This is a genomic window from Streptomyces sp. NPDC001480 (assembly GCF_042894725.1).
Classification (GTDB): domain Bacteria; phylum Actinomycetota; class Actinomycetes; order Streptomycetales; family Streptomycetaceae; genus Streptomyces.
The window spans coordinates 1-46,770 of record NZ_JBIAVX010000035.1; the positions used below are offsets into that span (position 1 = coordinate 1).

The 46,770-nt window shown below is 67.5% G+C and carries 34 protein-coding genes and 2 pseudogenes; 21 read left to right on the top strand and 15 right to left on the bottom strand.

From position 1 onward, the window contains the following. Positions 1-352: 352 nt before the first annotated feature. The gene (locus ACFY01_RS43855; RefSeq protein WP_390741379.1) at positions 353-619 is read right to left on the bottom strand and encodes a DUF6199 family natural product biosynthesis protein; all 267 of its coding nucleotides are present in this window, start codon (positions 617-619) and stop codon (positions 353-355) included. Positions 620-906: 287 nt separating this feature from the next. On the opposite strand from ACFY01_RS43855, the gene ACFY01_RS43860 reads away from it, so the two are divergent. From ACFY01_RS43860 to ACFY01_RS43885, 6 genes are all read left to right on the top strand, one after another. After that, positions 907-3,426, top strand: coding sequence for a Helicase associated domain protein (locus ACFY01_RS43860; RefSeq protein ID WP_390741380.1), 2,520 nt, complete (start codon positions 907-909; stop codon positions 3,424-3,426). Between the two features lie 624 nt (positions 3,427-4,050). Then, positions 4,051-4,791: a hypothetical protein gene (locus tag ACFY01_RS43865; RefSeq protein WP_390741381.1), complete on the top strand. Its 741-nt coding sequence runs from the start codon at positions 4,051-4,053 to the stop codon at positions 4,789-4,791. Between the two features lie 77 nt (positions 4,792-4,868). Then, the gene (locus tag ACFY01_RS43870) at positions 4,869-5,399 is read left to right on the top strand and encodes an RNA polymerase sigma factor (RefSeq protein WP_390741382.1); all 531 of its coding nucleotides are present in this window, start codon (positions 4,869-4,871) and stop codon (positions 5,397-5,399) included. Between the two features lie 581 nt (positions 5,400-5,980). Continuing rightward, a complete protein-coding gene (locus tag ACFY01_RS43875) occupies positions 5,981-6,916 on the top strand; it encodes an RNA polymerase sigma factor (protein WP_390741383.1) in 936 nt (311 codons plus the stop codon). Positions 6,917-7,213: 297 nt separating this feature from the next. Further along, entirely contained in the window at positions 7,214-7,435 is a 222-nt protein-coding gene (locus ACFY01_RS43880; protein WP_390741384.1) for a hypothetical protein, read from the top strand. 237 nt (positions 7,436-7,672) lie between these two features. Then, positions 7,673-8,809 (top strand): helicase associated domain-containing protein, encoded by a 1,137-nt coding sequence (locus ACFY01_RS43885; RefSeq protein ID WP_390741385.1) that lies wholly within the window; start codon positions 7,673-7,675, stop codon positions 8,807-8,809. Between the two features lie 125 nt (positions 8,810-8,934). On the opposite strand, the gene ACFY01_RS43890 is transcribed toward ACFY01_RS43885, so the two are convergent. Beyond that, positions 8,935-10,275 (bottom strand): WD40 repeat domain-containing protein, encoded by a 1,341-nt coding sequence (locus ACFY01_RS43890; protein WP_390741386.1) that lies wholly within the window; start codon positions 10,273-10,275, stop codon positions 8,935-8,937. A gap of 614 nt (positions 10,276-10,889) precedes the next feature. On the opposite strand from ACFY01_RS43890, the gene ACFY01_RS43895 reads away from it, so the two are divergent. Further along, positions 10,890-13,952 (top strand): Tn3 family transposase, encoded by a 3,063-nt coding sequence (locus ACFY01_RS43895; protein ID WP_390741387.1) that lies wholly within the window; start codon positions 10,890-10,892, stop codon positions 13,950-13,952. Positions 13,953-14,024: 72 nt separating this feature from the next. Here ACFY01_RS43895 and ACFY01_RS43900 read toward each other — a convergent pair whose 3' ends face one another. Beyond that, positions 14,025-14,483, bottom strand: a complete 459-nt coding sequence (locus ACFY01_RS43900) for a carboxymuconolactone decarboxylase family protein (RefSeq protein ID WP_345048515.1) — start codon at positions 14,481-14,483, stop codon at positions 14,025-14,027. Between the two features lie 87 nt (positions 14,484-14,570). On the opposite strand from ACFY01_RS43900, the gene ACFY01_RS43905 reads away from it, so the two are divergent. After that, positions 14,571-15,446 carry a sigma-70 family RNA polymerase sigma factor gene (locus tag ACFY01_RS43905; protein WP_390741388.1) on the top strand — a complete coding sequence of 292 codons (876 nt, stop codon included), beginning with the start codon at positions 14,571-14,573 and terminating at the stop codon, positions 15,444-15,446. Between the two features lie 1,739 nt (positions 15,447-17,185). Then, positions 17,186-17,404 (top strand): hypothetical protein, encoded by a 219-nt coding sequence (locus ACFY01_RS43910; RefSeq protein WP_390741389.1) that lies wholly within the window; start codon positions 17,186-17,188, stop codon positions 17,402-17,404. Here ACFY01_RS43910 and ACFY01_RS43915 read toward each other — a convergent pair. Next, positions 17,401-17,883 (bottom strand): hypothetical protein, encoded by a 483-nt coding sequence (locus tag ACFY01_RS43915; protein WP_390741390.1) that lies wholly within the window; start codon positions 17,881-17,883, stop codon positions 17,401-17,403. The two genes, ACFY01_RS43910 and ACFY01_RS43915, sit on opposite strands and share 4 nt — an antisense overlap. Positions 17,884-17,887: 4 nt before the next feature. Then, complete coding sequence (locus ACFY01_RS43920) at positions 17,888-18,814, bottom strand: recombinase family protein (RefSeq protein ID WP_390741391.1); 927 nt, start codon at positions 18,812-18,814, stop codon at positions 17,888-17,890. 256 nt (positions 18,815-19,070) lie between these two features. Here ACFY01_RS43920 and ACFY01_RS43925 point away from each other — a divergent pair, with 256 nt between their 5' ends. From ACFY01_RS43925 to ACFY01_RS43935, 3 genes are read left to right on the top strand one after another with little or no spacing between them, the layout of a single operon-like run. Next, positions 19,071-19,475 (top strand): GntR family transcriptional regulator, encoded by a 405-nt coding sequence (locus ACFY01_RS43925; RefSeq protein WP_390741392.1) that lies wholly within the window; start codon positions 19,071-19,073, stop codon positions 19,473-19,475. Further along, positions 19,472-20,368 (top strand): ABC transporter ATP-binding protein, encoded by an 897-nt coding sequence (locus ACFY01_RS43930; protein WP_390741393.1) that lies wholly within the window; start codon positions 19,472-19,474, stop codon positions 20,366-20,368. Before ACFY01_RS43925 ends, ACFY01_RS43930 begins: the two co-directional genes overlap by 4 nt. Next, a complete protein-coding gene (locus ACFY01_RS43935) occupies positions 20,365-21,339 on the top strand; it encodes a transporter (RefSeq protein ID WP_390741394.1) in 975 nt (324 codons plus the stop codon). Before ACFY01_RS43930 ends, ACFY01_RS43935 begins: the two co-directional genes overlap by 4 nt. A 255-nt stretch (positions 21,340-21,594) precedes the next feature. Here ACFY01_RS43935 and ACFY01_RS43940 read toward each other — a convergent pair whose 3' ends face one another. The 5 genes from ACFY01_RS43940 to ACFY01_RS43960 all read right to left on the bottom strand — a co-directional run bounded on the left by ACFY01_RS43940 (position 21,595) and on the right by ACFY01_RS43960 (position 26,363). Next, complete coding sequence (locus ACFY01_RS43940; protein ID WP_390741395.1) at positions 21,595-22,602, bottom strand: recombinase family protein; 1,008 nt, start codon at positions 22,600-22,602, stop codon at positions 21,595-21,597. A 382-nt stretch (positions 22,603-22,984) separates the two neighbouring features. Next, a complete protein-coding gene (locus ACFY01_RS43945) occupies positions 22,985-23,527 on the bottom strand; it encodes an NAD(P)H-dependent oxidoreductase (protein WP_057577317.1) in 543 nt (180 codons plus the stop codon). A 91-nt stretch (positions 23,528-23,618) separates the two neighbouring features. After that, on the bottom strand, positions 23,619-24,599 hold the full coding sequence (locus ACFY01_RS43950; RefSeq protein ID WP_390741396.1) for an aldo/keto reductase: 981 nt from the start codon (positions 24,597-24,599) through the stop codon (positions 23,619-23,621). Between the two features lie 363 nt (positions 24,600-24,962). After that, positions 24,963-25,445, bottom strand: coding sequence for a nitroreductase family deazaflavin-dependent oxidoreductase (locus tag ACFY01_RS43955; RefSeq protein WP_390741397.1), 483 nt, complete (start codon positions 25,443-25,445; stop codon positions 24,963-24,965). A gap of 72 nt (positions 25,446-25,517) precedes the next feature. Continuing rightward, positions 25,518-26,363: an SDR family oxidoreductase gene (locus tag ACFY01_RS43960; RefSeq protein WP_390741398.1), complete on the bottom strand. Its 846-nt coding sequence runs from the start codon at positions 26,361-26,363 to the stop codon at positions 25,518-25,520. A 237-nt stretch (positions 26,364-26,600) separates the two neighbouring features. Here ACFY01_RS43960 and ACFY01_RS43965 point away from each other — a divergent pair, with 237 nt between their 5' ends. Next, on the top strand, positions 26,601-27,560 hold the full coding sequence (locus tag ACFY01_RS43965; RefSeq protein WP_390741399.1) for a helix-turn-helix domain-containing protein: 960 nt from the start codon (positions 26,601-26,603) through the stop codon (positions 27,558-27,560). Positions 27,561-27,720: 160 nt separating this feature from the next. Here the strand turns inward: ACFY01_RS43965 and ACFY01_RS43970 are convergent, their stop codons facing one another. Further along, a complete protein-coding gene (locus ACFY01_RS43970; RefSeq protein WP_390741400.1) occupies positions 27,721-30,327 on the bottom strand; it encodes a Tn3 family transposase in 2,607 nt (868 codons plus the stop codon). A 7-nt stretch (positions 30,328-30,334) separates the two neighbouring features. On the opposite strand from ACFY01_RS43970, the pseudogene ACFY01_RS43975 reads away from it, so the two are divergent. The 3 genes and pseudogenes from ACFY01_RS43975 to ACFY01_RS43985 all read left to right on the top strand — a co-directional run. Further along, positions 30,335-30,580, top strand: a pseudogene (locus ACFY01_RS43975) (IS30 family transposase); the annotation flags it as partial. A gap of 121 nt (positions 30,581-30,701) precedes the next feature. Then, positions 30,702-31,667, top strand: a complete 966-nt coding sequence (locus ACFY01_RS43980) for a recombinase family protein (RefSeq protein WP_390741401.1) — start codon at positions 30,702-30,704, stop codon at positions 31,665-31,667. 24 nt (positions 31,668-31,691) lie between these two features. Continuing rightward, positions 31,692-31,853 carry a hypothetical protein gene (locus ACFY01_RS43985; RefSeq protein WP_390741402.1) on the top strand — a complete coding sequence of 54 codons (162 nt, stop codon included), beginning with the start codon at positions 31,692-31,694 and terminating at the stop codon, positions 31,851-31,853. A 439-nt stretch (positions 31,854-32,292) separates the two neighbouring features. Here ACFY01_RS43985 and ACFY01_RS43990 read toward each other — a convergent pair whose 3' ends face one another. Next, positions 32,293-33,105: a hypothetical protein gene (locus ACFY01_RS43990; protein ID WP_390741403.1), complete on the bottom strand. Its 813-nt coding sequence runs from the start codon at positions 33,103-33,105 to the stop codon at positions 32,293-32,295. 285 nt (positions 33,106-33,390) lie between these two features. Continuing rightward, positions 33,391-34,218, bottom strand: a pseudogene (locus ACFY01_RS43995) (transposase); the annotation flags it as partial. A 797-nt stretch (positions 34,219-35,015) separates the two neighbouring features. On the opposite strand from ACFY01_RS43995, the gene ACFY01_RS44000 reads away from it, so the two are divergent. After that, a complete protein-coding gene (locus ACFY01_RS44000; RefSeq protein ID WP_390741404.1) occupies positions 35,016-35,333 on the top strand; it encodes a CU044_2847 family protein in 318 nt (105 codons plus the stop codon). Beyond that, the gene (locus tag ACFY01_RS44005) at positions 35,330-39,343 is read left to right on the top strand and encodes a trypsin-like peptidase domain-containing protein (RefSeq protein WP_390741405.1); all 4,014 of its coding nucleotides are present in this window, start codon (positions 35,330-35,332) and stop codon (positions 39,341-39,343) included. Before ACFY01_RS44000 ends, ACFY01_RS44005 begins: the two co-directional genes overlap by 4 nt. Before the next feature lie 733 nt (positions 39,344-40,076). On the opposite strand, the gene ACFY01_RS44010 is transcribed toward ACFY01_RS44005, so the two are convergent. Then, positions 40,077-40,247: a DUF5670 family protein gene (locus tag ACFY01_RS44010; RefSeq protein ID WP_011113206.1), complete on the bottom strand. Its 171-nt coding sequence runs from the start codon at positions 40,245-40,247 to the stop codon at positions 40,077-40,079. A 535-nt stretch (positions 40,248-40,782) separates the two neighbouring features. On the opposite strand from ACFY01_RS44010, the gene ACFY01_RS44015 reads away from it, so the two are divergent. Next, positions 40,783-41,481, top strand: coding sequence for an HNH endonuclease family protein (locus tag ACFY01_RS44015; protein WP_390741406.1), 699 nt, complete (start codon positions 40,783-40,785; stop codon positions 41,479-41,481). Then, on the top strand, positions 41,478-41,759 hold the full coding sequence (locus ACFY01_RS44020; protein WP_390741407.1) for a hypothetical protein: 282 nt from the start codon (positions 41,478-41,480) through the stop codon (positions 41,757-41,759). The genes ACFY01_RS44015 and ACFY01_RS44020 overlap by 4 nt, the downstream gene beginning before the upstream one ends. Before the next feature lie 154 nt (positions 41,760-41,913). Here ACFY01_RS44020 and ACFY01_RS44025 read toward each other — a convergent pair whose 3' ends face one another. Beyond that, positions 41,914-42,276, bottom strand: coding sequence for a hypothetical protein (locus ACFY01_RS44025; RefSeq protein WP_390741408.1), 363 nt, complete (start codon positions 42,274-42,276; stop codon positions 41,914-41,916). Positions 42,277-42,696: 420 nt separating this feature from the next. On the opposite strand from ACFY01_RS44025, the gene ACFY01_RS44030 reads away from it, so the two are divergent. After that, positions 42,697-46,455 (top strand): helix-turn-helix domain-containing protein, encoded by a 3,759-nt coding sequence (locus ACFY01_RS44030; protein ID WP_390741409.1) that lies wholly within the window; start codon positions 42,697-42,699, stop codon positions 46,453-46,455. Positions 46,456-46,770 lie beyond the last annotated feature (315 nt).

Below are 46,770 nucleotides of genomic sequence, written 5' to 3' on the forward strand. Positions count from 1 at the left end.
CCCGCGGAGCGGGTCCCATCGCGCTGCGCGCGATGCAAGCGAACGCCCGCGCTGCGCGCGGGCGTTGCCCTCCCGCGGAGCGGGAGGGCAAGCGGGCCGCTGCGCGGCCCGCACAACCTGCCTGCTTCGCAGGCAGGTTGACGCTCCGTCCGCTGCGCTCCCGGAGCGGTGGTGGGCCCAGTCTCCGTAAACGGTCCTCCGCTTCGCTCCGGGCCTTCAGTGCGGGGCCGTTTTACTCCAGGCCGGCGCCCTTCGGGCGAGCAGCAGCGAGGAGGGGGCCGGGCGCTGCTAGGGGCGATCTGTCTGCTGCTCGCGCCGGGCGTGCCACCGGCCCCGTATGTCTGGCTTCCGGTCAGATCTGCTGGACCAGCATCCACACGGCAACTGCGAGGAAGACCACCCCGGTCACTCGCTGCATCGCATAGCCCTTGCCGGTGGGCTCGGCCGCGTCAGGATCCTTCACCCAGCCCCGTTGCAGGCGACTGTTCAACCGCCACAGCAGCTGCGGGCGTATGACCTGGACCAGCCCCATGATCAGGAAGAGGCATAAGACCGGAATGAGGGCAGGGCTGGCATCGCCGCCTCCGGAGGAAGCACGCAGCATCTCGTCGTGATACATGAAATCCGGATGCCCTGACGTCCCATCAGGAAACTAGTCATAGGAAACGAGTCAAGGGAGGGACATCGTTTGCTTCATTCCGGAGTCGAGATAGACTCTGGATTTACACAGTGGCACCCTTGAAGGAAGGGGAGTTGTTCCGGAACGCGTCTACTTCGAAACGAGCAGACGCGGGCGTGCGACCACGATGCTTGGACTCTAGCCGATGGAACGTCATCTACGTGCAGGTTTCCCGCTACCTGTCGGCCCGACACCCCTCACTCGGTCCCCAGGAGAAGGCAGATCACATGGCAGCGCAGAAACTCCGGCCCCACCAGCGAGAAGCCGTGGACGCCGTACTCCAGGCACTGGAATTCCCTGCAAGATCTACAGTGCCCGAGCGGGGACTGCGGACTCAAGTGGTCATGGCGACCGGCTCCGGGAAGACCCTCGTCGCCGTGCGCAGCGCGGAGGAGCTCCAGGCCGGCCGGGTCCTGGTGCTGGTGCCCTCGCTGGATCTGCTGGCCCAGACCGAGGCCGCGTGGCGTGAAGGCGGCCGGACGGGACCGATGATCGGGGTCTCGTCTCTGCGCGGGGAGGAGGCGGGCTTTGCGAACACCACGGACGTGGACGAGCTGGTCGCCTGGGTGCGTCCGTTCGACAAGGTCACCGTCTTCGCCACCTACGCCTCCCTCGGACTGGGCACGCTGGAGCACGCGCACCGGGCCGACCTTCCGGGCTGGGACCTCATCGTCGTCGACGAGGCGCACCGGACCTCGGGACGGATCGGGAAGCCCTGGGCGGTCGTCCACGACAACACCCGCATCCCCTCACTGCGCCGCCTCTACATGACCGCCACGCCCCGGCTGTGGCAGCTGGACGAAGAGCAGGCGCAGCAGGGCGTGCCGGGTGAGCTGGTGGCGTCGATGGACGACGATGCCGGCGGGCCGTTCGGGGCGCGCTGTTACACGCTGACGTTGTCGGAGGCGATCGACCGGGGTATCTGCGCGCCGTACCAGGTCGTGTGCGTCGACGTCACCGACACCGAGCTCCAGGCCGCCCTGCTGCTCGGTGCGGACGGCCGGTCCGAGGCCGTGCGCGGGGCCAGGCTCGCCGCGCTGCAGACCGCGCTGCTCAAGGCGGCAGCCGAAGAAAATCTCCGCCGCACCCTCGTCTTCCACCACATGGTGAAGGAGGCCGAAGCCTTCGCGGCCGGCCTCCCCCACGCCGCCGAGCGGCTCCACGACGACGACCCCGGGCTGTACCCGAAGACGGTCTGGGCCGACTGGCTGTGCGGCGACCACAAGCCATCCCACAGGCGCCGCGTCCTGGGCGAGTTCGCGGACGGCATCGCCACGGACGGCTCCGTCGTGGAGAAGAGCTTCCTCGGGTCGGTGAGGGTGCTGGGCGAGGGCGTCGACACGAAGAACTGCGACTCCGTGTACTTCGCCGACGTCCGCGGATCCATGCCCGACCTCGTCCAGGCCGTCGGCCGCGCACTGCGCATGCAGCCCGGCGAAGGCAAGACCGCCTCCCTCGTCGTACCCGTCCTCCTCGGCCCCGGCGAGACCCCCGACAACATGCTCACCAGCAGGGCATACGGCGGGCTCGCGAAACTGCTCGAGGCACTCCGCGCGCACGACACCCGCATCGTCGAACAACTGGCCCAACCCCAGGCCCCCAGCCGGTCCAGCGGTGTACAGACCCGTACCGGGGGCCAGGACGACGAGGAACTCGAGAGCGACCGAAGCGACCGTGGACTGTCGGCGCCGGCACGGGCACTGCTGAAATTCAGCACCCCCCGCGACCCCGCCGCCCTCGCCGCGTTCATCAACCTGCGCGTCCTCAACCCCGAACACGAACACTGGCGCCGCGGCATCGAAGCCGCCGTCATCTACAACCGGCTCCACGGCGACCTGCGCGTGCCATTCACCTACCGCATGCCCGGCCGCGACGACCAGGAGGCCGAAGCCGACGGGTGGCCGGCCACGCTCGCCAACTTCCCCCTCGGACAGTGGATCGCCGACGCCCGCCGCTTCCACGCACGCGGCACCCTGGACGAAGACCGTGCCGAGCAGCTCGAGAAGCTGGGCATGGTCTGGTCGCACTTCGACGTCGCGTGGCAGGAAGGTCTCGCCGCGGCGCGTGGGTGGGCCGAGGTGAATGGGCACCTGCTCGCGCCACTGGACGCCACCCACCAGGGCTACAAGGTGGGCATCTGGCTGAAGAACGCGCGAGCGGCTGCCCGGAAGGCTGCCGAGATCGAGCAGCGGCGAGCCGAGGGCCTGCCGGTGCAGTCGGCGGCCGGGGCGCTGTCGGACGAGCGGCGCGAGCAGCTGGAGGACATCGACCCGGCGTGGTGCCCGGCCTGGCCCGTGGAATGGCAACGCGCCTTCCACCTCACCCGACAACACCTCAACGAAGGCGGCGCACTTCCGACCAAACCCGGCACCGTCCTGCGCCAGGGCGAAGACCTCGGACGATGGGTGCGCGCCCAACGGATCGGCTTCGACAAGCTGACCGGCGTCCAGCAGTGGCTGCTGGAACAGGTCCTCGGGATCGAGCCGGCTGCCGACGAGGAAAAGCCGCCCCCACGCCGCACCCAAGCCGACAAATGGGCGATGAACTACGCGGCCGCCAAGCAGTTCTACGAGCGGGAAGGACACCTGCGGGTACCGAGAAAGCACATCGAACGGACCGTCGGCGAGGACCAGGAGGAACAGCAGCTCCGGCTCGGGGCATGGATCGGCAACCAACGCAGCCGGGCCGCGACGCTCACCCCGGAGCGGGTGGAGCAGCTGTCCGCCATCGGCATGCGCTGGACATAGCCGTAAAGGACCTGCGTAGGGCCGCGGCCACTGTGGCTGGAGATGCGAAGCAGGAGGTTGCTACCTATAGCGCCGCATTCGCCTTGAAGCGGGCGCATGACTTCTTACTGGCATGAACCTCGCGACCAACATGAATGAAACAAAGAACGCTCATTACATGTGATCGACATCACATCACTGAGAGGCTTATCTGTACCTCAAGGACCCCAGCGACAACTCACGTTGACGCCTGCCACCATCCGTGACCTGGGGTGAAAGCCCGCCATCTCTGCCCATCCCGGAGCCTCGATGGCGGGCCTCACTCCGACGCACCTGAACGCGTCTCGCTAATACCTTGCCGGAATCACTGGTTCCGAAGGTGATATGTGACCGAGGTCACAGTAAAAAATTACTCTACGTAGGTGAATTTTAACACTGCGTCATAAATATGACTATCTGTCTAGCAGTTGCACACTGTCCGTGCTGGACGGATGCACAACTGACCGGAGAAGATGCGTTCAACGTCGTGATGCGCAGCCCATCCCAATGCACCACCTGCCGCGCCGAGCGACGACCGGAGTCGTCGAGGCCCGCCCGGGCCTCACTCCGATGCACCTGAAAAAACGACCTGAAAGGTTAAGCGTCGTGACGCGTCGTCCCCCGAAGGACCAGTCCGCCGTTCCCAAGACCGGTAAGTCTCCGTCGGGTTCCAAGAAGGACCGGCACCAGAAGGACACCCGCGCGCGGAAGGAAGAGCGCCGCGCGGGTGACCGGGCAAAGCCGGTCCAGCCCTCCGCCCCGAAGCAGGCGGTCCCCGACCGACCGGCGATCCAGAAGCCCTCGGGCATCACCGCTCCGGTACCGGCGCTCCCCCAGCCCGCGCCCCAGGACGCGCCGTGGATGCGCTCCCGGCTGTTCGCCCGTCTCGTCGGCGCGGCCATGACCGGCATCTCGCTGGTGCCCGGCACGGAGTCACTCCACCCCGGCCTGCGGTGCGCCGCCGTCGTGATCCTGGTCTTCGACATCCTGTGCGAGACCATCGGTCGGTTCCTGGCCGTGGCGAAGGCCTTCCGCAAAGCGGTCAAGGTCGAGCCCCTCATGGCCCGCGCGGACCACAACGGCGACCTGGCGCTCGATGCCCGGGTGGTGCTGCGCTCGATGCCGTCCCTGCCCAAGCTCCGCATCACCGGGCGGTTCCTCAGCGGCGGGCTGCTCGCCGCCCAGTGGCTGACCGACCTGCAGTCGCTCCAGACAGAACTGCTCGCCGTGGTCCTCTCGGTGCTGCTGTTCGACGGCATCACCCAGATCGGCAGCGAGATCCGCTCGCGCTGGGAACGCTGGCTGAACGACATCAGGTCACGGACCGACACGAACGACGAGGTCTGATGGGCTCCACCACGCACCACGGCCTCCCCCCGCACACCAGCGGGGGGAGGCCGCCCCATGCCGACAGACGGGCTGCCATGGACGAACGAACCGCGATGTTCGAGGACTTCGTCGCCGATACCCACGCGAAGCTGACCCGGATAGCGAAAGTACGGGTGCCGGCCTGGACAGCAGAAGACCTCGTCGCCGAGACCTTCGAGGTCATGTACACCAAGTGGCGCGAGGTCCTCGCCGACCCCACCCCGCCCTTCCGCTACGCCTGCGGCATCCTGCGCAACAAGGTCGTCAACTCATGGCGGCACACCAACCGCGAAGTCCTCCCCAGCAGCGCCGACCTCCTCGACCTCATAGAGCCCCAACTCGAGGAATCCGCCGAACAGACAGCCGTCCGCAACATCCAGATAGACACCCTCACCGCATCCATCAGATCAGCCCTCACCCCACGCGAACAGCAGACATTAGTCCTGCACTACGTCGACAACCTCACCACCGCCGAAATCGCCGACATGCTCGACATCAACCCCGCCACCGTCCGCGCCCAGCTCAAACACAGCCGCCAAAAACTCAAACGCAGCATGAAACACAGCACCACCCTCCACGACGACTAACCCCCAGCCCCGCCCACCACCGCACGGCCGAGGTGAGTGCAGGGGCCGTCGCATCGACGGCACCTGCACTCACCCCGCCACGACGTCAGGCTCTGCTTGCCCCATCTCGCCGAGATGCGCGGTGTCGCCACTGGCGTGCTCTGGGTGAAGCGTTGTTAGGCCCGCGCCCGCCCCACGGCGCTCGAGGTGCCCTGTGAGTGCGTGTCTGAGGGAGTGGCCAAGCGGCCGCAAGCCAGCGGGTGAAACACTACGAAAGAGGGCTGTCTATACCGATTTATGCGATGCAAAAGAATCAAGGACAACGTGTCAAGAATTTCGACCGCTGATCGCTCTGTATAGGTGTAAGTCCTGAACCGGTTCGTCCCTTGACCGGGCTCAGGTGGCTCAGCGTATGAGGAGGTGTGGGGATGGCGGCCATCAGTGCGACACCGGTTCTATGTAGGGCCGCAATAAGAGACTGAGCGCGAGCGTGGCCTGCTGGCCCAATGGGCCAGGCAGCGGTTGAGCGCACCACCTGTGCAGTGGCCGGCAGTACGTGGGCTGTGCGGAAGCTCGGCGTGCGTCAATGGGGAGGGGAAAGGGTGAACGGAACAAGCCAGCTGCGTGATGCATCTGACTGGGAAGAGGTGTTCGAGCAGCATGGGCAGCGGCTGCTCAGGTTGGCGCGAGGAATGCTGTGGCGCGAGGGTGTGCCTGCCTCAGCTCTTGACGCAGAGGACCTTGTGCAGACGGCCTTCTGCAGGGTTGTGAGGTATCCCGCCGAAGTCCTCAACAAGCCTGGGTACCTCTACACGGTAATCAAGCACCTTGTTGTGGGCGCTGCCGAGCAGTACAGGAAGACGCAAAGGCCAGAGGTGCTGGCCAGGTGGCTGGAGCGGGGCTCAGAGCCTGATTTCAGCGATCAGGTCGGCATCCGATTCGATGTACAGGAGGCGTTGGAGAAGCTGCCAGCCCGCCAACGGGAAGCTGTCTGGAACACCAAGGCATTGGGCAAGACGCAGCAGGAAACGGCCGAGCAGATGGGTGTAGCCCCCGGTAGCGTGGCTGCTCACACCAAACGAGCACTGAATCACCTACGGAAGACACTCGCGTTGCGTATGCGATTGTCGGTGATAGGTGTGCTCAGTGCGCTGACTGGCGCGGTTAGTGCCGTACACGGGTGGAGCGCACAGAGCATCGCTTTCGGAGTGATCAGCGTGGCCCTGCTGCTGGGCGTTCTGGGCAGCATGGCCCGGCAGCGGTTCTGGGAATGGGTGTACGACGAGACACCGCAGGACCCGGACTACCGCATGCTGGCCGATGCCATCGACGCTGGTGTGGTGGGCGAAGGGGCGGGGCTGGAGACAGCTGTCCTAACCCTTCTGGGGATCCATGGCGAGCGGCACCAAGACGTGCTTCTTCAGGCAGCAGAGAACGGCCTGGTCAAGCAGGACTCATCCGGTCTGTGGAGCGTGCACACCCGGCTGCACGAACGACGGCTCGAGGCGGAAGCCCAGCGCGCTGTCAGCATGGCCTGAAACGAAAACTACGGGCCGGTCGAAACTCGGCATGGTCTCGAGCGCCGCTGCCTTGTCTTCCCCAAAGCCAAAGCAGCCAGGGACAAACCCGCTGACGCAGTCTCGAAGGAAGGCGTGCGGCGCACACCGGCTTGCGCTCGGGCCACCGCAGCCGACTGTTCCTCGGTATCTGCTGGTCTCCCATCCCGCAGTTCTCAAGCCCCAGACAAGGAGCCGTGGTGCTTGCGGTCACCTCTCCCGCCTGCACCACGGCCTCCGGAGCCACTTCCCTCATCCTCCTGGTCAAGGAGCAGCAACATGATCCGGGACAACCTCCCCGCACCCATCCAGCCGCCCAGCCCCACGCACTCCCCTCAGCAGCCCACTGTCGGCGTCACCGTTCCCACCGCGACACTCCAAGGCGCCGCACAGGGCGCCGCCCGCTCTATCACGGCGCGCATGGTGGACAAGTTCCTCTCCCACCCGCCCGACTGGCTCAAGACCCTGTGGAACATGCTCCCGCATCCTTGGAAGCACTAGCCCACCACAGCCGGACGAGAGCCGCCCCTGCCCGCACGCTGGGATCAAGAGATCGTCCTCAACACGGAGGCGATGACCGTTTCGGGGGCGCCGGGCTCGGCTGGAACTGGTCGAGCAACTGCCGCAGCGCAGTACGGGGGACGAGCCGGTCACCGCGACAGGGGCGTAGCCAGTAGGGGCCGGGCGGCTCGACCGCGGGCATAGCCGGCAGCGCAATATGGTGGGGCCAGCCAAGACATGTCGCGCACCGGTGGGGCACCCACCGCTCGCTGGTTCCCGGTCCCCAGCCGCTCCAGCGGCGTACAGACCCGCACCGGAGACCAGAAGAACGAAGAAGCCGAGAGCGACCGAAGCGACCGTGGACTGTCAGCGCCATCACGAGAACTGCTGAAATTCAGCACACCCCGCGGCCCAGCCGCCCTTGCCGCGTTCATCAACCTGCGCGTCCTCAACCCCGAACACGAACACTGGCGCCGCGGCATCGAAGCCGCCGTCATCTACAACCGGCTCCACGGCGACCTGCGCGTGCCATTCACCTACCGCGTCCCGTCCGGGCAGTGGATCACCGACGCCCGCCGCTTCTACGCCCGCGGCATCCTGGACGAAGAGCGTGTAGAGCAGTTGGAGACGCTCGGGATGATCTGGTCCCACTACGACGTCGCATGGGAGGAAGGCCTGTCGGCGGCACGCGGGTGGGCCGCCGCACACGGCCACCTCCTCGCCCCCACCAACGCCACCCACCAGGGCTACAAGGTCGGCATCTGGCTCAAGAACGCCCGCGCCGCCGCCCGCAAGGCCATCGAGACCGAACAGCGACGCGCCGGGGGACTACCGGTGGCGTCGTCCGCCGGCGCCCTATCTCAGGTGCGGCGCGAGCAACTGGACGAGATCGACCCATCCTGGTGCCCGGCCTGGCCCGTGGAATGGCAACGCACCTTTCACCTCACCCGACAACACCTCGACGACGGCGGCACACTACCCACCTCGCCGGGCGACGTCGTACACCAGGGCGAAGACCTCGGACGATGGGTCCGCACCCAACGCCTGGGCTTCGACAAGCTCACCGCCGTGCAGCAGTGGCTGCTCAAGCAGGTTCTCGGGATTACACCCGCGACCGAAGACGAGCAGCCGCGCTCGCGCCGCACCCAAGCCGGCAAATGGGCGACGAACTACGAGGCCGCCAAGCAGTTCTACGAGCGCGAGGGGCACCTGCGGGTGCCGAGGAAGCACATCGAGACCATCGCCGTCGGCGCGGACCAGGAGGAGCGGGAGCTCCGCCTTGGGGCATGGATCGGGAACCAGCGGAGCAGGGCCTCGACGCTATCCCCAGAGCGGTGGAAACAACTATCCGCCATCGGCATGCGCTGGACGTAGTGGTAGAGACCGGGGCACGACGACGGCCGGCTTGCTCCGTGCCGAACTGTCGAGCCTGGGGCGGCTCTAACTGAGTGCAATGGGCTCGGAGTTGCTGTTGAAGCGTTTGAGTGTCGCTAAGAGCATCAGGTCACCGGCCGCTCCCCCAGTGCCGTAGGCAGGGTTCGGATCCGTAGAAGGCCGTCTATGCCGCCCGTGGCGAAGAGCCTGCTGTCCGGTGAGAACGCTGATGCCGTTACGTGGCCGATGTGGCCGATGTGCGGACTGGGCAGCTCCGTCCAGGTGCTTGTCTCCCAAGTGTTGAAGCTGAAGTCCGGTTCCTCCGGAGCCCCGGAGACCCGGTCACCGCTGATAGCTACGAGAATCCGCCCATCCGAGGAGAACGCCATCTCTGTGACCATGTCACCCGAGCATTCGAGAGGCTCGTGGATCATCTGACGTGTCCGTATATCCCAGAGCTGGACGTCATCACTGCCGGTGGCGAGCACGTCGCCGCTCGGTGCAAGGGCCAGGGCTGTGACGTCCGAGGCATGTCCACGCAGGGGTGCATCAATCCGTGTCTGCTCTTGCGCTTCCCAGAGCTGGGCGGTGCCTCCAGCGTGGCCGGTGATCAGCAGGCCGTCGGTGGAAAGGACTGGGGCGCAGGTGAGGTTGCTGGCGAAGTGTTTTTCCGCCTTGCGAGGGTGGGTGGGGTCGGTGATGTCCCATCGGCGGATCGTGCGCCCCTGGAGGTAGAGGGACTGGCCGTCGGGAATGAAGAGGAGGCTGTCGACGAAGCCAGCGCTATCGAGGGGTTCTGTGATGAGGGTCCGGCTCTCTACGTCCCACAACCGGGCGGTTCCGTCCTCGCTTCCCGTTGCCAGGAGTCGGCCGTCGGGAGAGAAGGCGACGCTCGTCACTCGATCGGTGTGCCCGAACAGTGCCGGTCCTGCCCTGCGCTGTTCGACGGTATCCCACAGCTGCGCTGTTTTGGCGCCGTGCCCAGTGGCCAGGAGAAGGCCGTCCGGGGAGAACGTAACTGCCCAGACCCCGCCGAGGTCGACGGCGGTCGGCGGCATCTGTACGTGCTGGCCCCGCCGTAGCGCAGCCAGCACGACCTGCTCGGACAGGGCGGCATGGTGCTCGATCGGCAGGGAGGCAGGGTCACGGCTGCCTTGTGCGTGGCGCAGCAGAGACAGCCGCTGCCAGCGATCCCGCCACTGGGGTATCTCCGGATGTTGAAGCGAGGCCACCTTGTTGGTGTCGTAGGCCAGCAGGACGCGGACCAGGGTGAGGTAGTAATCGCGGCTGGGCAGGCTGCGGCCCCGCAGGGCCGCGCTGATCCCGGACGGGGACAGTCGCTGGCCCCGCGGGGCTCGGGCCGCGATCTGTTCGTACGTCGGGTCACCGTGCCGTGCCCTGAGCGTGCGCAATTCTGCAGCAGCGAGCTTCAGTTCCCGTCCGAAGTCGCCTCCGGCTGTGCGCACCTCGCCCCCAGTCCTCGTATACGGCGGCAGCTCCACCAGTCCGTCTGCCCAGGTTAGAGAGCATCCTCTGCAGATCACGGAAGAATGCGGAAGTTTGTTGGACGCTAGCTGAAGAAGGGTGCAGGTCCACCCCAGTGCAGCTCCGTATGCCTCTTTTCGCTCTGTGCAGGAGACCGGCCGGGGCTGGGCTCGAATAGTCGCCCAGGAGGTAGCACTGATGACAACCCGCCAGACGCCCAGGGGAACGCACGCACCGATCGCAGCTACGCTGAACACGCCACCCTGGGCCAGGGCCGAAGGCCAGCAGGGACGCTCTCATACAGAGAGCAGCAGGACCGCCGACCGCGAGGCGCGCGCCACCCCCACGCGGACGACACCACCACAGGTGTCCGCCGTCTCTGCTCCTCCGCCTTCCAGGAGAATCCCGATGTCCCGGGACCAGCACTCCCCTGCATTCGCACACCCTGATCCACCCAGCACGTCCGGATCAGTTCCCGCCGCGAGGCCGGCGCTCTTGTCGGGCCTGTTCTCGTATAGCTACGGCCAGGTGGCGAGTAACGCTGGGTCATGTTCCGGGCTGTCGTTTCCCCTCGCCGGCCGTCTCGTTGAGCTGAATGGGTGATCTCGACGAGAGGGCGGGGCGGTTGCGGCAGGACTGGGAGCCGGAGGATCTGATCGAGGTCTGGACGCTGCTCGAAGACGACATGAAAAAGGTGCGGAACAAGTCGGGGGCGACTCGGCTTGGGTTCGCGCTGCTGCTGAAGTTCTTCGAGGTGGAGGCCCGGTTCCCGGAGGCGGCCAGGGAGGTTCCGGCCGCCGCGGTGGAGTACCTGGCTCAGCAGGTGAAGGTGCCGGCGGAGGCGTGGGCGGCGTACGACTGGCAGGGTGACCGGATCAAGCGTCATCGCAAGGAGATCCGGGCGGCGTACGGGTTCCGGGCGATCACCGAGGAGGACCAGGAGCGGTTGGCCGGGTGGCTGGCCGCCGAGTTGTGCCCGGTGGAGCTTTCGCGCGACCGGCTCGCTGCGGCGGTGGTGGCCCGGTGCCGCAACGACCACGTCGAGCCGCCGGCACCGGGGCAAGTTCGGCGGTTGGTCGGCAAGGCGGTCAAGGACTTCGAGGCGCAGTTCTGCCGCGGCACGCTGGACCGGCTCAGTCACGCGACCCGCTCTCGCCTGGAGGATCTGATCGTGGGCGACACACACGAGGAGGCCGATGGCGACGGCTCTGTGGCTGGTGGCGGCCGGTCGCACTTCGCCGAGTTGAAGACCGACCCCGGTGCCCCGGCTCTGGAGAGTCTGCTGGCCGAGGTGAACAAGCTGGAGCGGGTGCGGCGCCTGGAGTTGCCCGCGGATCTGTTCGCGGACGTGTCGGAGAAGTTGGTGGACGCCTGGCGGGCGCGGGCCTCGAAGGAGTACCCGGCGAACCTGGAGCGGATGAAGCCGCCGCGGCGGCTGACGTTGCTGGCCACGCTGTGCCATGTCCGGCAGACGGAGATCACCGATTCGCTGGTGGACCTGTTCATCCAGCTCGTACTAAAGATCAACACCCGTGCGGAACGGAAGGTCGACAAGGAGCTGAACGCGGAGCTGAAGAAGGTCCGCGGTAAAGAGGGCATGCTGCTGCGGGTCGCGGAGGCGGCGCTGTCGGAGCCGTCCGGCACGGTGCGGCGGGTGATCTTCCCGGTGGTCGGCGGGGAGAAGACGCTCAAGGTTCTCGCGGCGGAGGCCGCGGCGAACGAGGCCCGCTACAAGGCCAGGGTCCGCACGGTGCTGCGGTCGTCCTACTCAGCGCACTGGCGACGGATGCTCGCGCCACTGCTGAAGGCGCTGGCGCTGAAGTGCAACAACACCGCGTACCGGCCGGTGATGGACGCGATCGACCTGCTGGGGCGGTACCTGGAGCAGCCGCTGAAGGAGGGCGCGTTCTTCGATCCGGCGGAGACGGTGCCGCTTCAGGGGGTGGTTCCCGATCAGTGGCGGGCGGCGGTGGTGGACGACAAGGGCCGTGTCGAACGGATCCCGTACGAGCTGTGTGTTCTGGTGGCGCTGCGGGACGCGCTGCGCAGGCGGGAGATCTGGGTCGTGGGGGCGAACCGGTGGCGCAACCCGGAGGACGACCTGCCCACCGACTTCGAGGACAACCGTGACGTGCACTACGCGGCCCTGGGCCAGCCGCAGGATGCGGGCGAGTTCATTACCGCGCTCCAGCGCAAGCTCCGCACGTCACTGGACCGGTTCGAGCAGGCCCTCGCGGAAGGCACCACGGGTGGGGTTGCGATCGTCAAGAAGCGTGGTGAGCCGTGGATCAGGGTCTCGCCACGCGGCAAGCAGGAGGAGCCGGAGTCCCTGGTCGCCATCAAGGGCGAGATCGAGCGACGCTGGGGCACCATCGATCTGCTGGACATCCTGAAGTACGCAGAGTTCGACACCGACTTCATCGCCGAGTTCACCTCGGTGGCCACCCGCGAGAACCTGTCCAAGGACGTGCTGCGGCGCCGCCTGCTGCTGGTGCTGTTCGGGCTGGGCACCAACATGGGCATCAAGCGGGTCGCAGTGACCGGCAAGCACGGCGAGTCCGAGGCGACGCTGCGCCGAGTGCGGCACCTGTTCGTCAACCGGGCCAACATGCGCGCTGCCCTGCGGAAGCTGGTGAACGCCACCTTCGCCGCCCGCGACGAGATGTGGTGGGGCACCGGCACCGCCTGCGCCTCCGACAGCCGCAAGTTCGGCTCCTGGTCCTCGAACCTGATGACCGAGTGGCACCAGCGCTACCGGGGCCCCGGAGTGATGATCTACTGGCACGTCGAGCGGAAGTCGGTGTGCATCTACTCCCAGCTCACGTCCTGTTCGGCCTCCGAGGTCGCCTCGATGATCGAGGGCGTGCTGCGGCACTGCACCGACATGGAGGTGGACCGGCAGTACACCGACACCCACGGCGCGTCCATCGTCGGCTTCGCCTTCGCCCACATGCTCGACTTCAAGCTGATGCCCAGGCTGAAGAACATCGGCTCCGCGAAGCTGTACCGCCCGGCGGCCGGGGAGGACGACAACTGGCCCCACCTGGCGCCGGTGCTGTCCACCAAGACGATCAACTGGGACTTGATCCGCCAGCAGTACGACCAGATCGTGAAGTACACCACCGCCTTGCGCCTGGGCACCGCCGAAGCCGAGCAGGTCCTGCGCCGCTTCACCCGCGGCGGCCCCAAGCACCCCACCTACCAGGCGATCGAGGAGATGGGCCGGGCGGTGCGTACATCGTTCGTCTGCGACTACCTCGCCGACGTCGAGCTGCGGCAGGAGATCCACGAGGGCTTGCAGGTCGTGGAGAACTGGAACTCCGCGAACAAGGACCTCTTCTACGGCAAGGACGGCGACCTGGCCGGGCAGGACAAGGAGTCCCAGGAGGTGTCCATGCTCGCGCTCCACCTACTCCAGTCCGCCCTGGTCTACGTCAACACGCTGCTGATGCAGCAGGTCCTCGCCGACCCGAAGTGGGCCGATACTCTCACCGACGCGGACCGGCGGGCGCTCTCCCCGCTGTTCTGGACCCACGTGAATCCCTACGGCCGGTTCGAACTGGACATGAACAGACGCCTCGACCTGGACCTGACCGCCCGGGAGGCCGTGCCCGGGCCGCGCACCCCCGAGGGCAGACCGGTTGCGGCCTCGGGGTGAGGAGGTGGGGCCCCGATCTCCCGACGAGCTCAGTCACCACTGCTCGGTCAGTGGGTAAGAGCCACGCTGGTCTCAGCCCCAGGTCTGGCCGGCCGGTTCCTTGATGGTGCGGTTGATCCGGTTGAAGAAGTTGGTCAGCGCGATCTCCAGGTTGATCGCGCCGATCTGTTCCTCGGTGAAATGGGCGTTGACCTCTTCCCAGATCTCGTCGGTGACGCCCTCCGCACCGTCCTGCAGCCGGGTGGCGGCCTCGGCCAGCGCCAGTGCCGCGCGCTCCGCATCGGTGTAGAACGGCGCCTCGCGCCACGCCACCACATTGTGCAGCCGCTCATCGGTCTCACCGGCCTTCTTCCCTCCGGTGACACTGGCGTAGACGCACGCCGAGCAGCCGTTGATCTGGCTCGCTCGCAGATGGACCAGCGTCAGCAGCTTCGGGTCGACGCCTCCGGCGGCGATCGCCTTGTGGAGGTGACTGATCGCAGTCCACAGGTCGGGGTTGTTCGTGTTCTTGTTCTTGAGCCGGTTCTCCATGCGAGAGTGCTCTCCTTGATCGGGGTTACGTTCCCGGGCTTGTGCCCGTCACCCCTATGACGGAGCAGCTTTGAGAGAGGTAACAACATGTCCGGCACCCATCCCACGGATCCGATCGTCGGCGCCTTCGAGGCCCATCGCGACCGGCTCCGAGGCGTCGCCTACCGCGTGCTCGGATCACACGCCGATGCGGAAGACGTGGTCCAGGAGGCATGGCTGCGTCTCTCCCGCCAGGACACCGGCACCATCGACAACCTCGGCGGCTGGCTGACCACCGTGGTCGGCCGCATCAGCCTTGATGTCCTCCGGTCGGGCCGGACCCGCCCGGAGGTCTCCTTGGACGACCAGCTGTCCGAAGTCACCGTGACGCTGGATGACGCGCCCGCTCCGGAAGACCTCGTGGCGCTCGGGGACTCCGTGGGCCTCGCGCTCCTGACGGTCCTCGACTCGCTGCGTCCGGACGAGCGGCTGGCGTTCGTACTGCACGACGTGTTCGCCGTGCCTCACGGGGAGATAGGCACGATTCTCGGCAAGTCCACCGACGCGACCAAGATGCTCACCAGCCGCGCCCGCCGGAAGGTGCAGAACGCCCAGCAGCCGACGAGCACCGGACGGCAGCGACGCAAGGTGGTCCAAGCCTTCCTGGCCGCGGCCGGCGACGGGCAGTTCGAGCAGCTGCTGGAGGTTCTTCACCCCGAGGTGAAGTTCACCGTCCACACGCCGAACGGCACGTTCGTCACGCTCGGAGCCACCGAAGTCGCCACCCGCGCAAGAGTGGCCGCCGGCGCGGCACGGGGGCATGCGGCCACCGTCAACGGTCTCCCCGGCGTCATCTCCTGGAGTGAAGACGGCACCCCGCTCTCCCTCCTCGCCTTCACTGTCGCCGCCGGTCGTATCACCGAGATCACCGCCGTGACCGACCCGGCCAAACTCGCGCTCATGGACCTGCCGGACCCGGTGTGACTCCCTGCCGGCGACGGCCGCTCGGTCCATGCCGGATCCCGCCGAGACGGTGGGTGTAGCCACCTGGTCGGCCGAGAGTGCGGGGCCTGGGATGAGCGCCCGCACCGATCGGCAAGGCATCTTGCAGTACAACGAGCGCCCGACCCCGGTGCCGGGCGGTCAGCCCCCCTCCACGGTTCCGCCCGCCGTGTCGGCAAACGAAGGCACCCTCAAGTGATCAACGCACCACCCACAGATGATCATGTGACCGTGGAGGCACAGGTGCGTGACTACGGGTTTTCACCAGCTCAACAGGATGAGATCTGGAGACGCTGGCGCGAAGAGCAGTCGTTCAGCTTGATCGGGCGAGCACTCGGGGCTCCGATGCAGCACGCCCGCCGTTTCCTGTACCAGAGCGGCGGTGTCCGCCTCACCTCGCAGACGCGGTCAGACCGGCATCTGAGCGGCAGTGAGCGTGAGGAGATATCCCGCGGTATCGCCGCCGGGGAATCGGCCCGGTAGCTTGCCAAGCGGCTGGGCCGATCTCCTTCGACCGTCTCCCGCGAGATCGCCGCAACGGCGGCCGGGACCGCTACCGAGCTGCCCCGGCCGATGCAGCCGCCTACAAGCGGGGACGCCGGCCCAAGCGGGCAAAGCTCGCCCAACGGCCTGCTCCTCGCGCCCTGGTGGAAGCCAAGCTGGCTCTGTGCTGGTCACCCGAGCAGATCGCGGGATGGCTGCGACGGCAGTTTCCTGGTGACCGGCCTCGGGGAACATCGGTACAGCGGTTAACGCTAAGCCGGTGATCTTGTTCAGGCCGGAGTTCCGAGGCCGGTGACGCGGTTTTCGTACTCGCGGCGGGCCTTGCGGGGGGGATCGCCGAGGTAAGCCCAAAAGGGGCCACGGGATGATCTTGAAGGCTGCGGATCACGTGGTGGCGTGTGTGCCGGGAGTATCCGCCGTCCTACAGGGCGGTTGGAGGAGATGCGCGCATCTCCTCCAACCGCCCCAGAGTCGTTTTTGGTCGGTGGCTGGCGGTGCGGGTGGCCTCAGGCCGACGCAAGCTGGTGTCGTGGACCGAGACGACCCCATGATCGGAAAGCCCGATCCGGAGGAGTGCCCCGGGTCGTGCACCGCCCGCGATCACGGGCACTGCTGGGGCTGTGGGGCACGTACCTGTGACCCCAATCCTCCCTATGGCCTGTGCGCCCAGTGCCTGCGCCAGGAAAGTCAGCGCCAAGAGTAACGGCTCGGGAGAAAATGCCGACGCGGATGCAGGCTGCGACGCTCATCGTCATCCAGGGACCGCTCCAGTCGATCGGCTATGTCATTCGAAGTTGCTACTGGCATATGCATCTCCATAATCGTGCAGGTAGGTAGCGTTGAGGCCACGAATGGGTGAATGGGGGAACCCCCTGCACGGGCTGAACGTCTTCCTGTCTGAGGGGGCGGTGAGCTACCCTCGATGCCCTCGCCGACGGGCGAGTTCGGTCACCCCCAAACTCTGGGGGCGTTTGGATCCAACTGTTGTCGAATGCAAGGAGGAGAGTCATGAGAGACCCCCCTGGCCTGGGCCCCCCATCAGGGCAAACGCTTTAGTTCCCACGAATTGATGTGGGAGGTGTTGCCTACCCGGCGATCAAAATATCCGGCCTGTCGGCTGGCAATTCCTGAATTAAGGCGACTGTGGCCGCAGTCGCCAGAGATTGAAGAAAAGGTGATTCACATGCACATTCACTGGACTCGAAGGAGAAAACGCCATGAGCACCAACGATACCGAACGTAGAATTTCTGCTCTACTTGCTGTCGTTGCCGTTATCGCATTGTCTATTGCTGGAGCTGCCGTTCAGGTGGCGATTTGTATTGCAGCTAAGGATAGCTGGTCGGACACGGTCCACTCTGCGGCAGTTGCAATGGGTTCAATTCTGGCATTCTTTGTTGCCACTGTCGGGCTGTACGAATTCTTCAGAAGGCGCTAGCAGCTAACTTTTACTACGACAGCGAGGCGTAGCCGCCTCGAAGTGGGAGCCCCGAGGCGGACGCGCCTCGGGGCTCCTGCGCGTAGAGGGATCAGCCGCCCGACGGAGGCGGTCTCGGTGATGCTGATCTTCAGGCCCCGGACGAACTTCTCGCCGCTGGCGGTACCCCGGACGGCGAAGTCGGGGTCCTCCTTGACGGTCGCGAGACCGTACATGGTGTCCAGGCCGATGGTGTCCGCCTTCTTCCCGAAGTCGTAATCGATCAGCATGCGGGTGGCGATGCCGTTGATGTTCTGCGTGGAGCCGTTGACGGCACCCATCGGGATCGCCGGGCACGCGGAGACCAGGAGCATCGCGCTCTGGTGGAAGAGGTACATCTCCAGGCCGAAGGAGTTGTGGATCCCGATGTCGAAGCCGTAGATCCGGCTGACCACGGCCCGGCGCAGGGCGTTGGTGTCGCCGGAATAGTCGACGGCCACGAACTCAGGGTCCTTGAGAAGGATCGCTTCGACCGAGCGCGCTGACGCGGTTCTCGTACTCGCGGCGGGCCTTGCGCTGGGCGGGGATCGCCCCGACCCCGTCGAGGACCTGGCAGCGGACGAGGAGTTGGCGGTGGACAGCGGGCACGGCGGTGACGCGGAGGGTGTAGCCCGTGCCGCGTCGTACGGCGTGGCCGTTGTCGAGCGCGGCCTGCTCGGCGTCGTCCAGCTCGGTGGTGCGGAGGAAGTCGGCGACCTTGCCGGGCATGTCGAGGGTGAGGAGCAGTTCCGGGGCCGGGGCAACTTCGTCGGCGACGTGCTCCGGCAGGAGGTCGGCGACGGCGGTGCGCACGGCGCCGCGGCTGACGCTGTGCTCGCGAGCCAGGGCGGCGATGGACTGGCCCTCCAGGTATGCGGTGCGCACGTCGGCGACCGTCTCGCCCGCGAGGGCGGGGCGTCGCCCGCCCTTGTTGCCCTTGGCCTCGGCGGCCCGTAGCCCGTCGTATGTCAGTTCTCGTTGGAGGTCACGCTGGAGTTCGCCGGCGGCGGCGAGGGTCTGCACCATGAACTTCACCGTGGACAGCAGTTCCCCGGTGCGCGGGTGGCGGGCGGTGAGGTCCATGCCGGAGAACGCGCCGTCGTGGATGCGCAGCGCGAGACGGTCGCGGTGCAGGACGTCGAGCACGTCGAGGATGTGACCGGTGCCACGCACCAGGCGGAACATCTCGGAGATGTGCACGGTGTCGCCCGGCCGCGCGTAGGTGAGCAGCTCGCCGAACTTCGGGCGCTCAAGCGGGTGGAGGCGGCTGGAGGTGCCGGCCTCCTCCTCGAAGACGACCGGGTCCTCGATCCTGGCCTCGGCCAGGACGAGGTTCTGACGGTCGGTCGACTGCTGGTCGGTCGACACTCGCTTGTATACGAGATTGGCCACGCTGTCCCTCGCTTCTGCCGCCCCATCGGACCCGGGATGTCATCTAACCCTGTCGTCAACCGCCATCGGATCTCATTGGATCTGAGCCGTCGCCAGGCCCTGGAAAACCTGGGTTCATTGGACGCCCGTCGAGCCTGTCGTCATTCGTTCGTTTGCCGACAGGCGAGCGGGCCCGACGGGCACCAACCTCGCGCGGCGGAGGTCTCCCTTGCCGAACGGCCGACCCGGAAGGCTATAGTGCTAGGCAACTAGGTAAATGGAGGAACCGGTGATTGAGTTCCACCTGAACGGTCGGTCCGGCCTGTCCCCGTACCAGCAGCTGGTCCAGCAGGTGCGGCACGCCCTGCGCCTGGGTCTGCTGAAGGAGGGGGACAGGCTGCCGACGGTTAAGGATGTGGCGAAGCAGATGGCGGTCAACCCGAACACGGTGCTCAAGGCGTACCGCGAGCTGGAGCACGACGGCCTGGTTGCTGCCCGCCCCGGTGTCGGGACGTTCGTGACGAGGACGCTGGCCGATGCCTCGCTCGCCGCGCACGGCCCGCTCCGCAAGGACCTCCAGCGCTGGCTGACCAAGGCCCGCCTGGCCGGACTCGACGAGGAAAGCATCGAGGCACTGTTCATGAACACCTTTCACAACGCAGCCGGAGAGGACGTAGCGTGAGCGCCGTCTTACGAGCCCAGGCACTGGGCAAGAAGTACAAGCAGCGCTGGGCTCTGCAGAACTGCGACCTGGACGTCCCGGCCGGCCGGGTGGTGGGCCTGGTCGGACCCAACGGGGCAGGCAAGTCCACTCTGCTGAACCTGGCCTCCGGCATGCTCACCCCCACGGCCGGCAGCATCGAGGTGTGCGGCGGCCGTCCCGCCGAGGGCGTGGAACAGCTGGCCAAGGTCGGCTTCGTCGCCCAGGACACCCCGACATATGCGTCCCTGAGCGTCGCCGATCACCTCGACTTCGGCCAGCGACTCAACCCGAACTGGGACGACGCCGTGGCGCGGGACCGGATCCGTCGGCTCGGCCTGGACCCTAAACAGCGGGCCGGGAAACTGTCCGGGGGGCAGCGCGCGCAGCTCGCCCTCACCCTGGGCATCGCCAAACGCCCGGAGCTGCTCATCCTGGACGAGCCGGTCGCCGCCCTCGACCCGCTCGCCCGCCGGGAGTTCATGCAGGACCTGATGGAGGCCGTCGCCGAACACGAGATGAGCGTCGTACTCTCCTCCCACCTCGTCTCCGACGTGGAGCGGGCCTGCGACTACGTCATCGTCCTCGTCGACTCCCGGGTGCAGGTGGCCGGCGACATCGACGACCTGGTCGCCTCGCACCACCGGCTCACCGGCCCGCGCCGTGACCCGGACACGCTCCCGGCGGGCCAGCACGTCATCTCCGCCAGCCACACCGACCGGCAGACCACCCTCCTGGTACGCACCGACACCGCGGTCCACGATCCATCCTGGAGCGTGACCCCGCTCGGTCTGGAAGACATCGTCCTGGCCTATATGACCCGCCCCGCGGACGCGTTCCGTGATTCCCGACCCGCCCTTGAGGTGCTCCGATGATCTGGCTGACCTGGCGACAGTTCCGCACCCAGGCCACGGTCGTGTATCTCGCCCTGGCCTTCCTCGCCGTGCTCCTCGCGGTCACCGGCCCGCAGCTGGCCGACCTTTACGCCAGCGCCGGGGACGACCTGTTCGGCCGGATCACCAGCGCCGACCAGAGCGTGTACTACCTCGGCCTCGCAGTCGTCCTCCTCGTACCGGCCGTGATCGGCATGTTCTGGGGTGCACCGCTGATCACCCGTGAGCTGGAGACCGGTACGTACCGCCTGGCGTGGAACCAGAGCATCACCCGTACCCGCTGGCTCGCCACCAAGCTCGCCCTCACCAGCGTGGCCACCATGGCCGCCGCCGCCCTGGCCTCCCTCGCGGTGACCTGGTGGAGCAGTCCGATCGACCAGGCCGTCAACAGCGGCGGAACCGGTGCGGACCCCTTCTACCCGCGCATCGATCCCCTGGTCTTCGGTGGGCGCGGCGTCGTCCCGATCGGCTATGCCGCCTTCGCCTTCATCCTCGGCGTCACCCTTGGTGTGCTCATCCGTCGCACCGTGCCTGCGATGGCCGCCACCCTCGCCGCGTACGCCGTCGTGCAGATCGCGATGCCCCTGTGGGGCCGGCCCCACCTGGCCCCGTCCGTTGATGCCACGCTGTCGTTCACCGAGGCCAAACCGGTGAACATCGGCGTCGACGCCGTGCGCGCGGTGGACTTCGGCCAGCCGGGCGCCTGGATCCTGTCCGAACAGACCGTCAACGCCTCCGGCCGACCTGCCACCCTGCCCGAGTCGCTGACCGACTGCTCCTCCATGGCGGACTGCGCTGCCAACCTCACCAAGGCGGGGTACCGGCAGCAGGTCTCCTACCAGCCCGCCGGCAACTTCTGGACCCTTCAATGGGCCGAGACCGGGCTCTACCTCGGCCTCGCACTGGCCCTGACCGGGTTCTGTGCCTGGTGGATCCGCCGCCGACTGACCTGAAAGACACCACTCCCACTACGAAGTACCGCGAGGAGCAGCCGAGACCCGGTTGCCCCTCGCGGCGTTGTCCCCTCCTCGTTCAAGATCAATCTCACCGATGCGGCCGATGGGCTGGTGCCGGGCTTATGTGTGGGCGAGTTCCTGCAGCAGCGCGTCGAGGAACTCCGGGCAGTACAGGGCCTAGTCCGGATCGCCCCCGTCGTCATGGCCCTGTTCTCCCGAAGCTACGGCGAAGTGACAAGTAGCTCTCTGTAATCAGAGTGACGCTCGGTCGGGGAAAGCAGGGCGGGGTCCGGGGACTTCGCCGACCTGAAGGACGGTGAAGTCGGCGTGGGCCTGGTCGACGGCTTCGGGGTATGCCTCGCGCTTGGCGTGTTCGGCGAGCGCCCGGTAGATGCTGGCGACGGAGGGGCTGTGTCCCTTGCGCTTGCCGGTGGGGATGATCAGGTCGGGCTGGATCTGCTCGACGGACTCGCCGCCCGCACGGCGCCTCAGCACGGTGTGGAGCATGTCACCGGTGATGACCGGCGGCCGGCCACCGTGCTTGCCCTTGCGGGCCGCGGTGTCGAGCCCCTCCAGCGTCGACTCCCGGATGTTCTCCCGCTCGGTCTCCGCCATCGCCGCGAAGAACGCGAACAGCAGTTTCCCCGGCCCCGTCGGGTCGTAGATGCCGGGCAGGGGGCCGGCGAGCATCTCCAGGACCAGGCCGTGCGCGGTGAGGTGGTCGGCGAGCGCGGTGAGTTCGGCGGCGTCGCGGCCGAGCCGCTTCATCTCGTACACGGTGAAGATGACGCGGCAGTGCGGGGCGTGCGCCTTGACCTCCCGAGCTGTACGGAGCGCCTCCTCGAACCGGGGGCGGACCCGGACGCGGGTGCTGATCTTCTCGCTGAAGATCTTGTCTCTCGGGATGCCGTGCTTGCTGAGCGCGTCGAGCTGGGAGTCGAGTTCCTGCCCGAGGGTCGAGCAGCGGGCGTAGCCGATGCGGATGTCCGCGCTCGGTAGCTCCGGGTCGATCGGGGCCGGCGGCAGGGTGCCCGGCCGCCACGGCCGGCCCGGTCCGCGGTCGGCCGGGGTCGGCACACGCAGCGCCTTCTTCAGCCGGGGCACCTGGGTGAAGCGGCGGGTGTGGTAGGCGGAGGCGACCGCGCCGCCGCGCGAGCGGCACGGCGAGCCGGGCTGAGCATCACACTTCGGACAGGCGTGCTGTTCGACGTCGCCCGCGTCCGACCGGTCGGACGGGGAGGGCTGCTGAGGGGCCGTCATGGGCCCGGATTTTCGCACAATGCAAGTCTCAGAAGAGGGTCCGTCCCGCTTTTGATTGAGAACGGGTTCTGAGAACGAATCCGGGATCGGCGGGGGTCCGGAGGCCCAGTATTGATCTTGCTCGCGCAAAGGACCGTTTATGAGAGGGGCTGTTCTTCGCTAAGCAGGGCCTCGATGCTGCTTTCGCTTGCGGCACGACTTCGAGATCCTTCGCGAGCGGCCGACCAGCGAGCTGCAAGTTCCTCGTAGATCTCCGCGGCGCGGGTGGTCCTACCAGTCTCCAGTCGCTTGGCACTGATCCGGCGAGGAGTGACCGGAGACTGGCAGGGTTATCACCGCGGCGTTGCGATCAGCGAGGGCGGCTGTTGTTGTGAGAGTGCGGTCAGGCGGCGAAGGAGGCGAGCAGTTCGTTGTACTGCTTGGCGGCGGTGTTCAGGTCTTCGTCGGACAGCCCGAAGGCGGTGCCGTACACCTTGACCATCGGCTGCTGGAAGTCGAGCTGGCACAGCCGCAGGGTCGCCTCCCAGCTGTTGAGGAGGGTCTCCAGAGTGGCCTTGTTCGCGCCCTCGGGGGTGTAGTGATCGGCGGGGACACCGGCGGTGACGGCGACGACGGCCTTCTTGCCGGCCAGCTGCGAGGCAGAACCGTCCAGGGTGAAGGCCCAGCCAAAGGTGAAGACCTTGTCCTGCCACAGCTTGAACAGCGGGGTGGTGTTGTACCAGAACACCGGATGCTGGAAGACGATCACGTCGTGCTCCGCCAGCAGGGCCTGCTCGGCGTCGACGTCGATCTGGAAGTCGGGGTAGGTGGCGTAGAGATCGTGCACCGTGACATGGGGCAGATCGCGAACGGCGTCCACCAGAGCCGCGTTGGCCTTCGACTGGGACAGGTCGGGGTGAGCTACGACAAGGAGAACCTTGGACATGATGAGAAGACCTCTTCAGTGATCAGGGAGATGGGTGAGCGGATGCGGGTTGGTCGGGTGCGACGGGTCAGCACATCGCCGGGGCGTCGGATCAGCGGTCGATGGTGGCCATGTTCGCCTCGTCGTGGCGTTCGCCCGCGGCCGGTGTGAGGTTGTTGAGGCGGTCGAGCTGGGCGGCGCTGAGTTCGATGCCGTCGGCGGCGGTGTTCTCCTCGACGCGGGAGACCCGGCGGGTTCCGGGGATGGGGGCGATGTCGTCGCCGCGGGTCAGCAGCCAGGCCAGCGCGGTCTGGGCCGGGGTGGCGCCGATCTCGGCGCCGATGGCCTGTACTTCATCGACGATGCGCAGGTTGCGCTGGAAGTTCTCGCCGGTGAAGCGCGGGTTGGTCTTGCGCCAGTCGTCGTCGGCGAAGTCGTCGACGGTGCGGATCTGCCCGGTCAGCAGGCCGTGGCCGAGCGGCGAGTAGGGCACGAATCCGATACCGAGCTCGCGCAGCAGCGGGAGGATCTCGGCCTCGACGTCGCGGGTCCACAGGGAGTATTCGGTCTGCAGCGCGGCCACCGGGTGCACGGCGTGTGCCCGGCGGATCGTCTCGGGACTGGCCTCGGAGAGTCCGATGTGGCGAACCTTGCCTTCGGCGACCAGTTCGGCCAGCGCGCCGACGGTCTCCTCGATGGGTGTGTTCGGGTCGACGCGGTGCTGGTAGTAGAGGTCGATGTGGTCGGTGCCGAGCCGCTTGAGCGAGCCTTCGACGGCGGTCTTCACGTTGGCCGGGCTGCTGTCGATGACGCCGGGGCCGTCGCCGGCGTGGGAGACGATTCCGAACTTCGTCGCCACGACGACGTCGTCGCGGCGGCCCTTGATGGCCTTGCCGACGATTTCCTCGCTGTGGAAGGGGCCGTAGATCTCGGCGGTGTCGATGTGGGTGACCCCGAGGTCGAGCGCCCGGTGGATGGTGCGGATTGACTCGGCGTCGTCGAGCCCTCCGCCCGTGGTGTACATGCCGGCCATGGTCATGGCTCCCAGGCCGATGCGGGAGACATCGAGCCCGCCCAGGGATACGTGCTTCATCAGGTACTCCTTGTCGTGCCGGCCGTCAGGCCGTTCGGTGGTCGTGAGTGGTGGGGCGCCACTCGTTGGCGGACCGTGCTGGGGTGATCCGCGCGCTGACGACGCGTGGGCGTCGTTGCCCGAGTAGCGGGTCAGCGCCGTGGGCGCCCCCGGCGGCTTCCGGCCTCGGCCGGGCATGGTGCTCAGGCGTGGGTGTCGTCTTAAGGTCAGGCTGCCGAGGACATCGATGCCGCGGTCGTCTGTGATGTGCTTCGTCCAGGCGGCCGGGCGGGCCATGGGGGATTCGAGCTGGCCGCTGTCAGGTGGGGTCCGACGCTGGGGTTACCAGGGCCAGGCTGCGGTGGGCCCGCGGGCTGCGTCGGGTCAGTGCTCGTGGGCCGCCGGCTCCAGAACGAGGACGGGAATCTCACGGTCCGTGTTCTTCTGGTAATCGGCGTAGTCGGGGAACGCCTCAACCGCGCGGGCCCACCACAGGGCCTTCTCGTCCCCGGTCACCTCGCGTGCCAGCATGTCCTGGCGCACCGGGCCGTCCTGAAGCTCGACCCGGGGGTCGGCCACCGCGTTGTGATACCAGACCGGGTGCTTGGGGGCTCCTGCCATGGAGGCGACCACGGCGTAGACGCCGTCGTGCTCCACCCGCATGACCGGGGTCTTGCGGATCTTGCCGCTCTTCGCGCCCAGGGTGGTCAGGATAACGACGGGCAGGTCCCGCAGTCTCTCGTCTTCCTTCCGTGCGACCAGGACGCTCAGCGTCGTTCCCTGCGTGCCGCCGGAGCTTTCGTACAGCTCCACCTGGTCCCGTACAAACTGCGCCTTGCTCGGCTCGTACTCGCCTTTGAGGGGCATGTTGACTCTCTCCGTGCTGTCGAAACGCACCCGGGGCGGTCCTGCGCCTCAGCCGGGATCCGGGTGTGGTGCTCAGGCGTGGGCGTCGTCGTAGGCGAGGTTGTCGCCGAGTTCGCGGGAGGCGTTGGCCTGGGCGAGGAGTTCCTTCGCCTTGGCCTCGGCGGCCTCGATGGCGTCCGCGCCGGCGACGAAGCGCTGCAGGGGCTTGTCCTGGTCAACGATGATCAGCAGGGCACGGGCGAGCTTGGCGGGGTCGCCGGCCTGCTTGCCGTTGATGCTCTTGATGCCCTCGATCCTGGGGGCGGTGCGCGGGGCGTAGTCGTCGATGGACAGCTCGGGCCAGGTGGGGGACCCGTCCACGAGGAATTCGGTGCGGAAGTAGCCAGGCTCCACGGCTGTGGTGTGGATCCCGTAGGGCTCGACGTCGTAGCGCAGGGATTCCATCCAGCCCTCTTCCGCGAACTTGGAGGCGGCGTAGGCGGAGGTGAATTCCATGCCGACCAGTCCGGCGGTCGAGGTGATGGTGATGATGTGCCCGGCGCGCTGCTTGCGCAGGACGGGCAGGACGGCGCGGGTGACGTTCATCGGGCCGAAGAGGTTGGTCTCGAACTGCTGGCGCATCTGCGCGGGCGAGATCTCCTCGAAGTAGCCGGCGACAAGATACCCGGCGTTGTTGATCAGGACGTCAATACGGCCGAAACGGTCGACGGCTGCCTGCGCGGCGGCCTCGGCGTCTTCCAGGCTGGTGACGTCCAGCTCGGCGACCAGCAGGTTGTCCTGCGGTCCGCCGAGGGCCTTCTCGACCTCGTCGGGGCGACGGCCGGTGGCGACGACCTGGTGGCCGGCGGCGAGGGCCTCGCGGGCGATGTCGGCGCCCAGGCCGCGTCCGGCGCCGGTGACGAGAATGACCTTGCTCATGAGGAATTTCCTTTCAGACGCCGTGATCCGGCACCTGGTGTGTGCGGGGGTGATGCATGCAGCGCCGCGGAGGGGGCTGGGACCGGCGGTACGAGCGCCGTCTGTCCGGGCGGTTCACACCGCCGTGGGCGGTGCACCACCAACAAAACCGCTTGTCACGGGAGTGTGGGAGTCCCTCTTGAGGGGGTCACTGACAGGGACCCCCAACCCGGCGGACGCGCTCGTAGAGTGAAGCGCATGGCAGGCAGAAACGACCCCAACGGCAGCAACCGCGACATTCGTGCCGATTTCCGCGCGGAGATCCGGGAATTCCTGGGCACGCGGCGGGCCCGGGTCACCCCCGAGCAGGCCGGACTGCCCCTGTACGGCGGAGAGCGCCGACGGGTCACCGGGCTGCGCCGCGAGGAGGTCGCCCTGCTGGCGGGCATTTCCAGCGAGTACTACACGCGGCTGGAGCGCGGCAACGCCACCGGCGTCTCCGAGAGCGTCATCGAGGGCATCGCGCAAGCACTGCAGCTCGACGAGGCCGAACGCATCCACCTGCTCGACCTCCTGCGCGGCGCCGGCACTACCCGTCCGCCCCGCCGCCGACCGGCCCAGCAGCGTGTACGGCCCACGGTGCAGCGCGTCCTCGACTCGATGACCGGCACACCCGCCTTCATCCTCAGCGGACGCGGGGACATCCTGGCCGCCAACCACCTCGGGCGCACCCTGTACTCCCCGGTCTACGCCGACCCGGTGCGCCCGCCCAACAACTCCAGGTTCGTCTTCCTCGACACGCGCGCGACTGAATTCTTCCGCGACTGGGACCAGGTCGCAGGCGACTGTGTCGCCATGCTGCGCGCCGAGGCCGGCCGCGATCTCTACGACCGGCGGCTGACCGACCTGATCGGCGAACTGTCCACCCGCAGCGCGGAATTCCGTCACCGCTGGGCCGCCCACAACGTCCGCATGCACACCACCGGCGTGAAACTTCTGCACCACCCGGTCGTCGGCGACCTCGACCTACCGTTCGAAACCTTCCCGGTGGGCGGCGACCCCAGCCAGTTCCTCCTCACCTACACCGCCGAACCCCACTCACCCTCGCAGGACGCCCTGAACCTGCTGGCCAGCTGGGCCACGGACAACGAGGACATCGAGCGGTCCGCGCCGGCCAACGACTCGAAACGCGCCGACTCGACAGAGACACCCGACTGAACGACGGGCCACTCGAAGCGACATGCCCGCCCGCGAACACCACAACTGACCACCCGGACGGCATCACCCGAAACGCATCGGGGCGGGCGAGGGTGGCGAGCGGTTCACACGGACGCGGCCGAGGCGCCTCGGGATCCGGCCAGGCACAGGGCCCGAGGTGTCATGCCGGGGCCGCGGCTGTCTCTCCCTGCGGGGTGCGGGGGCCGGGCACCGTCGTCCGGATGGACAGGTCCAGATCGAGGCGGCTGTTCATGTCCAGCTCGAACCGGCCATAGGGGTTCACGTGGGTCCAGAACAGCGGGGACAGGGCCCGCCGGTCGGCGTCGGTGAGCCGCTTCTGCCACTTCTCCTCGCTCAGGATGTCCTGAAGGAGCAGAGTGTTGACGTGCACCAACGCCGACTGAAGCAGGTGCAGGGCGAGCATGGACACCTCCTGGGACTCCTTGTCGGAACCGGTCAGGTCGCCGTCCTTGCCGTAGAACAGGTCATGGTTGGCGGAGTTCCAGTTCTCCACCACCTGGAGCCCGTCGCTGATCTCCCGGCGCAGGTCCGCGTCGGCGAGGTAGTCGCAGATGAACGCCGTACGCACCGCCCGCCCGAGTTCCTCGATCGCCCGGTACGTCGGGTGCTTGGGTCCGCCGCGGGTGAAGCGCCGCAGGACCTGCTCGGCCTCGGCGGTGCCCAGGCGCAGGGCGGTGGTGTACTTCACGATCTGGTCGTACTGCTGGCGGATCAGGTCCCAGTCGATCGTCTTGGTCGACAGCACCGGCGCCAGGTTCGGCCACTTCTCGTCCTCCCCGGCCGCCGGCCGGTACAACCTGGCCGAGCCGACATTCTTCAGCCTCGGGAGCAGGTTGAAGCCGAGCATGTGAGCGAAGGCGAACCCGACGATGGAGGCGCCGTGCGTGTCGGTGTACTGCCGGTCGATCTCCACGTCCGTGCAGTGCCGCAGCACGCCCTCGATCATCGCGGCGACCTCGGAGGCCGAGCAGGACTTGAGCTGGCTGTAGACGCACAGCGACTTCTTCTCGACGTGCCAGTAGATCATCACCCCGGGGCCGCGGTAGCGCTGGTGCCACTCGGTCATGAAGTTGCTGGACCAGGAGCCGAACTTCTTGGAGTCGCTGGCGCAGGCGGTTCCCTCGCCCCACCACGCCGCATCGCGGGCGGCGAAGGTGGCGTTGACCAGCCGCACCAGCGCCGCGCGCAGGTTGGTGCGGTTGACGAACAGGTGCCGCACCCGGCGCAGGACGGCCTCGCTCTCGCCGTGCTTGCCGGTGACCGCGACGCGCTTGATGCCCATGTTGGTGCCGAGTGCGAACAGCACCAGCAGAAGGCGGCGCCGCAGCACCGCCTTCGGCACCGCCTCCCTGGTGGCGACCGAGGTGAACTCGGACGTGAAGCCGGTGGCGAACTCGGCCTCCTTGAGCATGTCGATCAGGTCGATGGTGCCCCAGCGGCGTTCGATCTCCGCCTTCAGCGCGACGAGGTTTTCCGGTTCCTCCTGCTTGCCCAGCGGCGAGACCTTGATCCACGGCTCGCCGTGCTTCCTGACGATGTCCACCCCGCCCGTGGTGCCCAGCTCCAGAGCGGTGTCGAAGCGGGTCAGGGCCTCGTGCAGCTTCTTCTGAAGGGCCCCGATGAACTTCTCCGGGTCTTGCGGCTGGCGGATCGCGTCGTAGTGCACATCGCGGTTGTCCTCGAAGTCCGGCGGCAGGTCGTCCTCCGGGTTCCGCCACCGGTTCGCCCCTGGCACCCAGACCTCCCGCCGCCGCAGCGCGTCCCGCAGCGCCACGAGCACGCATAGCTCGTACGGGATGCGTTCGACCCGGCCGCGCTCGTCCACCACCGCCTTGCGCCATTCCTCACGGACCACGCCGCCCAGCGGGATCTTCTCCGCCTCGTCGAAGAACGCGCCCTCCTTGGCGATGGGCTGGTCCAGGTACCGCTTGAGCAGGTCGATGGCGTCCATCGCCGGCCGGTAGGCGGTGTTGTTGCACTTCAGGTCTAGCGCGTTCAGCAGCGGCGAGAGCATCCGCCGCCAGTGGTTGGAGTACGACGAGCGCAGTACGGTGCGCACCCGGGCCCGGTAACGCGCCTCGTTCGCTGCGGCCTCCGCCGCCAGCGCCTTCAGCGTGGACTCCCCTGCCACCGGATAGATCACCTTACGGACCGTGCCGCCCGGCTCCGCGACCGCCGCCTCCGCCAGCCGCAGCAGGATGCCTTCCTTGCCGCGCACCCGCTTGAGCTCCCTGTTGAACTCGCCCTCGACCTTCTTCTCCGCCCGCGTGTTGATCTTCTGCACGAGCTGGATGAACAGCTCCACCAGCGAGTCGGTGATCTCCGTCTGGCGCACATGGCACAGCGTGGCCAGCAGCGTGTACCGCACCGGCCCGGCCGCCGCCCGCAGGTCCGAGGGGTACTCCTTCGCCGCCCGCGCCCTCCAGGCCGCCACCAGCTTCTCCGAGACGTCCGCAAACAGGTCCGGCGGCAACTCCAGCGCCCGAACCCGCTGGAGCTTGTTCACCTCCGCCAGCAGGCTGTCCAGCCCCAGCGCGCCCGGGTCCGCCTTCAGTTCGGTGAAGAAGGTGCCCCCGCCGCCCGCGCTCTCATCCGTGCCGGCGTCCTCGGCGATCAGGTCGTCCAGCCGGGACCGGGTCGCCGCCGACAGCCGGCCCACCGTGGCCGCGCAGAACCGTTCCTCGAAGGTGTTGACCGCCCTGCCCACCAGCCGGGCGATCTGGCCCGGGGCCGGCGGCTCCGCCATCACCACCGAGACCGGGATGCCGATCTACCTCTGCAAACCACGGAGCCCGTGGCAGCGCGGCACCAACGAGAACACCAACCGGCGGCTACGGCAGTACCTCCCCAAGGGAGCGGACCTCCGCACGTTCAACCAGGCCGACCTGGACGCCATCGCTCACGAGCTCAATCACCGTCCGCGCAAGACCCACGGTTACCGCACTCCGGCGGAAGTCTACGCTGACCTTCTGAACAGCGGTGATGCGCTGACCGCTTGAGCTCGCCACCCGGACATTCCGGGACTCCGGGGTGGTGCTGATCCAATCAGATCCGATGGTGATTGCTGACAGGGTTTGACGACAGATAGGGTCCGATCCTCCGCGCGGAAGGGGGCCTTCGGTGGCGAACCTGGTCTACAAGCGGGTGTCGACCGACCAGCAGTCGACGGCTCGGCAGAACCTCGTCCTGGACGAGGCCGGCATCGAGGGCCCGGTCGTCTTCGAGGAGGACCCGGGCACTTCCAGCCGCCTCCATCCCCTCCAGCGCCCGAAGTTCCGCGAGCTGCTGACCTACGCGCGGCCGGGCGACACCGTGCACATCTCCGAGATGTTCCGCCTCGTACGCGGTACCGGGCACATCCTCGACGTGCTCGACGTCCTGCACGCCGACCGCCTCGCCCTGCGCATCCACGACGGCGCGTTCTCCGCGATGGACCTCACCGCCCGCCACCCTCGAACAGGCGAGCTGTTGTCCACGGTGAAGTTCATGGTGCAGACCCTCGCCGCCGCCGGCGAACTCCAGCGTGACCTCCAGCGGGAGCTGACGTACGACGGGCTGCGTGCCGCCGAGGCCAAGGGCAGCAAGGGCGGGCGCCGCCCGGCCGTCCCGGCCGGGAAGACCGACGCCGTGCGCACCGCGTACCTGGAAGGCCGCTCCATCGCAGCCCTCGCTCGCGAACACGGCGTCAGCCGCGGCGCCATCCGCACGGCCGTCGCCGACCTCATGCCCGAGCACACCGCCGCCGACGAGAACAGCCCGGCCCCGGAGCTGCCAGTCACCCTCGACATGCCGGGCAAGGTCGCCGACTTCCTCCGCGCCACCGAGCTGGACGACGCCGAGCGGGCCGCGCTCGATCACGGGGTGACCGTACGACGCGGCCAGGGCTACACCCTGCGAGTGAGCGCCGTGCCCACGGTCCACCGCCAGCTCCTAGCCCGCTGCCAGCCCCTCGACGGCACCCCGGCCATTCCGGCACAGAGAGCGAGTACGAGAATCGCGTCAACATCCTCGTGGCCGACATCCAGCGCTGAAGCGGCCGTCCAGGACCGCGGCCCCGAACGTCACGCAGGGCTACACGCCACCTAGCCGTAGCTATACGAGAACAGAGCCTTGTCGCAGCGCACCGCGCTGATCCTCTTCATAGCCATAGGCGTCGGCATCGGCATCGGCGTACTGACCTTCTTTGCCGAGAAGTCCTACCCCAAGGCGGTCATCGCCGGTGTCCTCGCTGCCGGGGGCTGCACAGCAGGACTGCACAACCTGATCGACTAGCTGGCGGGGTCGGGCAGGATCGACCTGCCCGACCCCGCGGCCTCTCGGACGTCAGGCGGCGCTGAGCTCCTGGGCGGGACTCCCGCGCCACACCACCTACTGCGGATCGTCCAAGATGGCCTCGGGATCCGCGACGCCAGCGCCTTCGAGGAACACGACCAGGTCGTGGTCGCTGTAGGCGCTGCCGAGAATCTCGTCTCAGCCGCCGCTGTGCACGGTGCCTCTCCGACCGCCCGGGGTGGAGGGCCGGTGCACGACGATCGGCGCGCTGGTCACGCCTTCCAGCGTGCCTCGGGCCAGTTCGAAGGGCGAGTCAGCCGGGACGGTCAGGGAGTGTCGCCGGTCCGTTCGAAGCGGGCCAGGTCGCCAGTATCAATTATCTGCCCGAGGCAGGTGCCACGTATTTCTGCTTCTGGACGATCAGCCCAACCAGTGGAAGTCAGTCGTCCGCTCGTTGGAGGACAGCGTTGGTCGATAGCGGGGTCCATCCCTCGCCAATGGGGGCCAGGGCATTGGCGGGAGCGGGCGTTCCGACCGGCGCGCTGTATACCCGTCCTGTGTGTTCCCACGACGTCGACTTCAGCACGACCTCTTGGCCGAACAGCTCAGGCTGGAGCTCAAGGACCCCGGCGGACTGAAGGACCCGAACGTAGTTGAGTAGTTCAATCGCGCTGACCATGACCCAGGCGACTAGAGGCACTGCAGCACGGAACCGTTCGGACAGGCCAAATGGATCAGTTTCCTTGAGCCGTTCACTGTCGTGGTGAACGACATCACCGTAGATCCATGCCATCGCCAACCGTTGGTCGTCGAGATTGTCAGCCTGGCCGGTGATGGTGTTGCCGATCATGACCTGGTACCCGATCTCACTCGAGGGTGTCGCCCCTGCTCTCGCGCGCCACTCAGCCCGCGCCGCCTTCACCCACTTCTTCTCGTCCGGCATCGACCGGCAGAAGTACCCCACACCTGCCAAAGCCTTCAGATATGAACAGGCGTCGGTCTCCAGCAGGAGAGGCCTGATCCTCGCGGCAGCCGACTCGACCAGCTCTTCGGCTGGAAAGTCCTGCCGGAAGCGTGCCTCACCGTTCTCAAGGACGGTCACCGAATACGGCGCTCCGGCTAGAGCAACTAGAGCGTCCCAATCAGCCGCGAGCGAGTGCGCTTCCACCCGACGAGCACGCAACACAAACGCCGCAAGATTGGCGCGGTGCCGCGCCGCCACATGGGCCTCCGACAGGGCACCTGTTGCCATGAGCTTCTCCAACAGTCTGGCCACGGCCCCGGTCCAGAGCCGCGCGGTTGGTGCAAGGATGACCTGACAGGCATACGGACATCAATTCGTTTCATCTGCGGGCCATGCGGGGTACGCAAAACAGACGGCCGGCACACCCAGACCTTGCTCGATAAGGGCCGGCGCTCCCCACTCACCGCCCTGGTGAAGGGCAAGCAGCAGGAGAAGGAGGCCGCCGCGGTATGAGCAGGCGGCACCCGTGTGGGTGATGACAGCCGGGCGGTTCGGCGAGACGCTCAGCAGAAAATCGAGAACACCACAGACCACTTCAGGGCCCGGCCGCGCAGCGCGGCCAGGCTCGCGCCGTGGCGGCACGGCTGTACCGCAGCAGCTGCGTCGCCCGGGCCGCCCGGCGTACTCCTTGGGCGAGGGTGCCGGCCGTCGCATGACACGGTCCGAGCGCATCCGTCCGAGGACCTCGACGGGCAGCCCGGCCAAGAGGTAGGCCATGCGCGGGGCGTCGTAGCCGGCGTCGAAGACGATCAGGACGTTGGGATCCCCCGACTCCCACTGGCCGCCCTCGATCAGGTCAGTCACCACGCGGCGGACCTGGGCAGCGGTGACCTCGGCGACGTCGTCATCAGTGCCGAGGCGGAAAGCGTCCGGCAACTGGCACCAGGATGTGCGACCGGTTTCCAGCGCGGCGACGAACGAGTACGGCCAGCCGGGAACGAACTGGTCACTGGAGCGTCCACTGCGTCCGTAGACGTGGCAGAACAGCCGCTCCGGGCTGCACGGAGCGTCCGGGCGCAGCCAGTTGGTGACGTCGACCGCGAGGACGATGCGGTCGTCGGCCGCCTTGGGCTGCGGCAGCACCGCCAGGGCGTGGCGAAGCGCGTCCGCGTCGATGCGGCCGCAGCTCAGCGCGTCATACAACGCGCCGTGACCACGGCGGTGCTCGGCCAGCAGCGTCAGGTCCACCGGCGAGGTCACCGGCCCGCCGTCGCACAACATCGCGTCGGTGAGCTCGAAGAGGGTGTCACCGCGTCGGGTCAGGCACGCGTACAGGCCCTCCCGGAAGTGTGACGTGAAGTCGAACGCGTCCCGCCGGGCATCGTGGTCCAGCACACTCACCTCTGCGGCCTTCGTATGAATTCTGATTCCGTGGCGGAACGCAGGATCATGCGAGGGCCGTCCGCCTGCCCGGCGAATCCCCGGACGAACGAACCCGTTCGAGGTGTCGTTCGGAGTCATGGCACCAGGTCCGGCATGACGACGAACTGAAAGGTCCATGCCGCGTAGACGGCCAGGACACATCCGGGCTGGCATCTCCCGCGGCCACCGGACACCAGACGCAAACCCCGTCATCGACGGCCTGTCCTCGCGTGCACTGTCAGAGATCTACCGTCTCGAGCGCACCCGGAATTATCTGCAGCCAGGCGACGTCAGCGCAGCCGTGCGCTTGTGGAAGGACTACGTCCGCGTCCCGAGCGCGAACTGTGGCACGACTACGAGTGGGGCAACGTGCACTGGTACTGCTGCGGCAATCCCGTCGACCGTGGCCTGCTGGTCGACCTGAGCGCGAACCCGCAAGGAACGCTGCACCACCCCGGCCAGGTCGCGGAGGTCTGTCGCCGCGAGGACCTGGCGGACCTGGTCGCCGCCGACACCCCGCCCGGACCCGAGCAAGCCGCTGCCCGGCTCCTGGGTGCACGGAGCCCGGCGCAAGATTCACTCAGTGGGGGGCCGACCGGGTTCGAGCCGCCCGATCAGGCGAAGCCGGGTTGTTCATCCACTCCCAGCATGAGCCGTCTGTTATGCGCGGCTCATACAGAGTTCGACCTCTATGTGTGCTCCTTGCTTCCGACACGCGTCGCATGCGGCGCGCAGGGGCGTGCCAGCTTGTATTTTCGCCTGATATGACAGATTTCGTGAAGTACATCCTGGATGACGGGTCAGAGGTCATCTTTGAGTCGGCGGAAAGTGACTTGGTCGCACTGCACAGCGGACAGCCCGACGTGGTCAATGGCGGTCAGCTGCAGACTCGACTGGAGTCAGTGTCTGTAGCAGCGGAGCAGGTGGCCGCATCGTTGCGATCACGGTTGGCGCCAGATGAGATCGAGCTCAAGTTTGGTTTGAAAGTGGCCGGAGAGCTGAACTGGTGGTTCTTCGCCAAGAGTCAGGCTGAGGGGACGATCGAAGTCAACATGCGCTGGGCGTCGCCGTCTCACGCAAGGGAACCGGCATGACTCACACCAGCCAGACGGTACGGGCCACGGCTGTAGTACTCATCGACGGCCGTCGCGAAGGATCGGCAGTACTGGTCGACCGCCGGTACCTGCTAACTGCTGATCACGTGCTAAGGGGCGCCAACCATGCCGAGGTCGTGCTCCCTGCTGTCGCTCTTCCGGCCGGGCAGCAGGCGCGCACGCGAGTCCGGCGGGTCCTGGCGACACCGGGGAGCAGAGCAGTGGACGCCGCAGTGCTCGACCTGGGCGAGGACCCCCCCGACTGGGTGCCGCCGCCTTTGACGCTGTCCCCGAAGCGGCGAACACCGACAAGGGTTCGCGTGTTCGGATTCCCTCGACAAGACAAACTTTCCGGCGTCTGGGATGACTTTGAGGTGTCTGGGCCGACCGTGGCCGGGACGGTGCAGCTGGACTGGATGCGCCCGGTCGGTACGTTCCGTGGCCACAGCGGCGGCCCCGTCCTCGACCGCTATTCCGACATGGTGGCGGGGGTGTTGGTCGAAGGCTCCACTCAAGGCAGGTTCGACCGGTTCGTGCCAGCTGCCCTGATCGTCGACTGTTGGCCCCAACTGCCCCGGCCGTGGCTGCTGAGCGGGCCAGAATCGGTGGGGCACTTCCACCTGCGGGCATATGGGCAGCGCAGCCAGGCCCGCGGCGGTGACCTGTTCCGCGGCCGTGAGGCAGCCCTGGCCAAGGTGCGCAAACAACTGACGGCGCCGGATGCGCCGGGCTTTCCCCTGGTGGTCACGGGGCAGCCCGGCGCGGGGAAGTCCGCGGTCATCGCTCGCACCGTCCTCAATCTGCAGGCCGACAAGATTGGGCCCGGTGTGGCCTTCCATGCCCGCGGGGCCACGCACACCGACCTGCTGACGGCAGTCGCAGACCTGACCGGAGCGGACCGCGCCGACTCCACGTATGACCTCGTGAACTCACTTAAGGGACAACGTGACGAGCTTTGGCTGGTCGTCCTAGACGCGCTGGATGAGGTGTCCACCACCCCGGAGCGGCGAGAGATCACGAAACTGCTCACCGAGCTGGCAGCGCTCCCCTCGCTGCGAGTAGCAGTGGCCACCCGCGCGCTGACCGCCAGCCTCGCTGAAAGCCGTTACCAACTCGGCGGTCTACTGCCCGATCTCGGTATCACTTCTCCAGACAGCCCCCACTTGATCGATCTGGACGACGACCGATACTTCGAACGTGCCGGGATTCGTGATTACGCTGCTGCACTGCTCACGCAGTTGGGCAGGGACATCCCCGGTTCGGCCTCATCCCGCTATCGAGCCGACTCCGACCTATGCGATCGGCTAGCGTCCGTGATTGCCACACAGGCCGACCGAAATTACCTAGTCGCCGCGATGGCCGCGGATCGACTGGCCACCGAGGCCGATGTGGTAGACCCGGCTGACCCCGGGTTCGATCCATCCACGATTCCGACCAGCGTCCGCGATGCGATCGATAAGCATCTCGACGGGATGGATCGAGACCACCAGCTACGGGTACGCGGACTGCTGACCGCCTTGGGCTATGGCCGCGGCACAGGCATCGACGATCGGCTGTGGCTCGACTTCGCCGCGGCTCTGGGGTACACAGCCAGCCTCGAAGACATCGACGAGCTTCACCACTCCTCAGCCTCAGACTTCTTAATCCAGGCTACCGACACCGACGAAGGCGGACCGGTCTCTCGGCTATTTCACCAGGCTCTCGCCGACGAACTACTAAGGCGTAGGCACCGGCCTCGCGACGAGCAGGCTCTACTCAACGTTCTCCGACCAGAGTGCGGCTGGACACAAGCAGGTGCATACGCTCGGCATCACGCAGCCGACCATGCCTCCGCCTGTGGTCGACTACCGCTCCTCCTGTGCGACCCGGAGTTCCTGGCCGTCGCCGACCTTGTCCGGCTCCTAAGCCTCCTGCCGCAACGTCCGGACCTGTCTCTCGTCCCCATTACCGCCGTGCTACGCCAGGCCGCCGCCCCAGCGAACCAACTGCCTTCCTCGCGAAGAGCACGATTGCTTTGCCTCGTTGCAGCGCACAGCGGTCTAGCTGAACTGCGCGATGAGCTCGCGACTGTCTGCCATAACGGAACTGTGCCCCGCTGGGCACACTCGCTGGGGACGTCACACCGAGTACTCGCAGGCCACACCTCGTTTATCGGGGCGGTGGCAGTCGGCCGGCTCGGAGGCCGCGACATCATCGCGTCCGGCGGTGACGATGGCGTGCGGGTTTGGGATGCGGCGACCATCCAACCTATCGGCCACCCCATTACCGGGCACATGGGCTGGATCCGGGCAGTGGCGGTCGGTCAGCTCGGAGGCCGCGACATCATCATCGCCTGCGCTAAAGGTCAAGATACCGTGCAGGTCTGGGACGCGGCCGGCGGCCTAATCGCCAACCCGCACATCTTCATCTCCAACCCCGATCCGAGCGAAGAAACTGACGGCGTGGAGTGTGCGGCGATCGGTCGGGCCGGAGGCCGCTACATCTTCGCTGCCCGCGCCCCTTACTCGGGCACATTGCGGGTGTGGGATGCGGTCACCGGCGAGCCCATTGGCAATCCCCTCACCGGCCACACGGCCTGGATCCGGGCAGTGGCAATCGGCCGGGCCGGAAATCGGGACATCATCGCCACCGTCACCTGGACCGATGGGCTGCGCGTCTGGGACGCGACCACCGGCCAGCCAATCGCCAACCCGGACAGTGATGATGATGCGTTGGAGTGCGTGGCTATCGGCCGGGCTGGGGACCGCGACATCATCGCCTCCGGCGGCGACGATGGCATGGTACGGGTGTGGGACGCGGTCACCGGCGAGCCCGTCTACCCTCCTCTAACCGGCCAGGCCGGGAGAGTGTGGACGGTCGCTATCGGCCGGGCTGGGGACCGCGACATCATCGCCTCCGGCGGCGACGATGGCATGGTACGGGTGTGGGACGCGGTCACCGGCGAGCCCATCGGCCACCCCCTCACCGCTCACACCGGGAGAGTGCGGACGATCGCTATCGGCCATGCTGGAGGCAGCGACATCATCGCCGCCATACACGAAGACCCCACGGTTCGCATCTGGGACTTGGCCGCCCCCCAGCCCATCAGTAACGCCCTTACCGGCCATGCCGACAACGTGCACTCTCTTGCGGTCAGTCGGTTCGGAGACCGCAACATCATCGCCTCCGGCGGCAACGATGGCATGGGGATCTGGGATGCGGTCACCGGCGAGCCCATCGCCCCTCCTCCCACCGGCCACACCAGTTTCATCCGCAGCGTCCGGGCTGTGGCTATCGGCCGGGCTGGAGGCCGCGACATCATCGCCTCCAGTGTCAACAGCAACTCACGCGTGCAGGTCTGCGACGCGCTCACTCACCAGTCCATTGTCAGCTTCCCGGCCTATCCGGGTTCAGGGCCTATGTGGTCCATCGCCTCGATTGCGATCGGCCGGGCAGGGGGCCGCGACGTCATCGTCTCCGGCGGCTGGCACGGTGTGCGGGTGTGTGATGCGGTCACCGGCAAGCCCATCGCGAACCTCCACACCGATCCCATCGAATCTGTGGCGATCGGCCGGGCCGGGGGCCGCGACATCATCGCCTCCGGCAGCGACGATGGCATGGTGCGGGTGTGGGACGCGGTCACCGGCGAGCCCATCGGCCACCCCCTCACCGCTCACACCGGGAGAGTGCGGACGATCGCTATCGGCCATGCTGGAGGCAGCGACATCATCGCCTCCGGCGGCGACGATGGCATGGTGCGGGTGTGGGATGCGGTCACCGGCGAGCCCATCGGCCACCCCCTCACCGCTCACACCGGGAGAGTGCGGACGGTCGCTATCGGTCAGGCTGGGGGCCGCGACATCATCGCCTCCGGCGGCGACGACTGCGCGGTGCGGATCTGGGACGCTGAAGGAACCGAGGTGAATGTGGCAGACCACCTCCTCCCTATCCGCTGCGTAGCCATGGCGCTGGATGGCTCTTTGTACGTTGCAGCCGGGCCATCGATCTGTGCATACACGCCGCCTCAGTGATCCGGGGTGCAGTGGGCAGAACCGGAGTGCCCTGCACTGGCACGAGCGGCTCGGGCAGGGCGGCAACAAGGCTTCTCGGCTGAGATCCGATCATAAGGCGAAGCACCCCCGAAGGGAGGGGGTCTACGACGATGGCAGGGGGCCGGGTGCCCGGGATGGGGGCAAGCCCGACTCCCCGAAAGGTCGGCACCCGCGGGTGCCGGTCGGTCTGGGGTCTTCCCACCGTCGCACACTCCCGCCCTCACCCGTGACACCCCGAAGGGCAATGTCCTGCGCAGCCCGTGCCACCAGGACTGTTGATGAGCATGCTGGGCACGCCTGTTGCATAGGCTTGCCCCATCGGTGCTGACCCCCGACCACGGATGCCGAGTGCCGTACTACGGGTCCGACCGAGGCGGACACCGTGCGCGAGTGGCCGACGGGGGCGCCGGTCGGGATGGAGGGCGTGTTGTGGACATGGTCGCCGGGGCCGAACTGCGTGGCCTGGCCGCCCGGCCGACCCAGATGCCAGTCCGATGGGCACCGGCCGCGCAGACAGGAGGAGCAGGGTTCCACTGCTGAGTCTGCGGGGCCGGTGCATGACTCACCTACCCTGCAGTGCGTCCGATAAGCCCCATCCCTCCCAACCGCCGCAAGGGAGAATCTTGTTCACGCCAGTGGGCCCGGCCGTGCGTGCCGGCCGGGCCCACTCATTGCTCACGCGTGGCGCGCTCCTCGCGCCGGGTGTCTTGGTCTACCAGCGGTACCAGCGGCCCTTGCGGCCGCCGCTGTCGGCGGTACGGACGACGAAGCCGAGCAGCCATACGACGAGCACGATCACTGCGATCCACCACAGTGCCTTCAGCGCGAAGCCCGCGCCGAAGAGGATCAGAGCCAGCAGAAGAACCAGAAGCAGGGGAACCATCGTTATCAACCTCCTGGCCACCGGATGCCCTTACTTCCACCCTACAAGCACACAAAATATGAGTTACTTCCAAGGGATGAGGGGCATATGCGGGCCGCACGCCGGGGACGGTTCCCCTTTCTCATACCTCACGCACCGCAGACACGCAGCACGTATCACTCAAAGCGACGCTGTGGCTGTGGATTTGCCGGGACCGTTACGGGCTCCCGGGTACAGCTGACGCCGCAGACTGGGAACTGAGAGAGCTCAGCCGCACGACCGCGCTCGAGGAAGCCGAGCTCAGGCCGAACAGCGCGCCATCGAGGCCCGCACAGGCAGCGCGTCGCTGTGAATCAATCATGTTCCCGGCAGTGAGCGACGCCATTACTCCCCCGCGGGCGAGCAGCCGCCTCAAGCAGTGAGCCGTTGGGGGTTCGTTTCTCCGGTGAACGCCCACCCGCCATCCGAGTGATGCCGCGACGGTACGCCCGCACCGGCGCATCCGGGCCGCTACCTGTCTTGATCAGCTTCATTGCCGATCGAGAGAGATGAGCGCATGCATCCGTTCCACGCGAAGCTTGCCCTGGTCACCGCGGCGGTCGCCGCACTGCTCGCACCCGTCAGCTCCGCTCCCGCGGCTGCGGCCGCATCCGCAGTGCCCGCCTTGCGCGTGGCCGGTGCCGCAAGCGTGCGCCGGAATCTTCCCGAGCCGCCGTCGGCCGACATCGTCCGTAAGGAACTCAATGAACTCACCATCGCCGCCCCGCACCCGATGACCGGCTACTCGCGCGCGAAGTTCCCGCACTGGATCACCCAGTACGGCACCTGCGACACCCGCGAGGTCGTCCTGGCCCGCGACGGCCAGGGCGTCGTCCAGGACGAACAATGCCGCGCAATCTCGGGGGCCTGGTACAGCGCCTACGACGGGAAGGTTTCCACCAGGCCGTCCACCGAGGTCGACATCGATCACGTCGTCCCATTGGCCAACGGTTGGCGCTCCGGCGCAGATGAATGGACCACCGCCAAGCGCCGCCAGTTCGCCAACGACCTCACCAACCCGCAACTGATCGCAGTGTCGGCGAGCTCGAACCGGCAAAAGGGCGACCAGTCCCCCGACCAGTGGACACCGCCGCTGCGCTCCTACTGGTGCACCTACGCCCGGGCCTGGACCCACGTGAAGTACGTCTACGACCTCAACATCACCGAACCGGGAAAGAACAAACTGGACGAGATGCTGGACACCTGCCCCGCATGAACACCAGCCCGGACACCAACTCCTACACCAGTACCGTCACCGCCGGCCCCGGCGGGGCGATGACCGACGAAGTCGGCATCATCACCGGCGACCTCACCATCGCCACCACCCTCCTGCCCGACGGCCACGCAGCCCGCGTCACCATCCAGTACACCGGCGCCAAGGAGTGGTACACCCTCACCGGCAGCCCCGCCCCCATCCCTCAAGGAGGCCTCGCCGCCTACCACCGCGACCTCCTCGGCCGCATCCGACGCGGCCAGGGCGCCACGGCAACCTGAACCCGACGCATCGACAGCTCCGGCCTTGATGGCAGGCCGGAGCTGCGCCCAATTCAGCCTGTGGCTCCCGGGCCGAGTGCCTGGGAGCCACAGCCGTCTGCGGGCTCTCGGCAGCGGGATTGCTGCTCTCGCCGCGCAGAGTGAAGCCGGCGGGTCAGCAGGGTGCCGCGACGTTCCCGCAGTAGATCCAGCCCCACTGGGGAGAGTTGAGCTGGTACCAGACGTTTCCGTACCGGTTGATCTTCTTGCTGTAGTAGTGGAGGGGCTGGCCCGCGGCGGAGGTACGCCAGAGCACGGAGCCGGTCGAGTAGTAGTCGTCCCTGACCGGATCACCCGCCCTGAGGGCATTGGTCCAGCCCTCCTCCGCCACGACGACGGTCTGGCCCGATGCGGTGCCGGAAACCGAGGCCGCCGTTGTCGTGGCGGCTTGGGATGCCGCCTGGGCCGGAACGGTGATCCCGCCGGCGAGAAGGGCAGCGCCCATGGTGACCCCGGCGAGAAGGGTTCGTATGCGCACGATGATGTCTCCGTTCGTGTGGATGGTCTGGCAGCCGCATGCGCGATGCAGCAGGGTGCGCCTGTCACGGCACGCACTGAGCTCGCTGTACTTGCTGTGTGGGGCGGACGGGTGTCCGCCCCCACACAGCAGCCGGGCCTCCCCCTGGTCACTCAACAGCGGACCTGACCCGGTGCCCTTGGTGCCGGATGGTGCGTGTTCCAACGCGCCTGGCGCTTCGGGTGAGCTGAATCCCCCGGCCGTCCGGCAGTCGCCCGAACCGCTCCTGGGGTTCGCACCACCGATTCCACCGGCCGACGCATTGTTTGGCACTGCTGGTCAGGCGGCCGAACAATGGCCGGACGCGATCTTTGCGGGTGTGTGGTGGATCCGTAGCGTGGCTGGCTGGTCCAGTGCAGGGGCAGCTGCCGGGGGTGGCGTGTGGCGGGTCGCCGTGAGGTGCCGTTGGATCCGGGGTCCGGTCCGGTGCAGCGGTTCGCGTTCGAGTTGCGCAAGCTGCGCGCCGAGGCGGGCGGGATCACCTACCGGGTGCTGGCGGACCGGGCGGGGTACTCCATCACCACCCTGTCGCAGGCAGCGGCTGGTGAGCAGTTGCCGACACTGCCGGTGGTCTTGGCCTACGCCCGGGCGTGTGGGGGCGACCCGTTGGAGTGGGAAGCCCGGTGGAATGAGGCCGTGGCGGAGGCCGCCGCCTCCGGACCGGCGGCGGACAACGAAGGGAAAGAGTCGCCGTACAAGGGGTTGGCGCGGTTCGAGACAGGGGACCACGGCCGGTTCTTCGGCCGCAACAACCTCACCGTCGACCTGCTGGAGCTGCTGCGCCGCCGACGGTTCGCGGCGGTCTTCGGCCCGTCCGGCAGCGGCAAGTCCTCCCTGCTGCGCGCCGGCCTGATCCCCTCCCTCCAGCACACCCAGGAAACGGGGCTACGTCCGGCCGCGATCCGCATCCTCACGCCCGGAGAGCGCCCGGCGCGCACTCACGCCCACGTGTTCGATCCCAGCGATATCGGACCCGGCTCCGGTAACGCCGGTGCGGACACGCTCGTGATCGTCGACCAATGCGAGGAGATCTTCACCCTCTGCCAGGACCTCACGGAGCGCGCCCGCTTCATCAGCCTGCTCCTGGCCGCATGCCGGCCTGAGAACCGATTACGAGTGCTCATCGCCGTGCGCGCCGACTTCTACGGTCGCTGCGCCGAACACCGCAATCTGACCGACGCGCTGCGCGACGCCCACCTGCTGGTCGGCTCGATGAGCCGGGAAGAGCTGCGCGAGGCCATCGTCAAACCCGCCACCATGGCCGGCCTGACCGTGGAGCGGGCGCTGACCACCCGTCTCATCGAGGAAGTCGCTGACGCACCGGGCGGATTGCCGCTGCTCTCGCACGTGCTGCTGGAGACCTGGCGCCGCCGCCGCGGGAAGACACTCACTGTGACCGGCTACGAAGCAGCCGGCGGCCTCGCCGGCGCCATCGCCAAGACCGCCGAAGAGGTCTACGGCCGCTTCACCGAAGCCCAGGCAGTCGCGGCGCGCCGCCTTCTGCTGCGCCTGGTCACCCCCGGCGACGGCACCCCCGACACCCGGCGACCTGCCGACGGCGTGGAGTTGGAGGACATCGGTGGCCACGAAACCGTACAGGTCCTGGACGCCCTCACCCGCGCGCGGCTGCTCACCGCGGACGACGACACCGTCGACCTCGCCCACGAAGCCTTGCTGACCGCCTGGCCACGGCTGCACCGCTGGATCGATCAAGACCGCGAACGCCTACGCGTACACCGCACGCTGACCGAAGCAGCACGCGCCTGGGAGGAACTGGGCCGCGACCCGGGGGCCCTGTACCGCGGCACCCGCCTGGCCACCGCCCGGGAACACTTCGGCTCCCGGCCGACCGCCGACCTCACCAGCCTCGAATGCGCCTTCCTCACCGCCAGCATCACCGCACACGCACAGGAGCAGCAGGCCTCGGCGCGCACCACCCGGCGCCTACGGGGCCTCACCGTGACCCTGTCGGTCCTCCTGGCCCTCGCCGTCACCGCGGGCCTGCTCGCCTGGCAGCAGAGCCGGATCAGCGACCAGCAACGGCACAATGCCGAGGCCGCCCGGCAGGTGGCACTGTCCCGACAACTGGCAGTCCAGTCCGCCGCCCTCGTCAACACCAATCCCGATCTCGCGTCCTTGCTTGCCGTCCAGGCCTACCGCACCAGCCCGACAACCCAGGCCATGGACAGCCTCTATGCCGCCTTCGCCGTGCCTCTGCGGCACAGATTCACCGGATTCACCGGGGCGGTGCTGTCCGTGGCGTTCAGCCCGGACGGGCGCACCCTGGCCGCCGCTGGCGACGACCGCACGCTGCGGCTGTGGGACACGCACACCGGTCGCCTCAGACGAGGTTCTGGTAAGCGGGCGGGCGCTACGGTTTCGGTGGCGTTCAGCCCGGACGGTCACAGCCTGGCCACCGCCCGCGACGACGGGGCCACGCGGCTGTGGGACATTCGCACCGGCCGGCTGCAAAGAGGCCTGGCCGCCGATTCCGAGGCCGCGGACACCGCGGCCATGGGCGTCGCCTGGCTGGCGTTCAGCCCGGACAGCCGTACTCTTGCCACCGCCTGCGACAACGGCACCCTGCGGCTGTGGGACACGCGCACCGGCCGCCTGCAACAGAGGCTGGCCAAGCACGTCCACGGCGTACACTCGCTGGCGTTCAGCCCCGACGGGCACACTCTGGCCACCGGTGGCAATGATGGCGCCGCACAGTTGTGGGACGCGCGCACCGGTCACCTGCGGAGAAGGCTGGCCGGGCAGACACGCGTCGTACGCTCGCTGGCGTTCAGCCCGGACGGGCGCACCCTGGCCGGCGGCGACGACGGCACCATACGTCTGTGGGACACGCGCACCGGTCACCTGCGAAGAAGGCTGGACGCAGACTTTGCAGCTGCGGGCTCAAAGGGGGCATCGGGCGTCGCCTCGGTAGCATTCGGTTCGGACGGGCACACCCTGGCCACCGGCGGTGATGACGGCACCCTGCGGCTGTGGGACACCCGCACCGGACGCCTGCAACGGAGCCTGGCCGGGCACGTCCACGGCGTACGCTCACTGGCATACAGCCCCAACGGGGACACCCTGGCCAGCGGCGACGACGACGGCACCGTACGTCTGTGGGACACGACGGCCGGCCAGCCCCGGCCCGTCCTCGTCGGCCGGCCCCTCAAAGCGGACTCCATGGCATTCAGTCCGGACGGGCGCAGCCTGGCCACCGCCAACTTGGGTGTTAAAGCAGTACAAGTGTGGGCCATGGCCACCAGGCGCCGACCTATAAGTCTGGCCGAGCACACCAGGGAAACCGACTCGATGACCTTCAGCCCGGACAGCCGTACCCTGGCCACCGCCAACAGCTACAAGTCCGGGGCGGAGTTATGGAACACCAGCACGGGCCGCCTCCGAAGAACGCTGGCCCGCACCGCCTCGGTCAAGGCAATGGGGTTCAGCCCCGACGGACACACCCTGGCCACGGCCAGCACGGACGCCGGACTGCAACTGTGGAACGCCGCCAACGGCCGGCTACGCAGCAACCTGCCTGCGAAGGCAGGGCGTGAAATCACCTCGATCGGCTTCAGCCCGGACGGCCGCACCCTCGCCGCCGGCAGCGACGACGGCACCGTGCAGTCCTGGGATGCGGGCACTGGCCGCAACCGGGGGAACCTTGCCAGGCACGACAGTGAAGTGACCCTGGTGGTATTCAGTCCAGACGGGCGCACCCTGGCCACCGGTGGTCTCAAAGACCGCACAGTACGGCTATGGGACACCAATACCGGCAGCAGCCGCGGCAGCCTGCCCGGGTACACCGGTCAGGCGGGCTCCATGGTGTTCAGCCCGGATGGTCGAACCCTGGCCATCGGCAGCGACGACGGCACTGTACGGCTGTGGGACACCAACACCGGCAGCACACTCGCCACACTCTCCGGACACACAGGCACCGTGCTCGCGATGACGTTCAGCCCGGACGGCCACACCCTGACCACGAGCAGCGCCGACCAGACCGTACGCCAGTGGAACGCGACCCTCCCCTCCCCCGCCGCGGCAATCCGCACCATCTGCCGCGCCATCGCCCGCGACCTGACCCCACAGGAACACTCGGTCTACCTGCCCGACCAGAAACCAACAACCACCTGCGCAAAGTAGTCCGACGCAAGCACTGGAAGATCCCCGCAGAGAATCCTGTTCGAGCAAGGCCAGAACCAGGATGACTGGCCTCTGTTCCCGTATGCTGCGCCCGGCTGGCGCCAGGCCCTCATGGCGCGCCAACTCGTCACGCGCTGAGCGCGGAGGCCCCGCCGACGCGCAACACCCCTTGAGGGCGCCCGATCCCCCGGCCGCTCCACCACACCACGCCCGCCCTCCCCAGTTACCTTCTCCGTGGCCCCGTAATGGGGTTCCCGGTCTCCGGGTCCGGTATGACTTGCTCCCCCTGTCGGTCATGGTCGAAAAGGTGGTGTC

Bases quoted from the DNA above. Each gene is read 5' to 3' on its own strand.
- ACFY01_RS43990 (WP_390741403.1), bottom strand. From the start codon at position 33,105: ATGGCAACAGGTGCCCTGTCGGAGGCCCATGTGGCGGCGCGGCACCGC.
- ACFY01_RS43885 (WP_390741385.1), top strand. From the start codon at position 7,673: ATGTCGCGCACCGGTGGGGCACCCACCGCTCGCTGGTTCCCGGTCCCC.
- ACFY01_RS43945 (WP_057577317.1), bottom strand. From the start codon at position 23,527: ATGTCCAAGGTTCTCCTTGTCGTAGCTCACCCCGACCTGTCCCAGTCG.
- ACFY01_RS43895 (WP_390741387.1), top strand. From the start codon at position 10,890: ATGGGTGATCTCGACGAGAGGGCGGGGCGGTTGCGGCAGGACTGGGAG.
- ACFY01_RS43965 (WP_390741399.1), top strand. From the start codon at position 26,601: ATGGCAGGCAGAAACGACCCCAACGGCAGCAACCGCGACATTCGTGCC.
- ACFY01_RS43905 (WP_390741388.1), top strand. From the start codon at position 14,571: ATGTCCGGCACCCATCCCACGGATCCGATCGTCGGCGCCTTCGAGGCC.
- ACFY01_RS43935 (WP_390741394.1), top strand. From the start codon at position 20,365: ATGATCTGGCTGACCTGGCGACAGTTCCGCACCCAGGCCACGGTCGTG.
- ACFY01_RS44005 (WP_390741405.1), top strand. From the start codon at position 35,330: ATGACTCACACCAGCCAGACGGTACGGGCCACGGCTGTAGTACTCATC.
- ACFY01_RS43960 (WP_390741398.1), bottom strand. From the start codon at position 26,363: ATGAGCAAGGTCATTCTCGTCACCGGCGCCGGACGCGGCCTGGGCGCC.
- ACFY01_RS44015 (WP_390741406.1), top strand. From the start codon at position 40,783: ATGCATCCGTTCCACGCGAAGCTTGCCCTGGTCACCGCGGCGGTCGCC.
- ACFY01_RS43925 (WP_390741392.1), top strand. From the start codon at position 19,071: ATGGAGGAACCGGTGATTGAGTTCCACCTGAACGGTCGGTCCGGCCTG.
- ACFY01_RS44020 (WP_390741407.1), top strand. From the start codon at position 41,478: ATGAACACCAGCCCGGACACCAACTCCTACACCAGTACCGTCACCGCC.
- ACFY01_RS43940 (WP_390741395.1), bottom strand. From the start codon at position 22,602: ATGACGGCCCCTCAGCAGCCCTCCCCGTCCGACCGGTCGGACGCGGGC.
- ACFY01_RS43955 (WP_390741397.1), bottom strand. From the start codon at position 25,445: ATGCCCCTCAAAGGCGAGTACGAGCCGAGCAAGGCGCAGTTTGTACGG.
- ACFY01_RS43860 (WP_390741380.1), top strand. From the start codon at position 907: ATGGCAGCGCAGAAACTCCGGCCCCACCAGCGAGAAGCCGTGGACGCC.
- ACFY01_RS43855 (WP_390741379.1), bottom strand. From the start codon at position 619: ATGTATCACGACGAGATGCTGCGTGCTTCCTCCGGAGGCGGCGATGCC.
- ACFY01_RS43910 (WP_390741389.1), top strand. From the start codon at position 17,186: ATGAGCACCAACGATACCGAACGTAGAATTTCTGCTCTACTTGCTGTC.
- ACFY01_RS43880 (WP_390741384.1), top strand. From the start codon at position 7,214: ATGATCCGGGACAACCTCCCCGCACCCATCCAGCCGCCCAGCCCCACG.
- ACFY01_RS43970 (WP_390741400.1), bottom strand. From the start codon at position 30,327: ATGGCGGAGCCGCCGGCCCCGGGCCAGATCGCCCGGCTGGTGGGCAGG.
- ACFY01_RS43870 (WP_390741382.1), top strand. From the start codon at position 4,869: ATGGACGAACGAACCGCGATGTTCGAGGACTTCGTCGCCGATACCCAC.
- ACFY01_RS43950 (WP_390741396.1), bottom strand. From the start codon at position 24,599: ATGAAGCACGTATCCCTGGGCGGGCTCGATGTCTCCCGCATCGGCCTG.
- ACFY01_RS44010 (WP_011113206.1), bottom strand. From the start codon at position 40,247: ATGGTTCCCCTGCTTCTGGTTCTTCTGCTGGCTCTGATCCTCTTCGGC.
- ACFY01_RS43900 (WP_345048515.1), bottom strand. From the start codon at position 14,483: ATGGAGAACCGGCTCAAGAACAAGAACACGAACAACCCCGACCTGTGG.